The following is a 56,324-nucleotide window of genomic DNA, read 5'->3' as shown; positions in this document are numbered from 1 at the left end:
CTTTTTCACGGTGCGTAAGTAATGCCGACTCCGTGCTGTTATAGCGGTAGTTCCCGGAATGCGTGATCAGGTAGCTGGCAAGCTTTTGCGAAAAGTAGCATTCGCCCCGCAACACACCCTGCAAACCGCTGACTACACGCTGCTCATCTTCAGTTGCGTAAAATACGCCATTGATATGCGGCCAGTTTTCAATATCCCGGTAAGGATAATCATCTGGGGTATTCAACAATAAAGTTTTTATATTGTTGTTTTTTCTGCTCAAATTATCTTGCCAGTAATGGATCAGTTTTTTATCTGCCTCCATCATATCCAGTAAAACAATGCAGCTGGAGGATATATCATCCAGAGAACGTTGAATATTATGTAGTTTTCCGGTTAACGCCAGCGATTGCTTTAAATGCTGTAATAACGCAGTTGCCTGCAGGGATGGTTTAGTGATCAACAATAATGTATGACCATGAATACTATGGACTTCATTAAACATGATGAAACTCCACTTTTTTAGTCGCACACCTGACAGTTGCCTCTACTAAAATAGAGGCACCAGAAGTACTGACAGATGTTGCACTGCTGTGTAGAAATAAAACTTCGACCCAACGGGGTGAAAATATTAAAACAAATGGACTTCAACTGATTTCAATCTAGCTATTACAAATCTTAAAGCAAGTGTTAAACATGTTACATAATGTAAATTTATATATTAAAATGTGATTTTTGCGTTTTTGTGGAGTTTAGATTTGATAGTAAAGTTGTACATTTTAGCGTTATTGCATAGATTTAAAAAATCATACAAATTATAATATCTTATTGAATTTTAAGAAATAAAATTATAATTAGATGGTTTTAGATTTCTAATGAATTTTGATTTTTTTGTCTCACTTTAAGTTGAACAATTTTAGATAGAAAAAAATGACACTTGTCACGACTTGTACCGAGGACAATCCCACTACCGTCTGCAAGGCCCAGAAAACGCGGGAAACGCGTTTTTTTGTTACTGCATAGAAATTCAGTCATTGGGTTACAAAAGAAATAAAATCCAGAGCTATAACGGTGTTAATTGCTGTTAATTAGTACTTTGGGGTGAATCTGGATATAAAAATACAACTGGTGGGTGAGTTATTTAAAATGTTTCAACGGACATACTCTTCATCGTAACGTGGCGTTAACAAATGTAAGTCACGTTAACAATAATTTGAGTGGTAAATAATTTAACCTTATGTACGACCAGGTCCAGGGTGACAACATGAAAAACAAGTTGTTATTTATGATGTTTACAATGCTGGGTGTGCCTGGGATTGCATCCGCTACAAGTTATGATTTAGCTAACTCAGAATATAACTTTGCGGTAAATGAATTAAGTAAGTCTTCATTTAATCAGGCAGCCATTATTGGTCAGGTTGGCACTGCGAACAGTGCAAATACTCGACAGGGGGGCTCGAAGTTATTGTCGGTTATTTCGCAAGAAGGTTCTGGTAACCGAGCGAAAACAGACCAGACGGGGTCATATAACTTTGCATATATTGATCAAACGGGTAGTTCCAATGACGCGAGTATTAAACAAGGTTCATACGGTAATACGGCGGTAATTATCCAGAAAGGTTCTGGTAATAAAGCCAATATTACTCAGTACGGTACACAAAAAACAGCAGTTGTGGTGCAGAGACAGTCGCAAATGGCAATTCGCGTTACTCAACGCTAATCCATTAACGACGATTAAATCAATCCGATGGGGGTTTACCATGAAACTTTTAAAAGTGGCAGCATTCGCAGCAATCGTAGTTTCTGGCAGTGCTCTGGCTGGTGTTGTTCCGCAATGGGGCGGCAATCATCATGGTGGCGGTAGTAATTATGGCCCAGACTCTTCACTGAGTATCTACCAATATGGGTCAAACAACGCTGCGAATGCTCTGCAAAGTGATGCGCGTAAATCAGATGTCACCATCACACAACAGGGGCGTGGTAACGGGGCTGTAGTTGGTCAGGGCGCTGATGACAGTACCATTAGCCTGAAACAGACTGGCTTCCAGAACAATGCCACTATCGATCAGTGGAATGCTAAAAATGCTGATATTAGTGTAACCCAGTTCGGTGGCCGTAACGGTGCGTTGGTTAATCAGACCGCTTCTGACTCCAATGTGCTGATTCAGCAAGTTGGCTTCGGCAACAACGCTACAGCTAACCAACACTAATTCAGTTTTCTGACTGATAATAAACAGGGCGTGAGCCCTGTTTTTTTTCGGGAGAATATGATGCATACGCTATTACTCATTGCCGCGCTGGCAAATCAAATAACATTCAATACAACTCAGCAAGGTGATATGTACACCATTATTCCTCAGGTGACGTTAACCCAACCGTGCGTATGTGAGGTACAAGTCCTTGCCATACGTAAAGGGCAGGGGGGACAAAGCCAGTCGCAGCAGAAAATAAGCCTTTCGGTCCCTGCTAATCGACCGATTGAATTAACCAAACTGAGCTTTAATATTTCATCTGAGGACTCGGTCAAAATTATCGTTACCGTTTCAGATGGGCAGTCTCTGCATCTGTCGCAACAATGGCCTGACTCAAACAGTCACCCATAATTTTTTGCTGTATTTGCATTAAGGGTGTGGCTGGGAATGCGCTGCTGTTCTATGAATATAGAAGCGTGTGAGCGTTTGTATTTGATCGTTAATCGTAGCGGTGAAGGATCATTTCGATCCCTCAAAGATGGCTAATCATTGAGGAACCCTTATGTGTACATTATTAAAGCGTATTTTAAGTACCAGTTTATGTGCTTTTTCTCTTTTAACCCTCCCTGCAATTGCGCAGCAAATCACAACCGGCGGGGTTATTCATTTTCGCGGAGCGATAGTTGAATCACCTTGCGACGTTAACAGACAGCAGCAGCAAATTGAATTGTCATGTATCCGCAACGGCACCAACCAGAATAGTCTTTACAACCCGCAGCAGCTCGCGACAGCCCCTCAGAATGTGCAGGAAATTGCCACAGTCAAAATGCACTACCTCAATGAACAGAAAAACATGGCGATTCTTAATATTGAATATAAATGACTCGCTGTGGCGTAGATATGCACACTTACGGTTAAAAAGAGAGATTTAAGGGAAAACCCTGCTGTACACTTAACGAATGGTGTTTTGTCAGGGGGAACTTATGCAATCACGTGTTCATGTGTTACATGGCGATATTACGACTGTCGCTGTTGATGTGATTGTCAATGCGGCGAATTCATCGCTACTGGGAGGCGGTGGCGTCGATGGCGCAATCCATCGCGCTGCCGGACCAGCATTGCTGGAGGCCTGCAAACAGGTTATCCAGCAACAAGGAGAATGCCCGACAGGGCATGCGGTGATCACTCTGGCGGGGGCGCTTGCGGCAAAAGCGGTCATTCATACCGTAGGACCCGTCTGGCAAGGGGGAGGTCATCATGAGGCCGAACGCCTCGAAGAAGCTTACTTAAACACCCTGCAACTGGCCCTGGTCAATGGTTATCACTCCATTGCTTTTCCGGCGATTAGCACCGGGGCTTATGGCTATCCACGCGCCGCAGCGGCAGAAATAGCGGTGAAAACGGTGCTGAAATTTATTACCCGCCGCGCACTTCCTGATCAGATATACTTCGTGTGCTTTGATGACGAAAACGCTCAACTTTATAAGAGATTGCTAACACAACAAGGCGATGATCACACGGACTGATATGACGCGACTTGAGCGTGCCATCACGCCCCTTTGCGAAGACCACCCGGGAGAATGCGGCATTCTTGCGTTGGATGACAGCCTGGATGCGTTTGCTGCTCGCTATCGGTTAACGGAAATGGCGGAACGTACCCTGGATGTGCAGTATTACATCTGGGAAAACGACATGTCCGGGTTATTGCTATTTTCCGTACTGCTGGCCGCAGCGAAGCGAGGCGTACGGGTGCGTTTGCTGCTGGATGATAACAACACGCCGGGTTTGGACGACACGCTGCGTCTGCTGGATAAGCACCCCAATATAGAAGTTCGCCTCTTCAATCCGTTTTCCTTTCGCATCCTGCGCGCGCTGGGCTATTTAACCGATTTTGCCCGGCTTAATCGGCGCATGCACAATAAAAGTTATACCGCTGACGGCGTGGTGACTCTCGTTGGTGGGCGTAATATTGGCGATGCCTATTTTGGCGCGGGTGAGCAACCGCTATTTTCCGACCTGGACGTCATGGCTATCGGGCCGGTTGTCAAAGATGTGGCGGATGATTTTGAGCGTTACTGGCACTGCCGCTCGGTTTCAACGTTACAAAATGTGCTTGAGATGTCCGAGCCAGATTCTGTACAGCGTATTGAGCTACCCGAATCCTGGTATAACGATGATATTACCCGCCGCTATCTGCATAAGCTGGAAACCAGCCAGTTTATGTCCAGTCTCGATCAAAGATCGCTGCCGCTGATTTGGGCCAAAACGCGTTTGCTGAGCGATGATCCTGCAAAAGGAGAAGGGAAAGCGCCGCGCCACTCGCTATTACCGCAGCGTTTGTTTGACGTAATGGGCTCGCCGACTGAACGTATTGATATTATTTCTGCCTACTTTGTGCCGACGCGTGCCGGTGTGGCGCAGCTCCTGAGACTGGTAAGAAAAGGCGTCAAGATTGCCATTTTAACCAATTCACTGGCGGCGAATGATGTGGCGATCGTCCATGCGGGCTATGCGCGCTGGCGAAAAAAACTGCTGCGCTACGGTGTAGAATTATACGAACTTAAACCGACCCGCGATCGCGTCTCGGTCGTTCACGATCGTGGATTAACCGGGAATTCAGGGTCCAGCCTGCATGCGAAAACGTTCAGTATTGATGATCGCAAAGTGTTTATCGGCTCGCTTAATTTTGATCCTCGTTCGACGCTGCTCAATACGGAAATGGGATTTGTGATTGAGAGTGAAGTGCTGGCCGAATTGATTCATAAACGGTTTATGCAAAGCCAGCGTGATATGGCCTGGCAGCTACGCCTTGACCGTTGGGGGAGAATTAATTGGGTCGACCGACTGTCTGGCAGTGAACAGGTCCTGAAAAAAGAACCCGCCACAGGATTCTGGAAGCGGGTTCTGGTAAAGCTGGTGTCCGTGTTACCCATTGAATGGCTGCTTTGAACCACACAATGATTGAGGGAAAAACTAGCCGGCTACGGCCTTGTTTTTATCCTGCTTAACGGGCGGTTTACCCGAAAAGAGAAACTTCAGCACCGGTATGCGTAAATGGATTTCGTACAGTATTACCGCAATCCCAACCACAAACAGCAGACCGCAGAGAAAACCCAGCAGATTCGACGTGATATGCGGTGTGATGTAAGCGCCAAAAAACAGCGTTAACGGGTGGTGCACCAGATAGATAAACAGCGACGCGTTGACAAAATAGGTCACGCGGGCAGACTGGAAATTAAGCAAACGGTGACCCAACGAAAAGACGACGTTCACCATCCACAGTCCCATGACCATGGTAATGACATATTCGGTTTCATACATCCAGGCATCGCCGTTGCCGTAACGCTGATTGAGCAGGTATGCCACAAATGCGAATGCAGCACCGAGCGTGCAACCGCGTGACGGTGTGGTAAACAGCGCTTTCAGATTCGGGTTGATAAACGCCAGTGCGCCGAAGATAAAGAACGGCGCATAGAACAGCGTTTGCATAACGATAAAATTGAACATGCCATCGCTGAGAATCGAAGGGTAGAGGATGAAAATTGTCCTTCTGACGGCAGCGTAACCGACACCTAACAAGATGAAGATCAGCGATAATTTAGTCATCGACACCGCCGGGGCGCTGGCGGCGTCGCTACGCGTCAGTCTGTTTTTCATCTGGGTGAACACCCACATGCTCACGGTCGTTAATACGACCAGAACCAGTAAAAACCACAGATGGGAAATCAGCTCCCAGGCCAGCGCATTGTATTTATCGTAGCCGCTGAGAGTATGCCAACTGTCAGCTTTTCCCTTTACGTATTGCAGCATGATAAATTGCGGCAGCGTAAGTAATGGAATCGCGGTCAGCATCGGGATCCCCACGCGTTCTACACGCACCTTCCACCAGCGTTTTAGCGGATAGCGCAAAAATAGCATGTAGGAAAAATAACCCGAAATGACAAAGAAGACTTGCATGCGAAAAGCATGGATAAAGTCGTTAAACAGGGTCAACCACCACGACGGTTCCGCGCTGTTCACGTGCCAGGTGTGGGTCGAGTAAATCAATGAAATATGGAATGGGATTCCTAACAACATTAGCCAGGCACGGATGGAGTCAAGAAAATATTCGCGTGGTGGTGATACAGAGCTCATAGACAGTTATGTATTCTCAGACTTTTCGTCTTATCCCTAAGACGAATAATGGTTACATTCGAGGGCAACCCTACACGAAGTCCAACAACCTGTCTCCAGGATAAGCACGCAAAGTGAAAACAGGTAGTTGAACCTGATTAAACCATGAGCCAGCGCGCGAACAATACAGGGATTCAGTTGTCGGAATACCCGATTATCCATTAAAATGGATCGGATCAATATAAGCACACAAAGGGGGAAGTGCTTACTAATTATGAAACATAAACTACAAATGATGAAAATGCGTTGGTTGGGTGCAGCAGTTATGTTAACGCTGTACACATCATCGAGCTGGGCGTTCAGCATCGATGATGTTGCAAAACAAGCTCAATCCTTAGCCGGTAAAGGCTATGAGGCGCCAAAAAGTAACTTGCCCTCCGTTTTCCGCGACATGAAATATGCGGATTATCAGCAGATCCAGTTTAACCGCGATAAAGCCTACTGGAGTAATCTCAAGACCCCATTTAAGCTCGAGTTCTACCACCAGGGGATGTACTTCGACACGCCGGTCAAAATCAACGAAGTTACCGCTACAGCGGTGAAAAGAATCAAATACAGCCCGGATTATTTTAATTTTGGCGATGTTCAGCATGATAAAGACACGGTAAAAGATCTCGGTTTCGCCGGGTTCAAAGTGCTGTATCCGATCAACAGCAAAGATAAAAACGACGAAATCGTCAGCATGCTCGGTGCCAGCTATTTCCGTGTTCTGGGGGCAGGGCAGGTCTACGGTCTGTCTGCGCGCGGTCTCGCGATTGATACCGCTCTGCCTTCTGGCGAAGAATTTCCCCGCTTCCGTGAGTTTTGGATCGAGCGTCCGAAACCGACTGACAAACGTTTGACCATTTATGCCTTGCTGGATTCTCCGCGCGCAACCGGAGCGTATCGCTTTGTCATCATTCCGGGTCGTGACACGGTAGTCGATGTTCAGTCCAAAGTTTATCTGCGCGACAAAGTGGGCAAGCTGGGCGTGGCACCGTTAACCAGTATGTTCCTGTACGGACCAAACCAGCCTTCTCCGGCGACCAACTATCGTCCGGAACTGCATGACTCTAACGGTTTGTCGATCCACGCTGGCAACGGCGAGTGGATTTGGCGTCCGCTGAATAACCCGAAACATCTGGCGGTGAGCAGCTTTGCGATGGAAAATCCGCAAGGTTTCGGCCTGCTGCAGCGTGGCCGTCAGTTCTCGCGTTTTGAAGATATCGACGATCGTTACGATCTGCGCCCAAGCGCCTGGATCACGCCAAAAGGTGATTGGGGTAAAGGTAAGATTGAGTTAGTTGAAATCCCAACTAACGATGAAACGAACGATAACATCGTTGCGTACTGGACGCCGGATCAACTGCCTGAAGCTGGTAAAGAGATGAACTTCAAGTACACCCTGACGTTCACGCGTGACGAAGACAAGCTTCATGCCCCTGATAGCGCCTGGGTCCAGCAGACTCGTCGTTCAACCGGTGATGTAAAACAGTCTAACCTCATTCGTCAGCCTGATGGCACCATCGCGTTTGTGGTGGACTTTACCGGCACGGATATGAAAAAGCTGCCGCAGGATACCCCGGTTACCGCACAAACCAGTATTGGCGACAACGGCGAGATCGTTGAAAGTACTGTGCGCTACAACCCGGTCTCTAAAGGTTGGCGTTTGGTATTGCGCGTGAAAGTGAAAGATGTGAAGAAAACCACTGAAATGCGTGCTGCCTTGGTCAATGCCGATCAGACGCTGAGTGAAACCTGGAGCTACCAGTTACCTGCCAATGAATAAGACAACTGAGTATATTGACGCAATGCCGCTTTCGGATATCGAAAAAGCGGCACTGCCGAAAACTGACATCCGCGCCGTTCATCAGGCGCTGGATGCCGAGCATCGTACGTACTCGCGCGAAGATGATTCACCGCAGGGTTCGGTGAAAGCTCGCCTGGAGCAGGCGTGGCCTGATTCTCTGGCCAAAGAGCAGTTGGTTAAGGACGATGAGGGGCGCGATCAGCTGCAGGCGATGCCAAAAGCAACGCGTACCTCTATGTTCCCCGATCCCTGGCGTACCAACCCGGTTGGCCGCTTTTGGGATCGCCTGCGCGGGCGCGATGTGACTCCGCGTTATCTTTCGCGTTTGACGAAAGAAGAACAGGAGAGCGAGCAAAAATGGCGTACGGTTGGCACCATCCGCCGCTATACGTTGTTGATCTTAACGCTGGCGCAAACGGTCGTCGCAACCTGGTATATGAAGACGATCCTTCCGTATCAGGGTTGGGCATTCATTAATCCTGTTGACATGATGGGGCAGGATTTATGGGTCTCCTTTATGCAACTGCTGCCCTACATGCTCCAGACCGGCATTCTCATTTTGTTTGCCGTGCTTTTCTGTTGGGTTTCAGCAGGATTCTGGACCGCGCTGATGGGCTTCCTGCAACTGTTGATTGGGCGAGATAAGTACAGTATCTCCGCCTCAACGGTTGGGGACGAACCGTTAAATCCCGAGCACCGGACCGCGTTGATTATGCCGATCTGTAACGAGGACGTTGACCGCGTATTCGCGGGACTTCGCGCCACGTGGGAGTCGGTCAAAGCGACGGGCAACGCCGAGCATTTTGATGTTTACATCCTGAGCGACAGCTACAACCCCGATATCTGCGTAGCAGAACAAAAAGCGTGGATGGAGCTGATTGCCGAAGTGCAAGGCGAAGGGCAGATTTTCTACCGTCGTCGTCGTCGTCGCGTGAAGCGTAAAAGCGGCAATATTGATGACTTCTGCCGTCGCTGGGGAAATCAGTACAGCTACATGGTGGTGCTGGACGCTGACTCCGTGATGAGCGGTGACTGTCTGAGCGGGCTGGTGCGCCTGATGGAAGCGAATCCAAATGCCGGGATTATCCAGTCTTCACCGAAGGCTTCCGGTATGGATACGCTGTATGCACGCTGTCAGCAGTTTGCGACCCGTGTTTATGGTCCGTTGTTTACCGCTGGACTTCACTTCTGGCAATTGGGGGAATCGCACTACTGGGGGCATAACGCGATTATTCGCGTGAAGCCGTTTATCGAACACTGTGCGCTTGCGCCGTTACCGGGCGAAGGCTCGTTTGCGGGTTCGATTCTCTCCCATGACTTCGTCGAAGCGGCGTTGATGCGTCGTGCCGGCTGGGGCGTGTGGATTGCTTACGATCTGCCGGGCTCTTATGAAGAGCTACCGCCGAACCTGCTGGATGAACTCAAGCGTGACCGTCGCTGGTGTCATGGCAACCTGATGAACTTCCGTCTGTTCCTGGTGAAGGGGATGCACCCGGTTCACCGTGCGGTGTTCCTGACCGGCGTTATGTCCTATCTTTCCGCGCCGCTGTGGTTTATGTTCCTCGCGTTATCGACCGCATTGCAGGTGGTGCATGCGTTGACGGAACCACAGTACTTCCTGCAACCGCGCCAGCTGTTTCCGGTATGGCCGCAGTGGCGTCCTGAACTGGCGATCGCGCTGTTTGCTTCTACGATGGTGCTGCTGTTCCTGCCGAAGCTGCTGAGTATTTTGCTCATCTGGTGTAAAGGGACGAAAGAGTACGGCGGGTTTATCCGCGTCACGCTGTCGCTGCTGCTGGAGGTTCTGTTCTCCGTGCTGCTGGCGCCGGTACGTATGCTGTTCCATACCGTCTTCGTCGTGAGCGCCTTCCTCGGTTGGGAAGTGGTGTGGAATTCACCGCAGCGTGATGACGATTCCACCCCGTGGGGTGAAGCATTTATGCGTCACGGTTCTCAGTTACTGCTGGGGCTGGTGTGGGCGGTAGGTATGGCCTGGCTGGATCTGCGTTTCCTGTTCTGGCTGGCGCCGATTGTCTTCTCGCTGATCCTGTCGCCGTTTGTTTCCGTGATTTCCAGCCGCTCCACGGTTGGGTTACGTACCAAGCGCTGGAAGCTGTTCCTGATCCCGGAAGAGTATTCTCCGCCGCAGGTGCTGGTTGATACGGATACCTATCTGGTGATGAACCGCAATCGTACGCTGGACGACGGCTTTATGCATGCGGTGTTTAACCCGTCATTTAACGCACTGGCAACGGCAATGGCGACTGCACGCCACCGCGCGAGTAACGTGCTTGAGATTGCCCGTGACCGCCATGTGGAGCAGGCGCTGAACGAAACGCCGGAGAAACTAAACCGTGACCGCCGTCTGGTGCTGTTGAGCGATCCGGTGACGATGGCGCGTTTGCACTATCGCGTCTGGAATTCACCTGATAAGTATTCTTCGTGGGTGAATTACTACCAGGGACTGACCCTGAATCCGCTGGCGCTCAGGAAAAAGTAAGCGTTAAGTAACGTGAAAATACCGGCCTGGTGCCGGTATTTTTTTATACTAAATAAAAGAGCCGTGAGGTATCAGGTGCGAATATTGGCAGTAGCAATCATGGTGTGCTTGCTGAGCGGATGCGGCAGTATTATTAGCCGAACTATCCCAGGGCAAGGGCACGGAAACCAATACTATCCTGGCGTGCAATGGGATGTCCGGGACTCCGCGTGGCGCTACGTCACCATCCTCGACCTGCCATTTTCGCTGGTGTTTGATACCTTGCTGCTCCCGCTCGACATTCACCACGGACCTTACGAGTAGCTATCGCTCATCCCATTCATCGGCCGCGGTCTGACCCTCTTCAGTATCCAGGGGAGGTTCCAGCTGGAATTCACCTTCATCCCATTCGTGAAGCGTGTTTTCTTCCTGCCACTCCTGACGGATTTCAATTTCATCATAGTCGCCATCAAAAACGCTTTGGGCCGCTTCACCACTCAGCATTGGCAGGCATTCACCCTCGCCCTCATCCTCATCAGCAAAGAATTCCGCCTGCCACATAATGTCACCATCCTGTAGCACGTATTTTTGTACGCTTAGCTGTTGAACGCTGGCTTCGTCGGGCTCAAGGTCAGGGTTATCAGCCAGAAATTCTTCACGAGCGGCATCAATGGCTTCTTCCAGCGTGGCATACATGGTCATCAGAGTCTCCCTTTGATTTAATGAAGTATTCAGGGAAATAATAGTTGATTCTCCGATATTGCAAGTATGAATGCACAAAAATCATCCCGTAGCCTCAGTGCTCCGGCGACGGCGCAGACTATTCCACGAGTAGAAAGCGTTAAACAGTACGACGCCCGCGGTCACGCAGAAGACGGCGCGAAAACCGTAGTTGGCGGAAATTGCCGCCCCCATTAACGGTCCCGTTACGTTACCGATATCGCGAAATGACTGGTTATAACTGAAAATACGCCCGGCGATCTGATTGGTTGAGTTATAGACCAGCAGCGTTTGTACTGCCGGGAGCAGAGCGCCGTCAGCGGCCCCCAATAAAAAGCGCAGAACGGCAAGTTGCCAGGGCGATTGTACAAACGACATTGGAATAAGCAGCAGCACGGAGATGACCAGAGCAACAATCAGGATCTTCTCCGGGCCAATTCGATCACCTAATTTGCCAAGTCGCGGGGCGCTGATTAACGCAGCCACGCCCGGTACGGAAGCAATCATCCCGCTGATAAAGGCGATGTTACTGACGTTGCCAGCCAGCTCTCGAACGTACAGCGTCAGAATTGGCGCGATGGACCCGGTTGCCACCTGGATTATCAGCGTTGTGACAAACAGGCTCAGCACCAGTTTGGGATTTTTTAACGAGGCCACGACTTCGCGAATGTGCAGCATCTCTTTCTTGCTCACCGGTTGGAAACGTTCGCGAATAAAAAATAGCGTCAGGATAAAACAGAGCAGCAGTACGCTGGCGGTGATGAAAAATACCGGGCGTAGTCCGTACTGATCCGCGAGCAGCCCGCCTGCCAACGGTCCGAGCAGTGCGCCGCTGACGCCGCCGGTGGAAAGCGTTCCCAGCGCCCAGCCGCTTTTATTGCGCGGAACCTGGGTGGCGATCAGCGCATTGGCGTTGGGAATGAAACCGCCGAGCAGACCCAACAGGGCGCGCAGGACCAGGAACTGCCAGATATTTTGCGCCAGCCCCATCAGCAGCATCACAATCGCCATACCCAATGCGGAACGCAGCAGCATGATTTTTCGCCCTTTGCGATCGGCAAGGCCACCCCAGAAAGGAGAGGCGATGGCGGAAAAGAGAAAAGTGATGCTGAAGACCAGACCTGACCACATATTCAGGGCGCTATGACCCGTGACGCCGAGGCTCTCGACATAGAGGGGCAAAAAGGGCATAACCAGGCTAAATGCTGCACCGGTTAAAAAACAACCCAACCAGGCAACGGTGAGGTTACGTTTCCAGTTTATGGGAGCATCTGAGGGTGACATAGCGTTCCGCAGTGTGGCGCGCTGTTTGCGCTATCGATTGAATATAAGCAAGCAGGCTAATTATGCGCCTGGTAGATAGTTGCTGCAATGCGGATAGCAGTTAAACCTAAAGCGGGCAGGGAAGGTGTTGCAGTCCACAGGACTGCAACCGTGCTTTAGTACAGGGAAGGTGAACCTTCAGGACGCGTCTTGAAACGACGGTGTAGCCACATATACTGCTCTGGGGCCATCATGATGCATTGCTCAACAATCTTATTCATCCACGCTGCCGTAGTCTCCGCGTTGTCTAACGGCGGTGAACACTCCGGAGGCAGCATAATCAATTGATAACCTTTACCGTCAGGTTTGCGGCGGGGAACAAACGGTACCAGGCAGGCATTCGACATGCGTGAAAGCATCCAGGTCCCGGAGGTTGTTGCGGCCTGTTCAACAGCAAAAAGCGGGACAAATACGCTGGCGCGGGGACCGTAGTCATGATCCGGTGCATACCAGACCACTTCGCCTTTTTTCAACGCTTTAATCATTCCTTTCAGGTCTTTACGATCGAGCATGGATTTATTAGAGCGCATACGGCCCCAGGTTTGTAGCCAGTCGAGCAGTGGGTTGTCGTTAGGGCGATATACGCCTATCCCCGGCTCCTGCAAACCAAACTGACGCGCACCCAGTTCAAGGGTCAGAAAGTGCAGACCCACTAACAAAATTCCCCGCTTTTGCGCCTGAACGTCGCGGATATGTTCCATCCCGATAACTTCCGTCCAGCGTGAAATGCGCTTGTCAGACCAAAACCAGGCCATTCCGGTTTCCATCACGCCCATGCCCACGGACTCGAAGTTCTTGATGATCATCTGCTGGCGTTCCTGCTCGCTCATTTGCGGGAAGCACAGTTCCAGATTACGGGAAACAATTTTTGCCCGACGTTTCATCAAACGTAATGCCAGACGACCTAATGCGCAGCCCAACTTGTAAAGAACCGGGTAGGGTAACTGCACGATTAACCAAAGGATGCCAATGCCCAGCCAGGTTAACCAATAACGTGGATGCAGTAACGCAGCCGAAAACTTGGGTAAATTCGTCATGTCTATCCTGTCTTCAAACGACCAATTGCCTGTATTGTCGCATTTTTTCGCGCATATCAAAAATTTGTGACGGGAGAACGGTGATTAAACCAGCAATTGTTGTTGCACTTTTATATTGGAGTAAGAAATGTAGCGTAAAATGTGTGGATGTAAATTGGCGGTGTTTGCTTTATTATGCCGCCGATTTTCATTTTCTCCCTATTTGCAGGATACGTACACCATGCCAGTGTTACACAACCGCATTTCGAACGATGCGCTCAAAGCCAAAATGTTGGCTGAGACCGAGCCGCGCACGACGATCTCATTCTATAAATATTTCACCATCGCCAATCCTCAGCACACGCGTGATGCGCTGTACCAGATGTTCACTGCATTGAACGTCTTCGGGCGCGTTTATCTTGCCCATGAAGGAATCAATGCGCAAATCAGCGTACCGCAAAGCAACGTCGAGGCATTCCGCCAGCAGCTTTATGCGTTTGATCCCGCATTCGCCGGGTTACGTCTGAATATCGCGCTGGATGATGATGGTAAATCGTTCTGGGTGCTGCGCATGAAAGTGCGTGAACGCATCGTGGCGGATGGTATTGACGATCCGCAATTTGACGCCAGCAACGTAGGTGATTACCTGAAGGCGGCGGAAGTAAACGTCATGCTGGACGATCCTGACGCGGTATTCATTGATATGCGCAACCACTATGAATATGAAGTGGGCCATTTCGAGAATGCGCTAGAAATCCCGGCAGACACGTTCCGCGACCAGTTACCGAAAGTCGTTGAAATGATGCAGGCGCATAAAGATAAAAAAATCGTTATGTATTGCACGGGCGGGATCCGTTGTGAGAAAGCCAGCGCCTGGATGAAACACAACGGATTTAGCAAAGTCTGGCACATAGAGGGTGGTATTATTGAATATGCCCGCAAGGCACGTGAACAGGGGCTTCCTGTGCGTTTTGTCGGTAAAAACTTCGTTTTTGATGAGCGTATGGGCGAAAGGATTTCTGAAGATGTTATTGCACATTGCCATCAGTGCGGAACGGCGTGCGACAGCCATACTAATTGCAAAAATGATGGCTGCCATCTGTTGTTTATCCAGTGTCCGGCCTGCGCGCAGAAGTATAACGGCTGCTGTAGCGAGTTGTGTAGCGAAGAGAGTAAGTTGCCGGAAGAAGAGCAACGTCGTCTTCGCGCCGGACGTGAAAATGGCAACAAAATCTTTAATAAGTCACGCGGTCGCCTGAATACCAAACTGGGTATTCCGGATCCTGCGCAATAGTCATCATGCCGGATGGCGGCTTTAGCCCCATCCGGCAACTCATACGTTACTTCTGTTGGACGCCTTCCACTGAGATGATCAGATCGACTTCCTGAGACGCCGGGCCGAGATCGGTGGTGATGTTGAAGTCCTTCAGCTTAATTTTACCTTGTGCTTCAAAACCTGCACGCGTGCCACCCCACGGATCGCCGCCCTGACCAATCAGCTTCGCATCCAGCGTAACCGGTTTAGTGACGCCGTTCAGGGTGAGATTACCGGTGATATCCAGGTCGTTCCCCTCTTTCTTCACGCTGGTAGAGCTAAAGGTCGCCTGCGGGAATTTGGCCACGTTAAGGAAATCTGCACTGCGCAGGTGCTTGTCGCGTTCGGCGTGATTGGTGTCAACGCTGTTGGTGTTGATGGTGACGTTAACCTTATCGGCTGCGGGATTTTTCTCATCAAAGGTAAAAGTCCCGTCGAAATCTTTAAATGTGCCGTACAGCCAACTGTAACCCAGGTGCTGAATACGGAAATTAACAAAGGCATGCTGTCCTTCTTTGTCAATTTTGTAATCTGCCGCCACGGCTGACCCGGTGGTGAATAACAGAGAGGCGAGTGTAAGTCCCAGCAGGTTTTTTTTCATTTTAAGCTCCATAGTCAGATGACGATTTTCCCAACATGCGATTCAGGGTATCGTCGTTATCGATAAAGTGATGTTTCAGGGCCATCAGTCCGTGCAGAAGCGATAAAACCACCATGGTCCACGCAAGCCACAGGTGCAGACTACCAGCGAGGTCGGCCTGAGCGCCCGCATTGGCAAGGGTGGCAGGAATGTCGAACCAACCAAATACGCTTATCGCTTTGCCATCAGCGGTGGAAATCAAATACCCGCTGATGACAATTGAAAAGAGCAATGTGTATAGCGCGAGGTGACCCAGTGCCGCCGCGATGCGGGTGAAACGGGAATAACTTGCCAGCGCAGGAGGAGGAGGGGAGATCAACCGCCAGACGACGCGGATAACCAGCCCCATCATGAGCACAACGCCGATGCTTTTATGCAGTTCAGGGGCCTGGTGATACCAGCCGTCGTAATAGCTGAGCGTGACCATCCACAATCCCAGCGCAAACATGCCATATACAGCAATCGCAATCAGCCAGTGCAAAGCGGCAGACACCACGCCATAGCGTTGTGGAGTATTATTTAATTGCATAAGTGCACCGTTAGATATTTCACAAGTGAATGAAAATGGCGCGTAAAAGACATTAATGCAACTAATAAATAACAATAATGGTGATATTTGTTTCTGATTCAATAAAATTGTTTGAATTATGAAGTAATCATCAAGGAATTAGTGGGGGGATGATGTGAAGCCTTGGTTTGTGGGTGTTTAAGGTGTTTTTCTTGTTCAGTTAATTGCAATGAAAATTAAGTTAATATCAGTTTATGTCAATTAGTGTCAGTGTTGCGGATTCAGAAAAACATAATATATATCACATCCATAATTGCCAGCAGCGACCATAAAATAATGTAGAGCATAAGATGCTCGCGAATATTATTAACCAGATAGTGAAAGATGCGGCGCATCAACGTTATTCCTGTCATTAAAAATGGCCTCACCAACGAGGCCATTCATTTATTATCGCTTAAAACGACTTAGCCTGAAGGGCGTCAGGTCAAAGTCAGACGATTTGTCCTGGGCGAAGTCTGCCGCAATCTCTCCGAGGACGGAGGCAAACTTAAAGCCATGTCCGCTCAGCCCGGTGATGATCAGCGTGTTGTCATGCTCCGGTAGAGTATCAATAATAAAGTCTTCATCTGGTGAGTTATCATAGGTGCAGGACGCACCGTGCAGACAGCAGCCTACGCCTGGCAGAATTGTGCGCAGGAATGGGAAGGCTTCAGAACCATCGCTGGCTACAGCGGCAAACGGCTTGCGCTCTTCTGCCGAATGAATTACCTGTCCGCCATTGTGCTTACCAATTTTTAGCTCGTCGTTTTCTGCCGGGAAACCGTAGAATTGATCGCCATTTGGTAGCTCCCCGGTGAAGGCAGGGAAGTTATTCTTAACGCTGAAACGCCCATCGGCTTGATACCAGGCGAACACTTTGCGTACCGGTTGTATCGGTAGTTCAGGGACTAATGCCTGTACCCAGGTTCCGGCGCTGATCACCGCTTTTTGCGCGTGATAGTCACCATCGGCGGTTTCTACCGTGACGCCATCATCACTATGACGAATTGCGCTGACCGGGCATTTAAATAGCTGCGCACAGCCTGCTTCTTCCGCCAGACGGATCCAGGTTTTAATCGCTAACTCACTACGTAAAAAACCAGACTCCGCTTCAAACAGACCGATATAGTTTTCAGGTACGCGAATCTCTGGCCAGCGCGCCATAATGGCTGCTGCATCCAGTTGTTCAACATTGAGTTGCCACTGTTTTGCGCTTTGCGCCGCGGTCGCTAAGAAGGTTGAATCTGCCGGACCAAGGTTGATGACACCAGAGCGCACAAAAATCGGTTCTTCATTTTGGGTGGATAATTCATCCCATAATGTTTGCGCACGCAGCACCAGCGGAACATATTTTTCACCTTCGCCATAGGCATGACGAATTAATCGAGTGTCGCCGTGGTGGCTGCCCTGCTGATGCGGTGGCATATGCGCATCGATCATCAGAACCTTCAGACCGGCGCGAGTGGCATAGTATCCGGCTGCGGCGCCCACGGAACCGCTGCCAATTATGATTAAGTCGTATTTCATCCGCTTCTCTCTGCAATCGCGATAGTAGCAGGGTAAATAAGTGACCCGGAATATTCAACCTGGAAATAAGAAAGGCACCGGAAAGGTGCCTTTTGATGGTTGGATGTATCAGATTTAATGTCGCTGATACTCATTTACCTGGTAATCGCCGGATTCAATTTTAGCGATTCCTGCTTCTAATATCGAAATAAATTGCCTGGCAACATCAGTGGTTAACCAGAGCGTTTGACCAACTTCAGTCCCATCCGGGTCAGGACGATTCGGGGTCTGGTAGTGCAAACGCAGCATCAGCGCATCGTAGCTATCAACAGTGCTGATGTCCCATCCTACTAACGGATGAGTCTGAATGACTTCATTATTCTTTTCCATCATGCCCCCTAATTCGTGTTACTAGACAACGGTTTTCGAGGTTCAATGCGTTTTTTCTGAAGCAACTTCAGTATATCAATAAATAAGGGTATTCATTGAAAATTTAAAGAGGTAAGCACATAAAATTTTCGTTTTCAGCGTTATCTGACTAACAAACCGACATGTTATTCATTTTTTTTAAGCATGTTGCACAATTATTTTGGTGTTGTGGTTAAAAGATAGACAGGAATTTATTATTAAAATATCAGTTTGCCAGAAGGAATGAACTATTGATTAAAAGATGGTGTGTATAAAAAAGCCGGGGCGACCCGGCAAACAAACATCACTGCATATCATTATTTATTCATTGATGAACCAGTCATCCGCGCTTTCCCAGGTCTCCTGGAGGATCTCGCTGATGCGTTCTTTATCCTCTTTGGTGGCACCAATAACCGACAGATTGTTTGCGCTGGCATAACGGACGGTAACGTTACCTTCGTTATCCGGAAAATGGTGCTGAATACGGCGGGAGAGTTCACCTGCCAGCGCGTCAATTGCACCAGCAGGTAAAGGTGAAGTTTTGGCAATAGTGACTTCAATACGCATAGTAGCCCCCTGTAGAATATACTGTTTATTTATACAGTTATTCTCACCAGTTGGCTACACTTTTTTTAGCTTTTCACGGACCAGTGTACCGTTTCGCCACCCAGGAAAGGCACCAGCGTATCATCTTGCAGCGCAATGCTCTCCGGGACCTGGTGCTCCACGCGTTCCAGCTCAATAAAGGTTTCATTCACCGGCAAACCGTAGAACTGTGGGCCATTGAGTGAGCAGAAGGCTTCAAAATGGTCCAGTGCATTCATCTCTTCAAATACGGTGGCATAACTGCCCAGTGCGGTCGGCGCATTAAAGCAGCCCGCACAGCCACAGCTTGACTCTTTGCGATGACGCGCATGCGGCGCTGAGTCGGTACCGAGGAAGGCGCGGTTAAACCCGCTGGCGACCAGCTCACGCAGCGCCTGTTGATGGACGTTACGTTTGAGTATCGGCAGGCAGTACAGATGTGGGCGAATCCCGCCGACCAGCATGTGGTTGCGGTTAAACATCAGGTGCTGTGGCGTAATGGTCGCCGCCAGAAGGTCGTTGCCGTCGCGCACGTATTCGGCAGCATCTTTAGTCGTGATATGTTCGAACACCACTTTCAGCGCAGTTAAACGCTGACGCAGTGGTTCCATTACCGTTTCAATAAAGCGCGCCTCGCGATCGAAAATATCGATATCCGCATGCGTCACTTCGCCGTGCACCAGCAGAGGCATACCCAATTTTTCCATCCGTTCCAGCACTGGCATGATGGCATCAATAGAGGTTACGCCATGCGTCGAGTTGGTGGTGGCATTGGCCGGATAGAGTTTTGCAGCGGTAAACACGCCTTCATTGAATCCACGTTCCAGTTCATTGGGATCCAACGTATCCGTTAAGTAGCAGGTCATTAATGGCGTGAAGTCGTGTCCGGCAGGAACCGCGTCAAGAATTCGCTGGCGGTAAGCGGTAGCCGCGTCCACCGTGGTGACGGGCGGAGCCAGGTTCGGCATGACAATGGCGCGGCCATAAACTTCGCTGGTATAGGGCACGACAGTTTTTAACATGTCGCCATCGCGAAAGTGAAGATGCCAGTCGTCTGGGCGGCGGATCTTTAAAACCTGGGATGGTGCAGTCATCAATATGCTCCGGCTGAGGATAGTCTTTTTTGCCGGAAACAAAGGATAAGCGGAAACGTTTTCGTTTGCACGAAAAAAAAGGGCGCATCGGCGCCCTCTGTCATATTAGTCGGTGAACGGGATAATGATTTCTCCCGGTTTCACCTCAATGCCTTTCGCCAGTTTTTTCGCCAGCGCTTCCCCCTGGCTGCTGTCATCCCGTAGAATGTATGCCGGCTGCTGGTTGAAATAGTTGCGCAGCGACTGATTTAAATAAGGCATCAGCGTTTGCAGTACCGACTGCATTTTTTCCGGCGTGACGGTAGCGTCCACGACTTCCATTTCTTGCAGATAAATCGCGCCTTTTTCTTTATTGAAAACCGGTAAGGCTTTTAGCTTCAGCTTCATGGTCGCTTTCTGACTGCCAAACAGGGAGTTCATGTCCAGGTTGGCGTCTCCGGTCAGCGTCACTTTATTGGGTTCTTCACGGCCTATCTGGCTGGCGAGATTGTTCAGTACGATATGTGCTTCAGCGACGCCAGGCAAACCGATATCTTTTGAAAAGTTATTATTCTTCGCCAGGGCCTGATTAATCTCTTGCTCGCTAACCGTGTATTGCGTGAGTTGATTACAACCAACCAACAGGCCGCTGACAATTAGTGCAGCGGCAAAAAAAAACTTTTTCATGGGGTTCCTCAACATGATGCTTGTGGTGTAATCGTGACACAAAGCATCATCGAGCACCAGCGCTGCGGGTAACAGCAGAAAAAACTGAAAAAAGCACGTACGCCAGATTGGCTATCAGGCGTCAGGCTCCAGCATACCACGCGTTGGGCGTTTGAGACTGAATTGCCAGCCCAGCGCCAGGAAAGTGATGAAGCCGATAATACCGAGCATCATCCAGGGCAGCTCAGGTTGTGCCAGGGTTTTACCCATGTCAAACAGCCAGCCGCCGCCGATATAACCAATGGCGCCGCCGATGGCGAGTCCCAGTCGACTGAAACCCATATAGCTTCCCCGGGCACGTGCATTTGCCAGCGAGGCGCTCAGGGTTTCACGCGCCGGTTCTGCGATGATTGAGCCAATATAGAACGTGCAAATCAGGGTGAACAACTGCTGCAAATTCCCGACCAGGCCGATGGGCATCATGCTTAAAGACATCACCAGCAGACCGGCCATCAGGCGATGCTCAAGGCGAAAGCGTTTTTCACTCCAGCGGGCAATCGGGTAGAGCAACGTTAAAGAGAGGCACGCCTCGATGGCATACATCCATTTCACAGCGGCCGGTGAGCCAGCGATGTCGTTTACCATTATTGGCAGCATCAGCATCACTTGTACCGCCAGCATGTAATAGCCCGCCAGCGTCAGCACATAAGTGACAAAGCGCTTGTCATGCATCACGTGGCTCATTCCTTCGCGCACCGGAATTTTCACCGTTGACAGCTTCCATGCCGGAAGTAGCCAGGCGTTAAACGCCGCGCACAGAACGAACAAAATTGCGCCGGTGGCACACACCAGACGGAAATCGTATTGCAATAACCAACTGCCGAGCAACGCGCCAACCACGGCCCCGGCGCTATCCTGCATCATCAGAATAGAGAAAAAACGCCCGCGCTTTTCCGGACGGATCAGTTTGACCACCAGCGCCGAGCGGGGAGGGTCGAACAACGTGCCGCCCAGCCCGGAAAGAAAGCAGGAAAACCATAGCAGCCACGGTTCATGGGCAATGCCCATGGTGGCGAATCCGGCAGCGCGCATCAGCATGCCGGTGACGATCATCGGTTTTGCCCCGAAACGGTCAGCAATAGCACCGCCGAAGATACCTAAACCTTGCTGGATAAATTGACGTAATCCAAGCGCGATACCGACCATCACGGCGGCCCAGCCCATTTGATCGACGAAACGAATTGAGATCAGCGGGAACACGACGAAGAAACCCAGCACGACCAGCATGTTATCGATAAGAAGGAAGTATTTACCCAGGTTCCTTGCCTGCGAGACTTGCGATATTTCCCCTCCAGGGAAAAACTCGTCACTCTGGATAGAGTTTAAAAGATAAGCACCTCCTATTCTGCGGTGTCGTCATCGCTTTTCCCACCCTTCGTGGGACAATATTTTTTTATCAAAAGTCCGTCTTGATAGAGAGTTTTCATCAAAATGTGTGAATAATTCAAAAAATGGCATTTTGCTCTTTTCACAGGGCGTATTTGCGCAGGTATAGTAATGCGAATAGCGTATTGAAGACGTTACGGGAAGGAGTAGGTATAGAATGTTTGGCTATCGCAGTAACGTGCCAAAAGTGCGCTTAACCACGGACCGCCTGGTCGTGCGTTTAGTGCATGAGCGTGATGCCTGGCGTCTGGCAGATTATTACGCAGAAAATCGTCATTTCTTAAAACCCTGGGAGCCTATTCGCGATGAAAGCCACTGTTATCCGTCAGGCTGGCAGGCGCGTCTGAGCATGATCTCTGAGTTTCATAAACAGGGCACCGCTTATTACTTTGCGCTGCTCGATCCGGAAGAAAAAGAGATTATTGGCGTCGCGAACTTCTCGAACGTCGTGCGGGGATCTTTCCACGCCTGTTATCTCGGTTACTCCATTGCGCAGAAGTGGCAGGGGCAGGGGCTGATGTATGAAGCCTTAACCTCGGCCATCCGCTATATGCAGCGCACGCAGCATATTCACCGCATTATGGCTAACTACATGCCACATAATAAACGCAGCGGTGACCTGCTGGCGCGACTGGGTTTTGAAAAAGAAGGGTATGCCAAAGACTACCTGCTGATTGACGGGCAGTGGCGCGATCACGTGCTGACGGCGTTGACCACATCAGAATGGACCCCCGGCCGCTAAGTTTCAGATGCAGCCATGATTAATGGAGAAGACGATGAAATACGAATTAACCGCCACCGAAGCACGGGTGATTGGCTGTTTATTAGAAAAACAAGTGACTACGCCTGAACAGTATCCGCTCTCCGTAAACGGAGTCGTAACCGCCTGCAATCAAAAAACGAATCGTGAACCCGTGATGAACCTGTCGGAATCCGACGTGCAGGATCAGCTTGATAACCTGGTGAAACGGCATTTCCTGCGTACGGTGAGTGGCTTTGGTAATCGCGTCACGAAATATGAGCAGCGTTTCTGCAACTCTGAGTTTGGCAATCTTAAGCTCAGCGCGGGGGAAGTCGCGCTCATTACCACGCTGTTGCTGCGCGGTGCTCAAACACCTGGTGAACTGCGTAGCCGCGCCTCCCGGATGTACGAATTCAGCGACATGGCCGAAGTAGAGTCGACACTGGAGAAACTGGCAACCCGGGAAGATGGTCCTTATGTCGTTCGCCTGGCGCGTGAGCCGGGCAAACGTGAAAGCCGTTATATGCACCTGTTTTGCGGTGACGTTGATGAAGCGATGGCCACCACAGATGAACTTCCGGCAGCTTCGGGCGATCTACAGGCGCGCGTTGACGCGCTGGAAACAGACGTCGCGGAGCTTAAGCAGCGGCTTGATTCCTTGCTGGCGCACTTGGGAGACTGATGTGAATAAATTACGTATCGGCGTTGTCGGGCTCGGCGGGATTGCGCAAAAGGCCTGGCTGCCCGTGCTGGGCGCTAGTGCAGACTGGACGCTGAAAGGGGCATTTTCACCTTCGCGGGAAAAAGCGCAGCGTATCTGTGATACCTGGCGGATACCTTACGTTGATTCACTGGTTAATCTGGCGCAAACCTGCGATGCGGTTTTCGTCCATTCCAGTACCGCAACGCACTATGCGGTGGTCAGCGAACTGCTGAATGCCGGGGTTCACGTGTGCGTGGATAAACCGCTGGCGGAAAACCTGCGCGAGGCTGAACAATTGGTGGAGCTGGCCGAGAGGAAAAAGCTGACGCTGATGGTGGGGTTTAACCGTCGATTTGCGCCGCTGTATCAGGATCTCAAATCCCAGTTGGGCAATGCGGCGTCCGTACGCATGGATAAGCACCGGACGGACAGCGTCGGGCCGCACGATCTGCGCTTCACTCTGCTGGACGACTATCTGCACGTTGTCGATACCGCATTGTGGCTGGCGGGAGAGAAAGCGCAGTTAAATAACGGTACGCTGTTAACCAATGACTCCGGCGCGATGCTCTATGCGGAGCACCATTTTTCTGCCGGGCAAATGCAGGTAACGACCAGTATGCATCGCCGCGCCGGTAGCCAGCGCGAGAGCGTGCAGGCGGTGACGGATGGTGGCCTGATTGACGTCACGGATATGCGGGAATGGCGGGAAGAGCGCGGGCAAGGAGTGGTGCACAAGCCGGTAGCAGGCTGGCAAACTACCCTGGAACAGCGTGGTTTTGCCGGATGCGCACGTCATTTCATTGAGTGCGTGCAAAATCAGACGGTTCCCCAGACGGCAGGTGAGCAGGCGCTCCTGGCCCAGCGCGTTGTCGAAAAGCTGTGGCGGGAGGCAATGGCTGAATAACCCCCTGTAACATCTGGCGGTAGTAATTCATTGTAATCCAGGTACTATATGCCAACTCAAAAATAACACCTCTTTTCAACCATAGGCTGGTTTGTCGGCCTGATAAGACGCTACGGCGTCGCCATCAGGCACAGCAAAAGTGCCGGATGGCGGCGATCATGCCTTATCCGACCTACGGGCAGGTTTGTCGGGGTTTTGCCTCAGAGTCTGGAATACAACATAGATGAATTTATTAAAGTCGCTGGCAGCCGTCAGCTCGATGACGATGTTTTCACGTGTGCTGGGTTTTGCGCGTGATGCGATTGTCGCCAGAATCTTTGGCGCAGGGATGGCGACTGATGCCTTTTTTGTGGCGTTCAAACTTCCTAACCTGCTGCGCCGAATCTTTGCTGAGGGCGCTTTTTCGCAGGCGTTTGTGCCTATTCTTGCCGAATATAAAAGTAAGCAGGGTGAGGATGCGACCCGCGTCTTTGTCTCTTACGTTTCCGGGCTGTTGACTCTGGCGCTGGCCGTGGTGACGGTCGCCGGAATGTTGGCTGCCCCGTGGGTGATTTTAGTCACCGCACCTGGGTTTGCCGACACAGCGGACAAATTTGCGCTGACCACTCAACTGCTACGGATCACCTTTCCGTATATTCTGCTGATCTCGCTGGCTTCGCTGGTGGGTGCGATCCTGAATACCTGGAATCGCTTTTCCATTCCGGCGTTTGCGCCGACCTTTCTGAATATCAGCATGATCGGTTTCGCGCTGTTTGCTGCGCCTTATTTTCACCCTCCGGTGCTGGCGCTGGCGTGGGCCGTTACCGTTGGCGGCGTGCTACAGCTGATTTATCAGCTTCCGCACCTGAAGAAAATTGGCATGCTGGTGCTGCCGCGCGTGAACTTCCGTGATGCGGGGGCGATGCGCGTCGTCAAGCAAATGGGCCCGGCGATCCTTGGGGTATCTGTCAGCCAGATTTCACTGATCATCAATACGATTTTCGCTTCGTTTCTGGCCTCTGGCTCAGTGTCATGGATGTATTATGCTGACCGTCTGATGGAGTTTCCGTCTGGCGTACTTGGCGTCGCGTTGGGGACTATCCTGCTGCCCTCGCTATCCAAAAGTTTTTCCAGCGGTAATCATGATGAGTATTGCCGTCTGATGGACTGGGGCCTGCGTTTGTGTTTTCTGCTGGCATTACCGAGCGCCGTGGCGTTGGGGATTCTGGCCAAACCGCTGACGGTTTCTCTGTTCCAGTACGGTAAATTTACCGCCTTTGACGCCGCGATGACGCAGCGCGCGCTGGTGGCATACTCGGTAGGTTTGATTGGCTTGATCGTGGTGAAAGTGTTGGCCCCTGGTTTTTATTCGCGCCAGGATATTAAAACGCCAGTCAAGATTGCCATTGTCACGCTGATTATGACCCAGGTAATGAACCTGGCATTTATTGGGCCGCTGAAACATGCCGGGCTGTCGCTGTCGATTGGTCTGGCGGCGTGTCTGAACGCTTCACTGCTGTACTGGCAACTGCGTAAACAGAAAATTTTTACCCCACAACCGGGTTGGGCCTGGTTCCTGGCGCGACTGGTGATTTCTGTGCTGGTGATGTCGGCGGCGCTGGTTGGGATGCTCTACATCATGCCGGACTGGTCGCAGGGAACGATGTTATGGCGTCTGCTGCGTCTGATGGCCGTTGTGGTGGCAGGTATTGCTGCTTACTTCGCTGCGCTCGCGGTGCTGGGCTTTAAAGTGAAAGAGTTTGTGCGCCGGACGGCGTAACCGATTAATGCCGGATGGCGGCATGACGCCGTATCCGGCCTACAAAACGCGTAGGCCTGATAAGCAAAACGTTATCAGGCTAGCATCAGATAGAGAATTTTTTCCCGCCGCGGTGCGCAGCAGAGGTTTGACCGTTTGCGCCATACAGCGCCGGTTCCTGGTGCGGTTTCAGCACTTGAATCGCTTGTTGATTGCGCTCGATCTGCCCTTCCAGCAGCCAACCGTTGTGCTGGTTGAGTTCGCGTAGGTCCTGTGTTTTCCGGGTAATGGTCTGCCAACGCTCGGCAATTTCATCATTGGCGCTGCGCGTGGCGTCATGCTCCAGACGGCGCTGCTGCTCCAGATAATCAAGGGTTGCCAGCAAAGAGCTTTTTTCTTCTGTAATACGCTGTAGCTGGCTGCCGTTAATATATCCTGCGGAAAGCTGCTGCTGTTCAGCATCCATTACCGTTTTCAGGTCATTGAGGACGGTCGTCATCTGGTCAAGTATTTCTGACAAACGAGTCATACTTTATTTACTCTGTAAGTAGCTCTGCGCCTCGCGGATCAGCGAGTCGGCAATTTTTCCGGTGTCCATTTTCAGCTCGCCATTACGGATTGCGGTTTTGAGTGCTTCCACGCGTTCCATATTGATGTCATTGGTGCCGGGCTGCATCAGTTTGGCCTGGGCGTCGCTCAGCATGACGCTGGTGCTGGTGGTGGCGGTGGTTTTTTCCTTCCGCGTTTTTTGTACCGGCGCATCGCTGGTTTCACGTGGCTGAACGGTACTTACTGGCTTCAATGGTGAGGTACGATCAATGCTCATTTTGTTTATCCTCATCGAGGGGTTACGCTATAGCGGCCCGCTGTAATCATTGGTTGTTTATCTATCGGCACACGCTAAAAAATCTTTAACCTATTATAGGTTAATAAGAATATTCCCATCAGAATCGACGACACCGCTCACCACCTGGCCTGAAATCATCCGTACTCGGGCATTCTGGGCGACGGCGGCATTGTTCAGCGCTTTACCTTCGGCATTCACCCGAAAGCCATCTCCGTTGGCGATAACCAGGACGCGCTGACCAGCCTTGATTCGCCATGCCTGGCGCAACATGGAAAGCTGTATCGGCTGACCAGGCACCAGATCGCGCAGGCTTACGGCATCCTGCACCTGATTCATATCCAGCACGGCGCGCGGAGGGAGTTGGTCCAGTCGACCTCGTTTCAGCGTTACGCTGGCCGAAGTCAGGGCGCTACCCCGAGCGACGGGCGCGGCGGCAACAACGTAGTTTCCCGTGGCCTGCACGTTCACCTGCAGATAACGTTTCTCGTTGGCGCAGCGCGCCAGCACGTTCACATTACCCCACAATTTTGCACTCCCGGACACGCTTAATGCTGGTTGTTCGCAGCTCGGCAATAAGTTTGGCGACGTTCGGATAGTAACGACGACCTCATCGCTAAATCCGGCCAGTCGCTGGGAAAACCATGCCGTCAGCTGTGAATTCAGGTCTTGCGCCAGCGTCATAGGACTGAACAGCAGTGCTGCCACGACGACTCCACGTTTAAACGTTTGCATCAAAACCTCGCGCTTTTTCAGGTAGTGACAGGATTCTACCTGTGTGACGCAGTCATCAACGCAACAAATAGCGACGCATTTTGCGTTTATTCCGGCGATAACGCGCGCGTAATGGGATTTAAGCTGTCGGTTGAATTTTGTCATTTGCGGAGGAGATATGCTCGATAAGCTCGACGCCGCCTTACGTTTTCAACAGGAAGCGCTGAATTTGCGCGCCCAACGCCAGGAAGTATTGGCGGCCAACATAGCCAATGCCGACACGCCGGGGTATCAGGCGCGCGACCTGGATTTCGCCAGTGAATTAAAAAAAGTCATGGTGCGGGGACGGGAAGAAACCGGCGGTGTCTCGTTGACGCTGACCTCTGCACAACACATTCCGGCCCAGACCGTTTCCGCTCCTTCTACGGAACTGCTCTACCGCATTCCTGATCAGCCGTCTCTCGATGGCAACACGGTAGATATGGACCGGGAGCGTACGCAATTTGCAGACAACAGCCTCAAGTATCAAATGGGGCTGACCGCGTTGGGTGGACAAATCAAAGGCATGATGAACGTGCTGCAAGGAGGGAACTAATTCGTGGCGCTGTTAAATATTTTTGATATCGCAGGCTCTGCGCTGACGGCTCAGTCTAAGCGCCTGAACGTGGCGGCCAGCAACATGGCGAATGCGGATAGCGTCACCGGACCTGACGGTCAGCCGTATCGCGCGAAGCAGGTTGTGTTTCAGGTTGATGCCGCGCCAGGTGCGGCAACCGGTGGCGTAAAAGTCGCTGACGTCATTGAAAGCCAGGCGCCGGATAAGCTGGTTTATGAACCCGGTAATCCGCTGGCCGATGCGAACGGTTACGTAAAAATGCCGAATGTGGACGTCGTCGGCGAAATGGTCAACACCATGTCAGCCTCGCGTAGCTACCAGGCAAACGTCGAAGTGCTCAATACGGTGAAAAGCTTGATGCTCAAAACGCTGACGCTAGGCCAGTAAAAGGAGGCGCACATGTCTATTGCTGTAAAAATGAATGACCCGAGCACGACGGGTGTGAATGACGCAACGGGGAAGAGTTCACTGACGGGCAGCAACGCCGCGGACCTGCAAAGCAGCTTCCTTACGCTGCTGGTTGCACAGCTGAAAAACCAGGATCCAACCAACCCGCTGCAAAACAACGAACTGACCACCCAGTTGGCGCAAATCAGTACCGTGAGCGGAATTGAGAAACTGAACACCACGCTGGGATCGATCTCCGGGCAGATCGACAACAGTCAGTCGCTGCAGGCCAGTACGCTGATTGGCCACGGTGTCATGATCCCAGGCACCACCATCCTGACCGGTAAAGGTACGGAAGAGGGCGCAAAAACCACCACTACGCCGTTTGGCGTTGAACTGCAGCAACCGGCAGATAAGGTTACCGCAACCATTACCGATAAAGACGGCAAGGTGGTACGCACCATTGATATTGGTGGGTTGAAAGCGGGCGTTCATACCTTTACCTGGGACGGCACCATGACCGATGGCACGGATGCGCCAAGCGGTTCTTACAACGTGTCAATTGCTGCCAGTAATGGCGGAACACAACTGGTGGCTCAGCCGCTTCAGTTTGCGCTGGTGCAGGGCGTTATTCGCAGTAACGGCGGTAATACGCTGGATCTGGGCACCTATGGAACCACCACCCTCGACGAAGTACGGCAGATCATTTAAGCCTTCACACTTATCAGGAGTAAGTCATGGCCTTTTCACAAGCGGTCAGCGGTCTGAACGCTGCAGCGACCAACCTCGATGTCATTGGTAACAACATCGCCAACTCCGCCACCTACGGTTTTAAATCCGGTACGGCCTCTTTTGCCGATATGTTCGCCGGTTCTAAAGTGGGTCTGGGCGTTAAAGTTGCGGGTATTACCCAGGACTTTACCGACGGTACCACGACCAACACTGGTCGCGGGCTGGATGTCGCTATCAGCCAGAACGGTTTTTTCCGCATGGTAGACAGCAACGGTTCCGTTTTCTACAGCCGTAACGGTCAGTTCAAGCTCGATGAAAACCGCAATATCGTCAACATGCAGGGGCTACAACTGACGGGCTATCCGGCTACCGGTACACCGCCAACGATACAGCAAGGTGCTAACCCGGCGCCGATCACTATCCCGAATACGCTGATGGCGGCTAAAACCACCACAACTGCGTCAATGCAGATCAACCTGAACTCCACTGACAAGGTGCCAACGAAGACCCCGTTTAATCCAAGCGATGCGGATTCCTACAACAAAAAAGGCACCGTTACCGTTTTCGATAGCCAGGGTAACGCCCATGACATGAATATTTTTTATGTCAAAAATGCGCAGAGCAACACTTGGGAAGTTCATACACAGGATGCTTCAACCGGAGACGCTGCAAAATCAGCAGGGTTTATGCGCTTTAATGAAAATGGTGTGTTCTTAGGGATTAGCGCCACAGCCGCCGAGGCGGTACCGACGCCTCCTACCGTCTGGCCAAAGGAAATCAACATCACAACCGGGCAGATTAACGGTGCTGATGCGGCAAATTTCTCTCTGAGCTTCCTGAACTCCATGCAACAGAACACTGGCGCCAACAACATCGTTGCCACGAATCAGAATGGCTATAAGCCGGGCGACCTGGTGAGCTACCAGATTAACAATGACGGTACTGTGGTCGGTAACTACTCCAACGAACAGCAACAGGTTCTGGGGCAGATCGTGCTGGCAAACTTTGCCAACAACGAAGGTCTGGCTTCTCAGGGTGACAACGTCTGGGCAGCCACGCAGTCTTCCGGCGTGGCGCTGCTGGGTACTGCAGGCGAGGGTAACTTCGGCAAGCTGACCAACGGCGCGCTGGAAGCATCAAACGTGGATTTGAGTAAAGAACTGGTGAATATGATCGTCGCCCAGCGTAACTATCAGTCGAACGCGCAGACCATCAAAACCCAGGACCAGATCCTCAACACGCTGGTCAACCTGCGCTAAGCGCCTGACGGGATGGCTTAATGGATCACGCAATTTATACCGCCATGGGCGCGGCCAGTCAGACGCTGAATCAACAAGCGGTGACGGCCAGCAACCTGGCAAACGCCTCAACGCCGGGTTTTCGTGCGCAACTCAATGCGCTGCGCGCGGTTCCCGTTGAAGGATTGTCTTTACCGACGCGTACGCTGGTGGTGGCCTCCACGCCGGGGGCCGATATGACGCCGGGTCAGATGGACTATACCTCACGTCCGCTGGACGTGGCGCTGCAACAAGATGGCTGGTTGGCTGTGCAGACCGCGGACGGTAGCGAAGGATATACCCGAAATGGCGCCATTCAGGTAAGCCCTACGGGGGAACTGACCATTCAGGGACACCCGGTGATTGGCGAGGCCGGACCAATAGCCGTACCGGAAGGTTCAGAAGTCACCATTGCGGCAGACGGCACGATCTCGGCGCTCAACCCTGGCGATCCGGCTAACACCGTTGCGCCAGTTGGGCGACTGAAACTGGTGAAGGCCACGGGGAGTGAAGTGCAACGTGGCGATGACGGTATGTTCCGTCTGACTCAGGCCGCGCAGGCTACCCGTGGCGCTACGTTACAGGCCGACCCCAGCATTCGCGTTATGTCGGGTGTGCTGGAAGGCAGTAACGTTAAGCCGGTAGCCGCGATGAGTGACATGATCGCCAACGCCCGTCGTTTCGAAATGCAAATGAAGATTATCAGTAGCGTGGATGATAACGCGGGTCGCGCCAACCAACTGCTGTCGATGAGTTAATACAGGACATTTTATGATCAGTTCATTGTGGATCGCCAAAACCGGCCTGGATGCGCAGCAAACCAACATGGATGTGATTGCCAACAACCTGGCAAACGTCAGCACCAACGGATTTAAGCGTCAACGTGCCGTGTTTGAAGATCTGTTGTACCAGACGATTCGCCAGCCTGGCGCACAGTCTTCTGAACAAACCACACTGCCGTCTGGTTTGCAGATTGGTACCGGTGTGCGCCCGGTCGCGACCGAGCGTTTACACAGCCAGGGGAACCTGTCGCAGACCAACAACAGTAAAGATGTGGCGATTAAAGGGCAGGGCTTTTTCCAGGTCATGCTGCCTGATGGCACATCCGCCTACACCCGTGACGGTTCTTTCCAGGTGGATCAGAACGGCCAACTGGTGACTGCGGGTGGTTTTCAGGTTCAGCCGGCTATCACCATCCCGGCTAACTCGCTCAGTATCACCATTGGACGCGACGGTATCGTCAGCGTAACCCAGCAGGGCCAGGCAGCACCGGTTCAGGTTGGGCAGCTTAACCTGACTACTTTTATGAACGATACCGGTCTGGAAAGCATTGGTGAGAATCTGTACACCGAAACGCAGTCATCCGGTGCGCCGAATGAGAGCACTCCGGGGCTGAACGGCGCGGGTCTGCTGTACCAGGGTTATGTTGAAACCTCTAACGTCAACGTGGCGGAAGAGCTGGTAAACATGATCCAGGTTCAGCGCGCTTACGAAATCAACAGTAAAGCGGTATCGACCACCGATCAGATGCTGCAAAAACTGACGCAACTCTAAAGTGTGGCCCGGTGGGGTGAAAGCCTCACCGGCACACTGATTTTGAAGATGACCGCAATGCGAAAATACGCGCTTCACCCATACCCAATTTTAGCCCTGTTGGTGGTTTCACTGACAGGATGCGCCTGGATCCCGGCCACGCCCCTCGTGCAGGGCGCAACGTCTGCCCAGCCTGTTCCTGGCCCGACGCCGGTGGCGAATGGATCAATCTTCCAGTCGGCCCAACCGATTAACTACGGTTATCAGCCACTATTCGAAGACCGCCGTCCGCGCAATATTGGCGATACGTTGACCATCGTATTGCAGGAAAACGTCAGCGCGAGCAAAAGTTCTTCGGCTAATGCCAGCCGCGACGGCAAGACAAACTTTGGCTTTGATACCGTACCGCGTTATTTGCAAGGACTGTTTGGCAACGAGCGTGCTGACGTAGAAGCTTCAGGCGGTAACACCTTTAACGGTAAAGGCGGCGCGAACGCCAGCAATACCTTCAGCGGTACCCTGACCGTAACGGTCGATCAGGTACTGGTGAATGGCAACTTACATGTTGTGGGTGAAAAACAGATCGCCATTAATCAGGGCACTGAATTCATTCGCTTCTCCGGGGTCGTTAACCCGCGCACCATCAGTGGCAGCAACTCCGTACCGTCAACTCAGGTTGCGGACGCACGTATTGAGTATGTCGGCAACGGCTACATCAATGAAGCGCAGAATATGGGCTGGTTGCAGCGTTTCTTCCTTAACTTGTCGCCGATGTAAGCGAGGTAGCCAGTGTTTAAATCTTTAGTTGGAATGGTACTGGTGCTGATAACCACCTTTGCGCATGCCGACCGTATTCGTGACCTGACCAGCGTTCAGGGCGTGCGGGAAAACTCGTTGATCGGTTATGGGCTGGTGGTCGGTTTGGATGGCACGGGTGACCAGACCACCCAGACGCCGTTTACTACGCAAACGCTCAACAACATGCTTTCGCAGTTGGGAATTACCGTGCCAACCGGCACCAATATGCAGCTGAAAAACGTGGCGGCGGTGATGGTGACCGCGCAATTCCCGGCCTTTGGTCGTCAGGGGCAAACCATTGACGTGGTGGTCTCTTCCATGGGGAACGCCAAAAGCCTGCGCGGCGGAACGTTGCTGATGACCCCGCTGAAAGGGGTCGATAGCCAGGTATATGCGCTGGCGCAGGGGAATATTCTGGTAGGCGGTGCAGGCGCGGCTGCGGGTGGCAGTAGCGTGCAGGTAAACCAGCTCAATGGCGGACGTATTACCAACGGCGCGACCATCGAACGTGAATTACCCAGCCAGTTCGGCGGCGGTAACACCATTAATCTGCAGCTCAATAATGAAGATTTCACTATGGCGCAGCAGATAACCGACACCATTAACCGTTCGCGCGGCTTTGGTAGCGCCACTGCGCTGGACGCCCGGACGATTCAGGTACGCGTGCCAAGCGGCAACAGTTCGCAGGTGCGTTTCCTTGCTGACATCCAGAATATGGAGGTGAACGTCACGCCGCAGGATGCGAAAGTGATTATCAACTCGCGCACCGGATCCGTCGTTATGAACCGTGAAGTCACACTGGATAGCTGTGCCGTCGCGCAAGGCAACTTGTCGATCACGGTAAACCGCCAGGCGAACGTCAGCCAGCCGGATACACCGTTTGGCGGTGGACAGACCGTGGTGACACCTCAAACCCAGATCGATCTGCGCCAGAGTGGCGGTTCGCTGCAAAGCGTGCGTTCCAGCGCCAACCTGAACAATGTTGTGCGTGCGCTTAATGCGCTAGGGGCAACGCCGATGGATCTGATGTCCATTCTGCAATCGATGCAGAGCGCGGGATGCTTACGCGCCAAACTGGAAATCATCTAATGATTGGTGACAGCAAACTGCTGACCAGTGCCGCCTGGGATGCGCAATCACTGAACGAACTGAAAGCGAAAGCGGGTCAGGACCCGGCGGCGAATATCCGCCCGGTTGCCCGTCAGGTTGAAGGGATGTTCGTACAAATGATGCTGAAAAGCATGCGTGAAGCGCTGCCGAAAGATGGCGTTTTTAGCAGTGATTCGACACGTTTGTATACCAGCATGTATGACCAACAAATTGCGCAGCAGATGACCGCAGGTAAAGGTCTGGGACTGGCTGAAATGATGGTTAAGCAGATGACTGAAGGGCAGGCGCAACCCGCAGACGATGCGCCGCAGGTGCCAATGAAGTTCTCCCTGGAAACGGTGACCAGCTATCAAAACCAGGCGCTGACGCAACTGGTCCGTAAAGCCATTCCCCGCGCGACGGAAAGCAATGATGAGCCGCTGTCAGGTGACAGTAAAGACTTCCTCGCCCAGCTATCGCTGCCGGCTAAGCTGGCAAGTCAGCAAAGCGGGGTTCCGCATCATCTGATTCTGGCGCAGGCGGCGCTGGAGTCCGGATGGGGGCAGCGACAAATCCGTCGTGAGAACGGTGAACCGAGCTTTAACATTTTTGGCGTGAAGGCTTCGGGAAGCTGGAAAGGCCCAACCACCGAAATCACCACCACCGAATATGAAAACGGCGAGGCGAAAAAGGTGAAAGCCCGATTCCGCGTCTATAGCTCTTACCTTGAGGCACTGTCGGATTATGTCGGTCTGATATCGCGTAACCCGCGCTATGCGGCGGTAACCGCCGCTGCTACCGCCGAGCAGGGGGCACAGGCTTTGCAGAATGCCGGTTACGCGACTGACCCTAACTATGCGCGTAAATTAACCAGCATGATCCAGCAGTTGAAATCGATGAGCGAAAAAGTGAGCAAAACCTACAGTACGAATATCGATAATCTCTTTTAAATAGCTCAAGTCTACCAACCTGCTGCCGATAATAACGAGTATTGAAGGATTACAAGGAACCTCCATGTCCAGCTTGATTAATAACGCGATGAGTGGACTCGCCGCAGCGCAGGCCGCGTTGAATTCTGCCAGTAATAACATCTCCAGCTATAACGTTGCCGGATACACCCGTCAAACGACAATTATGGCGCAAGCGAACAGCACGCTGGGTGCGGGGGGCTGGGTTGGCAATGGCGTCTATGTTTCTGGCGTACAGCGCGAGTATGACTCCTTTATCACGAATCAGTTACGTGCCGCGCAGAACCAAAGCAGCGGCCTGACAACGCGCTATGAACAAATGTCGAAAATCGACAATCTGCTCTCCAGCAAAACCAGTTCCATTTCGACCTCAATGCAGGACTTTTTTACCAGCCTGCAAACGCTTGTCAGTAACGCGGAAGACCCGGCGGCGCGCCAGGCGCTGATCGGTAAAGCTGATGGTTTAGTCAACCAGTTCAGAACAACTGACCAGTATCTGCGCGATCAAGACAAGCAGGTTAATACTGCGATCAAGGCCAGCGTTGACCAGATCAACAACTATTCAAAACAGATTGCCAGCCTCAACGATCAGATTTCCCGTCTGACCGGCGTCGGCGCGGGCGCATCGCCTAACGATTTACTCGACCAGCGCGACCAACTGGTCAGTGAACTGAACCAGATTGTCGGTGTTGAAGTCAGCGTTCAGGACGGCGGGACTTACAACATAACCATGGCGAACGGCTATTCACTGGTGCAGGGCAGCAATGAACGCCAGCTGGCGGCTGTGCCCTCCAGTGACGATCCCAATCGAACCACAGTGGCCTACGTCGACGGGGTTGCCGGCGAGGTTGAAATTCCCGAAAAACTGTTGAATACCGGTTCATTGGGCGGGCTGTTGACCTTCCGTTCTCAAGAGCTTGACCAGACGCGTAACACGCTGGGCCAACTGGCGTTGGCGTTCGCCGATGCGTTTAACACCCAGCATAAAGAGGGTTTTGACGCGAACGGCGATCAGGGTAAGGATTTCTTTGCTATCGGTAGCCCGGCAGTATTCAACAACGCTAAAAATACAGGAACAGGATCGTTAAGCGCGAAGATTACCGACAGCTCTGCTGTACAGGCGACCGATTATAAAATCGTTTATGACGGGACGGACTGGCAGGTTACTCGCCTGGCGGATAACACCAGCTTCAAAGCTACCGTTACCGGTGGGAAGATGTCCTTTGACGGGATGGAAATCACCGTAAATGCTGGCGCAAAAGCAAATGACAGCTTCACAGTGAAACCTGTCAGTAACGCCGTTGTTGATATGAAAGTCATGGTGACCGATGAGTCGAAAATCGCCATGGCCCAGGTCTCAAAAAATGATCCGGACCCGGATATTGATAAGGGAAAAAGCGATAACCGTAACGGTCAGAAACTGCTGGATCTGCAGACCAAAGCTACCGTGGGTAATAAGACCTTCAACGATGCCTATGCCACGCTGGTAAGCGATGTCGGGAACAAAACCGCGACGCTGAAAACCAGCGCCATTACCCAGAACAACGTGGTAACGCAGCTTTATAAGCAGCAGCAGTCTATTTCCGGCGTCAACCTCGACGAAGAATACGGTAACTTACAGCGCTACCAACAGTATTACCTGGCTAACGCGCAAGTGCTGCAAACTGCAAATGCGCTGTTTGATGCACTGATTAATATTCACTAAGGGAGAGGGACACAATGCGTATCAGCACCCAGATGATGTACCAGCAGAATATGCGTGGCATCACTAACTCTCAGGCTGAATGGATGAAGTTCGGCGAGCAGATGTCAACGGGCAAACGTGTGATCAACCCATCTGACGATCCGATCGCCGCCTCGCAGGCCGTGGTGCTTTCTCAAGCACAGGCGCAGAACAGCCAATATACGCTGGCGCGTTCATTTGCGACGCAAAAAGTATCGCTGGAAGAAAACGTACTGAGTCAGGTAACGACGGCAATTCAGACCGCGCAGGAAAAAATTGTCTATGCTGCGAATGGCACGTTAAGCGATGACGACCGTGCATCGCTGGCCACCGACCTGCAGGGGATCCGCGATCAACTGATGAACCTGGCGAACAGCACCGACGGTAATGGACGCTATATTTTTGGCGGATATAAAACAGAATCTGCACCGTTTGCTCAGGCAGATGGCGCTTACAGTGGCGGTACAACAAATGTGACCCAGCAGGTCGATGCCTCCCGTACCATGGTGATTGGTCATACTGGCGATAAAGTATTTGTTAATCTGACCAGCAATGCCGTACCGGAACCTGGCGGCGGTACTCAGGAAAAGAACCTGTTCAAAATGCTGGATACCGCTATTGATGCGCTCAAAACCCCGATTGAGGGCAATGACGCGGCAAAAGCTACCGCCTCTGCAGCCATTGATAAAACCAGTCGTGGCCTGAAAAATTCACTGAATAACGTGCTTTCTGTTCGTGCAGAATTAGGGACTCAGCTCAGCGAGTTAAGTTCACTGGACTCACTGGGCGCCGATCGCGCATTGGGCCAGACTCAGCAGATGAGCAATCTGGTGGATGTTGACTGGAACGCAGCGATTTCGTCCTACGTGATGCAGCAGGCCGCACTGCAGGCATCGTATAAAACGTTTACCGATATGCAGGGAATGTCGCTATTTCAGCTGAACCGGTAACACCTTTTTGAACATATCATGAAACTGGATATGTTTGTCTGCCCGCTCCTTTAACACCCCGGAGCGGGCATTTTTTTAGGCCACTGTTATTTTCTCAGCGACAGATTACCCGTTAATCTTATTACCCGCGCAATCGCACCGCTAAAGATTGCCAGCGTAACCACGCCTTCTCAGTTTGCCAGTGCGTAGAGCAGAGATAAATAAATATCCTCCGGCATAGCCGGAGGTTTTTCGGATGCGCCTATAAGGCTCTGTTACCAGCCGCGCCCTAACAGGCGCATACGATCTGACATTTGCATCAGACTTCGTTACTTACGGCCCGTAAACGGGCTACCCGGATAAGCGATCGATAACTGCTCACCCATTTTATCTTCTGCAAGCTGGTGCTTTATGTATTCCTGTATCTTCACCGTGTTCTTACCCACCGTATCTACGTAGTATCCCCGGCACCAGAACTCTCTATTCCTGTACTTGAATTTCATATCCCCAAACTGTTCATACAGCATCAGACTGCTTTTCCCTTTCAGATACCCCATAAAGCCGGATACGCTCATTTTGGGTGGGATTTCCACAAGCATATGGATATGATCCGCACAGCATTCCGCTTCCAGGATCCGCACGTTTTTCCACTCACACAGCTTTCTTAAGATGCTGCCTATCGCCCTGCGTTTCTCCCCGTAGAATGCTTGTCTCCGGTATTTGGGCGCAAAAACTATGTGATATTTACAGTTCCATCGGGTGTGCGCTAAGCTCTTTTCGTCCCCCATTGGGACCCCCTTTTGATTTCTTGTTAAACATTTGCAGTTGCCAGACCGCAATGTGTTTTAACAAATCAAAAGGGGTTTTAATAACTGGCCCAAAGCTGAAAGCTTTCCGGAACCCCCAGCCTAGCTGGGGGTTTTCTGTGCACAAAAAAAAGCCGACCCGAAGGTCGGCTTTGATGTTGATTATGACTTACTCAACGGGCTGCGGGCGCGTTGCTGGCGCAGTCGCCTGGTGCGTGGCGCTGTGTCCACCTGCGGCACCTTTACCTTCAAAGGTGAATTCCGGGCGTTGCCAGTCACTATGACGCGGCGCTTCAGGCACATACTCTGGTGCCGGAGCACGGGTCATCGGGGCGGCCGCGTGGCTGTGAAGATGTTCTGCGTCAACGCGGGTTGCGACAACTTCAGCCTTAGCGACTGCGTCTTCGACGACAGGTGCTGCAACAACCTCTTGCGGCGCGGCAACTTCTTCAACCACTGGCGCTGTTTCCACAACCTCGGCAATCTCTTCAGCCACTTCAGGCTGAGAAATAACAACCTCCGCAGATTCTTCGACAACCGGCGCAGCCACGATTTCAGCGACAGGTTCGGCTTTCGCCGCGGTATCCTCAGCAACAGGCGCGTCAGATTCAGCGATAATTTGCGGTTGTTCCTCGACCGGAGTAGCGATGACTTCCGGATGGGTGGTTTCAACGACGGTAGCCTGAGGTTCAGCAATGACCACCTCTGGCTGTACGGTTTCAACCGACGCAGGGGCGTTCACAATATGCTCAACGGCAGCTGCAGCAACCTGAGGCTCTACGGCGACAGGTGCAGTTTGCCCCTGAACCGTTTCCTGCTCGCGCTGCTCTGCAACCTGCTGATCCTGAGGACGAGCAACAGGGTAGCGGATCCAGACTTTACCGGACGCTAATTCTGGAGATGCGCAGGCAACCGTTAACGGCATCGGCGACTGAACCGGGTAACGCTCGTCACGATAGCGACGACGGCGTTGTCCACTGACGCGCAGATGGCGAGGTGAGCGACGGGAACGGCGCGGCATACCATTAGAGTCACGCGCTTCGCTGTTGTCTTCCTGCTCAGTCGCAACGACGGCAGGGAGATCAACTTTCGCCAGTTCAGTACGCTGTGCCGGTACGGGCTGTTCAGTTGGCTGAGCGACAGCCGTTTCAGTGACCACCTCGGCAGTCGCGACTTCGGCTTCAACAGCCGGGCTGTCTGTGTAACGAACTTTCTGAGTCAGCTGACGCTGTTTACGGCGAGTCTGAGGCTGACGAACGCGCTCTTCCTGCTCGGTATCCTGCGCAGGTTGTTCTGCCAGGTTCAGCTCTTTAACTTCCTGCTGCGCCTGACGCTTATCATCGTTGCGACGGCGGTTGCGCTCGCGACGCGGAGCCTGCTGGTCATCACCGGATTTCGCTTTGTCGGCGACCTCAGTAGACTGCTGGCGGTTATCGCGTGCTTCCGCATTTTGCTGCTGCGACTGACGGCGGTTACGGCGGTTATCTTCACGGTTTTCACCGCTTTCTGAACGCTCGTTACGGTTATCACGCTCGCCACGGTTGTCGCGATTATCACGACGATCGTTACGGTCGCGACGATTGTTCTGACGCGGTTTACGACGATCCTGCTGGCGATCGGTTTTCTCTTCAGCTTTCGGCGCAGGTTGTTCAACCGGTTTCACTTCTTCGCTACCGCTGAAGATGGACTTCAGTGCGCTGAAGAAACGGCTAATCAAACCTGGCTGTGCGGCGACGGTCGCGGTCGCTGATGCGGCTTTAGGCGCGGCGGCCTTCGCAGTAGGTTCCTGCAAAGCAGGGGCTGGCGGCACCTCTGGCATAGCAAAGGTGGCCAATGCCGGCTGCTCTGGCTGTTTACGCTCGACGAACTCTTCTTCCGTCGGCAATGCCATCGCTTCTTCATGCAGTTTCGGCAGCAGGTAGCTCAGGGTTGGTGTTTCTTCCCCTTTGCGTACGCGCAGCACGGAGTAATGCGGGGTTTCCATCTGATCGTTTGGCACAATCACACAGCGCACGCCATTCTGACGCGTCTCGATGGCATTTACCGCGGTACGTTTTTCGTTGAGCAGGTAGGATGCGATCGGCACAGGAACAATAGCGTGAACTTCCTGCGTATTTTCTTTCAGCGCTTCTTCTTCGATCAGACGCAGAATAGACAGCGACAGTGATTCGTTATCACGTACGGTACCCGTGCCGGAGCAGCGTGGGCATACGTGATGGCTGGATTCACCCAGCGACGGGCTCAGACGCTGGCGGGACATCTCCAGCAGGCCGAAGCGAGAAATATGGCTGATCTGAATACGCGCTCTGTCCTGGCGCACGGCTTCACGCAGACGGTTTTCAACCGCACGCTGGTGACGAACCGGCGTCATATCAATGAAGTCGATTACAATCAGGCCGCCGAGGTCGCGCAGACGCAGCTGACGAGCAATTTCATCGGCTGCTTCAAGGTTGGTGTTGAACGCAGTTTCTTCAATGTCGCCGCCGCGGGTCGCGCGTGCGGAGTTGATATCGATAGCGGTCAGCGCTTCTGTGCTGTCGATAACGATTGAGCCGCCGGACGGCAGACGCACTTCGCGCTGGAACGCGGACTCAATTTGAGATTCGATTTGATAGTGGCTGAACAGCGGGATTTCACCGGTGTACAGTTTGATTTTGCTGCTGAAATCCGGACGACCCAGCGCGGCGATGTGCTGACGCGCCATCTCCATAACTTTCGGGTTGTCGATGAGGATTTCGCCGATGTCCTGACGTAAGTAGTCACGGAATGCGCGAACGATAACGTTGCTTTCCTGATGGATCAGGAACGGAGCAGGGCGGCTGTCAGCGGCTTTTTGAATCGCTTCCCAGTGCTTCAGGCGGAAACTCAGGTCCCACTGCAGCGCTTCGGCAGATTTGCCGACACCTGCGGTACGCACGATAAGCCCCATGCCGTCAGGCAGTTCCAGGCTTGCCAGCGCTTCTTTTAATTCGGTACGGTCGTCGCCTTCAATGCGACGGGAGATGCCGCCCGCGCGCGGGTTGTTCGGCATCAGAACCAGATAACTACCTGCCAGGCTGATAAAGGTGGTCAGCGCAGCGCCTTTATTGCCGCGTTCTTCTTTATCGATCTGAACAATGACTTCCTGACCTTCGCGCAACACGTCTTTAATGTTGGGACGACCATGGGAGTTGTAGCTAGCGGGGAAGTATTCGCGGGCAATTTCTTTTAACGGGAGGAAACCGTGACGTTCAGCGCCGTAATCAACAAAAGCAGCTTCCAGACTCGGTTCAATACGGGTAATTTTGCCTTTATAGATGTTGGCTTTTTTCTGTTCGTGTCCAGGACTTTCGATATCCAGATCGTACAGACGCTGCCCATCTACAAGGGCGACACGCAACTCTTCCTGCTGAGTCGCGTTAATTAACATTCTTTTCATCGTAACTTACTCATTATTCTTACATTGACGACTAAGCTGCGGGCAGAGTAATGCCTTTCCGGGTGTGAACCGATGGCCTCGTGTCTATTCGCGTCGCCAACCTCACGGTTATCGTCAGCTCAAAGAGGCGCAGAGTGTCGGTTGCCTGTATTTCATACGGAAACACAGCGCAATTATCAGGGGAACAGTCTGGGTGTTACTCTCCAGAGAAGCTTCCATTGTGCTTATCGTCTTTCACGCTGTGGGTGCGTTGGCTTCATCTTCTTACCCCAACCACTTACAGGAGTAAGCACCTGGGGTTCCCAGACTTGCCGCCTTCCTACAACGCGAAATCTATAGAGCACTTACCGGTAAGGACTGCAACCCGCAGCCCGCTAACTGCCTGAAAGATCAATACGTCTTACGCCATTGCTGCGTTGATGATCGGTCGGGCAAAATTGGGTCATTCCGGAAAAGGTCTTGTTTTAACAAGATTCAACACGGAAACAACCTCATTATTCCACTGCTAACCTTGTTATAGCAAGATGACTTTTGCCATTTATCACCCGGTTACTCACAGTTTTTTCACTTCCGCGTAGTGATTGCTTTAATAACCACCAAATCGGCGATGTCAAACTTAAGTAATAAGGTATAGCAGTTAATATAAGCATAGAAAAATGTGTGGCGCGAATCTTGATGGCTATTTAAAATCGGCCCCCATGAAAACAGAGACTCCAGCCGTAAAAACAGTTGCCATTACTGCCGACGAAGCAGGGCAACGCATCGACAACTTTTTGCGCACCCAACTCAAGGGCGTGCCGAAAAGTATGATTTATCGCATTTTGCGTAAAGGCGAAGTGCGGGTGAACAAAAAACGCATTAAACCCGAGTACAAACTCGAAGACGGGGACATTGTGCGTATTCCACCTGTACGTGTCGCTGAACGTGAAGAAGAGGCCATTTCACCGAATTTGCAGAAGGTCGCGGCGCTGACCGATGTCATTTTATATGAAGATGACCACATTCTGGTGCTTAACAAGCCTTCAGGTACGGCCGTGCATGGTGGAAGCGGGTTAAGCTTTGGCGTCATTGAAGGCTTACGTGCGTTGCGCCCCGAAGCGCGTTTCCTTGAGCTGGTGCATCGCCTCGACCGGGATACCTCCGGCGTGCTGCTGGTGGCCAAAAAACGATCTGCCTTGCGTTCGTTGCATGAACAACTGCGTGAAAAAGGTATGCAGAAAGATTACCTCGCGTTGGTACGCGGCCAGTGGCAGTCGCATGTCAAAACCGTGCAGGCCCCGCTGTTAAAGAACATTCTGCAAAGCGGCGAGCGTATCGTGCGGGTGAATCAGGAAGGCAAACCATCGGAAACACGCTTTAAAGTGGAAGAGCGTTATGCGTTTGCTACGCTTGTGCGCTGCAGTCCCGTGACCGGACGCACGCACCAGATTCGCGTGCATACGCAATATGCCGGACATCCGATTGCCTTTGACGACCGCTATGGCGATCGTGAGTTCGATAAGCAACTGGCGGATACCGGACTGAGCAGGCTCTTTTTGCACGCCGCAGCGTTGAAATTTACTCATCCGGGGACGGGTGAAGTAATGCGTATTGAAGCGCCAATGGATAAGCAGTTGAAGCGCTGCCTCGAGGTGTTACGCAGTAAAGGCTGATGCGCATTGATATTATCGCGCATTACCTGTAGGCCTGATGGCGCTGCGCCTATCAGGCCTACAGGATTGGCCTGTACAGCCGTCAACCCGTCAGGCTTTTAACGGGTTCATATCTTCTCGTCGCAGCATTTGACACAGTGCGATTAGCGGCAAACCGATTAAGGTATTTGGGTCGCGACCTTCCAGGCGCTCAAAAAGTGCAATGCCCAATCCTTCGCTTTTAAAACTACCGGCACAATGCAGCGGGCGCTCTTTGCGCACGTAATCTTCAATTTCCGTTTCGCTTAAGTGACGAAAATGGACGTCGAACTGTTCAACTTCAGTTTGTAAATGTCCGGTCGCAGAATTATACAGCGCCAGTCCGGTATAAAACGTCACAATATTGCCACGGGCTTTGAGTAACTGCTGGCGTGCATTTTCTTCTGTTAACGGTTTGCCGGTTATTTCACCATCGAGAACACAAATTTGATCGGAACCAATAATAAGATGCGATGGATAACGGTGGGCGAGAGATTGCGCTTTTTTCTGCGCCAGTCGCAAGACTAAGTGCCGGGGGGCTTCGCCCGGTAACGGCGTTTCATCAACCTCTGGTGCTGCGCATTCGAACGGGATTGCCAGTTTTTCTAGTAAAGCGCGACGCCAGGGAGAGGTAGAAGCAAGAATAAGTTGAGGCATATTTTTTCCCTCGCATATAGCGTATTGATGAGAGCCATTTTAAACTATGGACTTCGTCCTACAAGCTGGCTGTAATGGCTTGTGTTGAGCGATTTTAAGTCGATGACCCGCAATGTGTGCGAATTATTGGCAAAAGGCAACCACAGGCTGCCTTTTTCTTTGACTATATGACGTTACAAAGTTAATATGCGCGCCCTATGCAAAAGGTAAAATTACCCCTGACTCTTGATCCGGTTCGTACGGCTCAGAAACGCCTCGATTATGAAGGTATCTATACTTCTGATCTGGTTGAGCGTGTCGCCGATTCTGTAGTCAGTGTGGACAGTGATGTGGAATGCTCCATGTCGTTCGCTATCGATAACCAGCGCCTTGCCGTTATAACCGGTGATGCAAAGGTGTCGGTTACGCTCGAATGTCAGCGTTGCGGGAAACCGTTCCCACTTCATGTTCACACAACATATTGTTTTAGTCCTGTCCGTTCTGACGAGCAGGCTGAAGCACTCCCGGAAGCGTATGAGCCGATTGAGGTTAACGAATTCGGTGAAATCGATCTGCTTGCAATGGTTGAAGATGAGATTATCCTCTCCTTGCCGGTAGTTCCGGTGCATGATTCTGAACACTGTGAAGTGTCCGAGGCGGACATGGTCTTTGGCGAATTGCCTGATGAAGCGCAAAAACCAAACCCATTTGCCGTATTAGCCAGCTTAAAGCGTAAGTAATTGAGGAGTAAGGTCCATGGCCGTACAACAGAATAAACCAACCCGTTCCAAACGTGGCATGCGTCGTTCTCATGACGCTCTGACCGCAGTCACCAGCCTGTCTGTAGACAAAACTTCTGGTGAACAACACCTGCGTCACCACATCACTGCCGACGGTTTTTACCGTGGCCGTAAGGTAATCGCTAAGTAATCACGCATGACTCAATGACTTTCCTGCTACGGTGAGAAAGACAAAGAGTACACGCGTGATGAAGCTTAGTGAGGCTTTCCCCGGGTAACTGGGGAAACACCTAACCGGGCAGCGACGATACCTTGACACGTCTAACCCTGGCGTTAGATGTCATGGGGGGAGATTTTGGCCCTACCGTGACAGTGCCTGCAGCATTGCAGGCACTGAATTCTAATTCGCAACTCACACTTCTTTTAGTCGGGGATCCCGATACAATCACGCCATTACTTGCCAAAGCTGACTTCGAACAACGTTCACGTCTGCAGATTATCCCTGCTCAGTCAGTTATTGCCAGTGATGCCCGGCCCTCGCAAGCTATTCGCGCCAGTCGTGGAAGCTCAATGCGCGTTGCCCTGGAGCTCGTGAAAGAAGGTCGAGCGGAAGCCTGTGTGAGCGCCGGTAATACAGGTGCGCTAATGGGTCTTGCGAAGTTATTGCTCAAACCCCTTGAGGGGATTGAGCGTCCTGCGCTGGTGACGGTTTTACCCCATCAGCAAAAGGGCAAAACGGTGGTGCTGGATTTGGGCGCCAACGTGGATTGTGATAGCACGATGTTGGTGCAATTTGCCGTCATGGGTTCCGTGCTGGCAGAAGAGGTGGTTGGAATTGCCAATCCCCGTGTTGCGTTGCTCAATATCGGTGAAGAAGAAACCAAGGGTCTCGACAGTATTCGGGATGCTTCTGCAGTGCTAAAAACAATCCCTTCTATCAATTATATCGGCTATCTTGAAGCCAATGAGTTACTGACTGGCAAAACTGATGTGTTGGTCTGTGACGGCTTTACAGGTAATGTCACATTAAAGACGATGGAAGGTGTTGTCAGAATGTTCCTTTCACTGCTGAAGTCTCAGGGTGAGGGCAAAAAACGGTCGTGGTGGCTGCTGTTATTAAAACGTTGGTTACAAAAAAGCCTGACAAGGCGATTTAGTCACCTCAACCCCGACCAGTATAATGGTGCCTGTCTGTTAGGATTGCGCGGCACGGTGATTAAGAGTCATGGTGCGGCCAATCAGCGAGCATTTGAAGTCGCGATTGAACAGGCAGTGCAGGCGGTGCAGCGACAAGTTCCTCAGCGAATTGCCGCTCGCCTGGAATCTGTATACCCAGCTGGATTCGAACTGCTGGACGGTGGCGAAAACGCAAACTCGCGAGCACACAGATAACCGTGCGTTTGTGAATGCTGCCAACGTATCAGCGATTTGCTCGTGGCGGTATATAACCAAAAAGTGACTGAGCGTACATGTATACGAAGATTATTGGTACTGGCAGCTATCTGCCTGAACAAGTGCGTACTAACGCCGATTTGGAAAAAATGGTTGAGACATCTGATGAGTGGATCGTCACTCGAACAGGTATCCGTGAACGCCATATTGCAGCGCCAAATGAAACAGTTGCGACGATGGGCTTTGCCGCCGCAAACCGTGCAATTGAAATGGCGGGCATCGACAAAGAACAAATTGGTCTGATTGTGGTTGCCACCACATCATCCACACACGCATTTCCAAGTGCGGCATGCCAGATCCAAAGTATGCTGGGGATCAAAGGCTGTCCGGCGTTTGACGTTGCAGCCGCTTGTGCCGGTTTCACCTACGCCCTGAGCGTTGCCGACCAGTACGTTAAGTCTGGCGCAGTGAAGCATGCTCTGGTGGTTGGCTCAGATGTCCTCGCTCGTACCTGTGATCCAACCGATCGCGGGACGATCATTATTTTCGGTGATGGCGCAGGTGCCGTTGTACTGAGCGCATCAGAAGAGCCCGGCATTCTTTCTACGCATCTGCACGCTGATGGTCGCTATGGCGAACTGTTGACGCTGCCTAATGCCGATCGCGTGAACCCGGAAAACCCGATCCACCTGACGATGGCGGGTAACGAAGTATTTAAAGTCGCGGTGACCGAGCTTGCACACATCGTTGATGAAACGCTGGAAGCAAATAATCTCGATCGTTCTGCACTGGACTGGCTGGTGCCGCATCAGGCAAACCTCCGCATTATTAGCGCAACCGCGAAAAAGCTGGGTATGTCGATGGATAATGTTGTCGTGACGCTCGACAGACATGGCAATACCTCCGCGGCCTCCGTACCGTGCGCGCTGGACGAAGCCGTCCGCGACGGGCGTATTAAAGCTGGGCAGTTGATATTGCTTGAAGCCTTTGGGGGGGGATTCACCTGGGGCTCTGCGCTGATTCGTTTCTAGTATAAGGATTTAAACATGACGCAATTTGCATTTGTGTTCCCGGGGCAGGGTTCCCAGACCGTTGGGATGTTGTCTGAAATGGCAGCAAACTACCCAATTGTTGAAGAAACTTTTGCTGAAGCATCAGCTGCGCTGGGCTATGATCTGTGGGCGTTGACTCAGCAGGGGCCGGCCGAAGAGCTGAATAAAACCTGGCAGACGCAGCCAGCACTGTTGACTGCCTCTGTTGCGCTTTATCGCGTATGGCAGCAGCAGGGTGGTAAAACACCTGCGCTGATGGCAGGTCACAGCCTGGGCGAATACTCTGCGCTGGTGTGTGCGGGTGTTATCGGTTTTGCCGATGCCGTACGTCTGGTTGAACTGCGTGGCAAATTCATGCAGGAAGCGGTACCGGAAGGCACTGGCGGCATGTCTGCTATTATCGGTCTGGACGACGCTGCTATTGCTAAAGCGTGTGAAGAGTCTGCCGAAGGCCAGGTGGTTTCACCGGTAAACTTTAACTCACCGGGTCAGGTGGTTATTGCCGGGCATAAAGAAGCCGTAGAACGTGCCGGCGCAGCCTGTAAAGCTGCTGGCGCTAAGCGTGCTCTGCCACTGCCGGTCAGCGTTCCTTCTCACTGCGCGCTGATGAAGCCTGCTGCTGAGAAACTGGCTGTTGAACTGCAAAAAATCACTTTTAACGCGCCGACTGTTCCGGTTGTGAACAACGTCGACGTGAAGTGCGAAACAGATGCAGACGCTATTCGCGATGCGCTGGTTCGCCAGCTGTACAGCCCGGTTCAATGGACTAAAACCGTTGAATTCATGGCGTCCCAGGGCGTAGAGCACCTGTATGAAGTTGGTCCGGGCAAAGTTCTGACCGGTTTGACGAAACGTATTGTTGACACCCTGACTGCTTCGGCACTGAATGAGCCGGCGGCATTATCTGCGGCGCTAGAGCAATAAAAGAGGAAGACCATGAGTTTTGAAGGAAAAGTCGCGCTGGTTACCGGTGCAAGCCGTGGCATTGGCCGCGCAATTGCTGAAACACTCGTTGCCCGTGGCGCGAAAGTTATCGGTACTGCAACCAGCGAAAGCGGTGCGCAGGCCATTAGCGATTACTTAGGTGCAAATGGTAAAGGTCTGATGTTGAATGTGACCGATCCGGCATCTATCGAATCTGTTCTGGGAAATATTCGCGCAGAATTTGGTGAAGTCGATATCCTGGTCAATAATGCCGGGATTACTCGTGATAACCTGTTAATGCGCATGAAAGATGACGAGTGGAACGATATCATCGAAACCAACCTGTCATCTGTTTTCCGTCTGTCAAAAGCGGTAATGCGAGCTATGATGAAAAAGCGTCATGGGCGTATTATCACTATCGGTTCTGTGGTTGGTACCATGGGAAATGCGGGTCAGGCTAACTACGCTGCGGCGAAAGCGGGTCTGATCGGCTTCAGTAAATCACTGGCGCGCGAAGTTGCGTCTCGTGGCATTACTGTAAACGTTGTTGCTCCGGGCTTTATTGAAACGGACATGACGCGTGCGCTGTCTGATGATCAGCGTGCGGGTATTCTGGCGCAGGTTCCTGCGGGTCGCCTTGGCGGCGCTCAGGAAATCGCCAGTGCGGTTGCATTTTTAGCTTCTGACGAAGCAAGTTACATCACAGGTGAGACTTTGCACGTCAACGGCGGGATGTACATGGTTTAACCACGAGATAAAAAAATTTGCGTTATTAGGGTGAATGCCCTCAAAATAACGTAAAATCGTGGTAAGACCTGCCGGGATTTAGTTGCAAATTTTTCAACATTTTATACACTACGAAAACCATCGCGAAAGCGAGTTTTGATAGGAAATTTAAGAGTATGAGCACTATCGAAGAACGCGTTAAGAAAATTATCGGCGAACAGCTGGGCGTTAAGCAGGAAGAAGTAACCAACAATGCTTCCTTCGTTGAAGACCTGGGCGCAGATTCTCTTGACACCGTTGAGCTGGTAATGGCTCTGGAAGAAGAGTTTGATACTGAGATTCCGGACGAAGAAGCTGAGAAAATCACTACCGTTCAGGCTGCCATTGATTACATCAACGGCCACCAGGCGTAAGTGAACATCTCCAGGCGGTCATTCGACCGCCTGAGTTTTATCTTTTTATCCCACTTGAATTATTTTCCCTCCCTGGAGGACAACCGTGTCTAAGCGTCGTGTAGTTGTGACCGGACTGGGCATGTTGTCTCCTGTCGGCAATACCGTAGAGTCTACCTGGAAAGCTCTCCTTGCCGGTCAGAGTGGCATCAGCCTGATCGACCATTTCGATACTAGCGCCTATGCAACGAAATTTGCTGGCTTAGTAAAGGATTTTAACTGTGAAGACATTATCTCGCGCAAAGAACAGCGCAAGATGGATGCTTTCATTCAATATGGAATTGTCGCTGGCGTTCAGGCCATGCAGGATTCTGGTCTCGAAATTACGGAAGAGAACGCTCACCGTATTGGCGCCGCTATCGGCTCTGGTATTGGCGGTCTCGGATTGATCGAAGAAAACCACACCTCTTTGGTGAATGGCGGTCCACGTAAGATCAGCCCGTTCTTCGTTCCGTCAACGATTGTTAACATGGTGGCAGGTCACCTGACCATCATGTACGGCCTGCAAGGGCCAAGCATCTCCATTGCGACCGCCTGTACTTCAGGTGTGCATAACATTGGTCATGCAGCACGTATCATTGCATACGGCGATGCAGACGCGATGGTTGCGGGTGGTGCAGAAAAAGCCAGTACCCCGCTGGGTGTGGGTGGTTTTGGCGCGGCACGTGCGCTGTCTACACGTAATGATAACCCGCAAGCGGCAAGCCGTCCGTGGGATAAAGAGCGTGATGGCTTTGTGCTGGGCGACGGCGCAGGCATGGTGGTACTGGAAGAGTACGAGCATGCGAAAGCGCGTGGTGCAAAAATCTATGCTGAAGTCGTTGGTTTTGGCATGAGCAGCGATGCTTACCACATGACGTCACCACCGGAAAACGGTGCGGGCGCTGCGCTGGCAATGGTCAACGCACTACGCGATGCGGCTATCGAAGCGGGTCAGATCGGCTATGTCAACGCGCATGGCACGTCTACTCCTGCTGGCGATAAAGCCGAAACCCAGGCAGTGAAATCTGTCTTTGGCGATGCGGCAAGCCGTGTGATGGTAAGCTCCACTAAATCCATGACCGGACACCTGTTGGGTGCGGCGGGCGCGGTAGAGTCTATTTTCTCTATCCTGGCGCTGCGCGATCAGGCTATTCCGCCAACCATCAACCTGGATAACCCGGATGAAGGTTGTGACCTGGACTTCGTACCTCACGAAGCGCGTCAGGTTAGTGGTCTGGAGTACGCACTGTGTAACTCCTTCGGCTTTGGCGGGACTAACGGTTCGTTGATCTTTAAACGCGTTTAGTTATAAACGATGATGCTGGACATTTTATGTCCGGCATCAGATTAAAGCGACATGTTCATCCTTTGTATTACTTCTCCTCTGTCCCCCAGCTTTTGCCAGGAAATTTCACACTTCCCTTTTTCAGGACACCAGTCATTGGCTCGCTGACTAAACGGCGGCACCATTCCCCCCTGATACATTTTACCATTGATCTGTAATGCCGATAGCGTCACGTACCAGGGGGAATCGTTGCTGACGGTCACACGTTTGTTATGGCGTTGCCACGTTAACGGTTTACGCTTCGACACCGGTGTCGTCGGCATCCCCGTCGGTCGCCAGAGTATTTTTATCTGCTGACTTACGGCGATTTTTACCGGAGACACCAACCCTTCGCTGCTGTCTGTCGGTGGAATAGCTGCCACAGAGAGCCAGAATAAACTTTCCCGATCGCCTGGCAGCGAATCATCCACATAAATGATTTTAATCTGCTGCTCGTCTCCACCATTAACTACTACTAGCGGTGGTGTAGCAATAAACGGTGATTTTTGCGGCTCGGTGGTAGGGCTCAGCTGCCCGGAAGTGCTGAATCCGTTATCACTGACAATTTTGCTTTGTACCAGAAAAGGTTCTTTTTCAGTATTTCGCAGCGCGACGACCAGCGTGTTATCCTCCTGCGGGAAGATAAAACGTGTGCCTCCAACCACCAGGCCGCAGTTCGCGTGATAGGGGAACAGTAGCAGAGTCGTTAGTACCCAGAGCAACTTCTTCATGATTATGGCCATGTCAGTGAAAGCTTAGCGCTGGCGTTCGCTTCACCAGGCTCTAACGGGACGCTAAGTGCGACGTACTGTGCATAAAACTGGAGTGTTTGGGTGTCGGCGTCCGGTATCAGAGAGTAAAGCTGGCCGCCATTTGTGTTGTCATTTAAGTTGATAGGTGTCTTGCTCTTATCCAGAATGCGGATTGCCAGCTGGCTGATAGAGAAGTCGTCCAGCGCCAACAGAGCGCTATCCCTGGATGCCCCGGTGCCGGTAAACGCTATCTGGACTTCTCTCATATCTGGGCCACAGTTTTCAAGCTGGACGGTAAATTCTACGGGGGGGCTAACATCGTTGACGTGATCAAAATTTAGCACCAGATGCGTCCCCATCGGGACGTCTTTGGTTTTGTCTGCCAGTGCGACCTCACAGGTGCTGTCAGTGATCCTGCCGATGAGCTGTAACTGAAATGAGTCCGTTTCAACAGCATAAGAACTGAAAGAGAGGCTTAGCCAAAACAGGCAAAGTGCGTACTTCATTTTTTACTCCTCATAACGCAAAGTCACCCACAAGATAGCGTTCGCCTCTCCAGGCGTAACCTGGTCCTGGGTCGCACGATAGCGAAGTTTCAGGGTAGGCAGCGGTGTATCACCCTTCTGCATAGGGACTTTAACCACATCACTGTTCAGTGCGATGCGCTGATCGCTGTTATCGAGAATTTCAATGGCAACACCGCTGGCGGTTCTGCTGCCATCTTTGGTCGTTATCTGCAATAGCTCCGTATCTGCCGAGTCCCCGGTTCCTCCGAGGATCATGCTGATGGCGTTAGTCGAGTTTGGGTTAAGCTGGCAGTTCTCAAGCGTGATATTCAGGGGGACGGAGGGTGAAACATCTCCGGTATGAGTGAATAATTTTCTTTCATGCTCGCCCAGATTAATCACTCTGTTGTAGTCGCTTGTTTTGACATCGCAGGAGCGCGCCAGAATGTTTCCTGTGAAATAGAGGGCACTACTGCCAGCTTGAGTGTCAGCCTGACAGCATGAGGTAAAGGTCAGCGCAATCAGTAAGTTATAAATAGGTATTCGCATTTAAATATCCCTCCTTATGGCACATACACATCCAGTAACGCTGTGGCTGAATAGCTGCCAGGGGCGGGATCCTCCGACGATACTTTTACTGGCCATGATTTCAGCGTGATTGTTGCTTCGCCGTTGTGCGTATCTAACAGGAAAGGCACGCGTATCGAGGGGTCGCTTGTCAGGAGCTGCGTTTCCGGGCTCTGGGCTGATTGCGCCGAGAGCATGATGCCGATATTGTCGTTAGTGGTTTTAATCGCGCCATAGCCACCTGCGGCGGCAGTGGCTTCCATCCCGAGACTGAGCTGCTCTGTTGCGTGAACATTGTCACAGTGGGCTTTCACGGTGATCACTTTGGGTTCATAGGTGTCGGGTTTTGCCCCCGGTACTTTAAAGTCTCCCGCCCATGCATTACCCAGATCTATCGACAGCGTTGATCCGGCGTTGATAGTACAAGACTGCGGCACGATGATTGAACCCGAGACAATAACTTGTACCATAGGAGAGGGGCCGTAAGAGCCTTTGGTATGTGAACCCCACAGCTCAGCGACAACTGTTGGTGGGATGACGATACGAGACGAGGCGAGTTCTTTTTCTATCCGCACTATAATATATCCCTCACCCCCGCTGCTCCAGTGGGAACCGGGTTTGGAATGATCGTCAGGCGCCAAATTGCTGGCATCATTCAGCGGCACGCGCAGCTCACCATGGCCAACAATATATATGTGTGTTTGGACAGAAAGCGTGTTATCGGTACCTGGGATGTAATAGAAACGGGCATTGCCAGGAGCTTCACTTGTAAGCTGTGGGCCTGGGTTGGCTTTAAACCAGGTTTCGGTTTTTACGCCAGGTTCGTTGTCGCACCAGCCGACGTATGTCCCTCCCTCATCCCAGTCCTTGCGGATTGTTTGTCCAGGGGTGATCTTCGTGACATCGCTGACCGTTGTATTGAGTGAGAAAATATACTGGTGAGCGGTTCCTATTCCCGGTGTTCTGGTATCAGAACCCGCAGCACACCAGCCGGTGTAGGCGAGTACGCTGTGGGAAAAGCCAACGCTCATGATAAGCGCCAGGCAGGGAAGGGTGGCTTTTAAGATTCTCTTCATTACTGACACTCCACCTGTAGTTGTAACAACGGCGTATCGTTGGCTGATAGCTGATAATTTGCCTGGCAGCGCTGGTTGGTGTTTTTACCCCAGCTTGCTTTCAGTATTCCCTGCGCGGCAAGGCCGCTCATAAAGACTTGCCCGTCATCGCCAACAATACTGGTGTTGTCGTTTTCTTCGCCGGTTACCGTTGCACCGAAGGGAATCGGTTTGCCGTTGTGAGTTAGGGTGATCAGCGCGCGCGCGCCCACTTTGGCGTTGAATTCGGCGCGCACGATGGCTCCTTTGGTGGGAACGACATACTGGACGTTGTGGGTGATCTCTACGTCATCGTTGATATCCGAAGCGCGCAGGGCGATACGGTTCTGTCGCCAGGCGGTCGCCCAGGGGATCACCGTATAACCGCGGGAGTCAGTTTTAATTCCCGTGGCATTTTCCAGTGCCACACCCTCCGCCCCTGGCGCTTTGATAAGCACGTTGGTATCGCCGAGTTCCTGGCTTAAGGTGATGCCGTTAGCGTGTACCAGGGCACTGCCCTGAATTCCATAGCTGAGCTGATTGCCGTGAGTGTCGTAGCTATACGCAAGGTTGGTTTGTGCTCTGGCACCCCGGTAGCCCAGACTGGCATTACCACCGTAGCTGGTGTTCTGGTTGCTGACGTTCTGTCTGATGTTGTAGTTCAGGTTACTGTCTTTGAGCAGCGTGCCGGAGAGCCCCAGGCTGTTGCTACTGTTACCATTACTGTCCGTATTGTTGCTATAGCTAACCCAGGCGAGGTTGCGGGCACTGCTGTAATCATCCGAAGCGGGTAAAAATGCACTCAATGGGACAGAGAGGTTAATGAACAGGATACGGTCGTTGCTGCTGCCGCTTATCTTGTTATAGCTGTAGGTTACGCTGTAGGTCAGCTTGTCGAGCGTACCGTTGTAACCGGTCTGGATATTGCGGGTTGACGCACTGGAGTTCCAGTAATCCTGATTATCCGCACTCACGAACACGGATCCCCATTCGGCCAGTGATTGGGAAAGTGTGAACTGAAACTGCGAGCGTTTATTCTGGCCCAGGTTCCAGGTGTTGAGTACGGTGCGGTCGTCGTCTTCATTCCATGATGCTTTATCCCCCGACATTCTGTTCCATGTCGTGTCCTGTAGGGTATAGAAGCCGCGTGTGGAATATCGGTATCCCGCCAACTGAATGTGGGTATTGGTCTGCTCTAGCGTTTTGGAGTAAAGGAAACGATACGATTCACCACTGTGTCTGGAGTCATCGATCAGGGTGCTGTCGGCGTGAGTCACGTCCACAGAGATAGCGCCTAAACTTCCCATATTCATACCCAGACCGAGCGCCTGTGAACGATATTTGTCTGACCACTGCATGCCGCCATACAGCGTGGTGTTATAGGGAAGCCCCCAGAATAACTGGGCCCACCTCCGGATTATCCTGATGGTTGTCGTTCGACTGGTACTGACCGACCGCAATGTTGTAGTTGACTCTCCCTTCGCGCTGCAGCATTGGAACGGCGGCGTAAGGGACGATAAAGCTGCTTTGGCTGTTATCCGACTCTTTGATAGTTACTTCCAGATCGCCGCTAGATGCCGCCGGATAGAGATCGTTAATCACAAAAGCACCCGGTGGAACATAAGTTTGGTAAATCACATAACCGTTTTGTTTTACGCTGACCTGGGCATTACTTCTGGCCGTACCATGAATGGTCGGTGCAAAGCCCTGCAAGCTGTCTGGATACATGCCATTTTCAGATTCCAGTTGTGCACCGCGTAAGTTAATGCTGTCAAAAAGCTCGCCAGAGGTCCAGGTGTCGCCCAGCATCAGTGTGCTGCGTAGCGCGTTAATACTGCGTGTTAACGTGGTGCTGATATGCTGAAAATTACCGCCAGAGGAGTTGCTGCTGCTGTTTTGGTTGTTCCAGGTGGAGTAGTCGCGCAGGCGCCAGGGGCCTAAATTGAGGCCACTTTGCAGATTGAGGAAGTTATCGTCACCGGACATCCCGCCGCTACCGGTGCTGCCGCTATACTGGTAGTTAAACCGAAGCGCGGTGATACCGTCATCCCACTCCGCAGGGTCAATATAACCACGGGCGTTTTGCTGTATCAAAATCTGTGGCACGGTGATTTTGAGCACCTGGCGTCGAGTGTCGTAATTCACCGTCGTACCATCGATTTGATGAGTGATAACCTGGCATGAGCCCTCTGCGACCGGTTTTTTCCCGGGGGGAGGTTTGATACCTAACATTTTAAATTCAGCGTCGCTAAAGCAGGGCTCTAACGTGCCGTTGTTAAGCTCAAACGCGATATCCTGGGTGCCGGTATGCTCATTATTAAGCCACAGCTCAACGTGGTATTTTCCAGGCGGTTGCGTTGCGCCTTGTTCAAAAAGGTCGAGCGCCGCGACGGCAGAGGGGTCGTTAGATAAAAATGCCGGATCAAAATGGAGTTTATCCGCCCCTGCGCTATCGCTTGCGCAGAGCAAAGCGATAGCAGAGAGATGGCAACCGCATAAAAAGGCGGCATTACGATGAATTTTCATTTCATCGCCCTTGTGATAACAGGCGTATAGGAACCGTAATCATTCACAGTCTGGAAAGAAACTGCCCCTTTTGCCCCGACGGGGAGTGGCAGATAGGTCTCTTTAAACGGTTCAATGGTATTACTGGGCAGTTTTGCGGCGCCGACCTGAACATTGACCAGGCTAAGGTAATACGGTGTCGGATTATTGATGATTAGGTCAGC

The 56,324-nt window shown here is 51.8% G+C and carries 61 protein-coding genes (2 of these 61 running past the window's edge); 34 read left to right on the top strand and 27 right to left on the bottom strand.

Features of this window, described 5'->3' with window-relative positions:
* Window positions 1–484, bottom strand: partial view of a biofilm master transcriptional regulator CsgD gene (gene csgD / locus HV302_RS15540; RefSeq protein ID WP_003036091.1) — the 5' portion only. It extends 167 nt beyond the left edge of the window; only the first 484 of its 651 coding nucleotides appear in the window; it begins with the start codon at window positions 482–484; the stop codon falls past the left edge of the window.
* Window positions 485–1,243: 759 nt separating this feature from the next.
* Here csgD and csgB point away from each other — a divergent pair.
* The 6 genes from csgB (at window position 1,244) to HV302_RS15510 (ending at window position 5,120) form a co-directional block, all read left to right on the top strand.
* A complete protein-coding gene (csgB, locus tag HV302_RS15535; protein ID WP_019076446.1) occupies window positions 1,244–1,699 on the top strand; it encodes a curli minor subunit CsgB in 456 nt (151 codons plus the stop codon).
* A 40-nt stretch (window positions 1,700–1,739) separates the two neighbouring features.
* Window positions 1,740–2,189 (top strand): curli major subunit CsgA, encoded by a 450-nt coding sequence (csgA, locus tag HV302_RS15530; protein WP_016156176.1) that lies wholly within the window; start codon window positions 1,740–1,742, stop codon window positions 2,187–2,189.
* Between the two features lie 60 nt (window positions 2,190–2,249).
* Complete coding sequence (csgC, locus tag HV302_RS15525) at window positions 2,250–2,582, top strand: curli assembly chaperone CsgC (RefSeq protein WP_016152602.1); 333 nt, start codon at window positions 2,250–2,252, stop codon at window positions 2,580–2,582.
* A 151-nt stretch (window positions 2,583–2,733) separates the two neighbouring features.
* Window positions 2,734–3,054, top strand: coding sequence for a type 1 fimbrial protein (locus HV302_RS15520; protein WP_016152603.1), 321 nt, complete (start codon window positions 2,734–2,736; stop codon window positions 3,052–3,054).
* Window positions 3,055–3,154: 100 nt separating this feature from the next.
* Window positions 3,155–3,697 (top strand): O-acetyl-ADP-ribose deacetylase, encoded by a 543-nt coding sequence (ymdB, locus tag HV302_RS15515; protein ID WP_181626247.1) that lies wholly within the window; start codon window positions 3,155–3,157, stop codon window positions 3,695–3,697.
* Window positions 3,681–5,120, top strand: coding sequence for a phospholipase D family protein (locus tag HV302_RS15510; RefSeq protein WP_326928809.1), 1,440 nt, complete (start codon window positions 3,681–3,683; stop codon window positions 5,118–5,120). The genes ymdB and HV302_RS15510 overlap by 17 nt, the downstream gene beginning before the upstream one ends.
* Before the next feature lie 24 nt (window positions 5,121–5,144).
* Here the strand turns inward: HV302_RS15510 and mdoC are convergent, their stop codons facing one another.
* On the bottom strand, window positions 5,145–6,305 hold the full coding sequence (mdoC, locus tag HV302_RS15505; RefSeq protein WP_181626246.1) for a glucans biosynthesis protein MdoC: 1,161 nt from the start codon (window positions 6,303–6,305) through the stop codon (window positions 5,145–5,147).
* 271 nt (window positions 6,306–6,576) lie between these two features.
* Here mdoC and mdoG point away from each other — a divergent pair, with 271 nt between their 5' ends.
* The 3 genes from mdoG (at window position 6,577) to HV302_RS15490 (ending at window position 10,936) form a co-directional block, all read left to right on the top strand.
* Window positions 6,577–8,112 (top strand): glucans biosynthesis protein MdoG, encoded by a 1,536-nt coding sequence (gene mdoG, locus HV302_RS15500; protein WP_087121841.1) that lies wholly within the window; start codon window positions 6,577–6,579, stop codon window positions 8,110–8,112.
* Complete coding sequence (gene mdoH, locus HV302_RS15495; RefSeq protein WP_019076449.1) at window positions 8,105–10,633, top strand: glucans biosynthesis glucosyltransferase MdoH; 2,529 nt, start codon at window positions 8,105–8,107, stop codon at window positions 10,631–10,633. The genes mdoG and mdoH overlap by 8 nt, the downstream gene beginning before the upstream one ends.
* 99 nt (window positions 10,634–10,732) lie before the next feature.
* Window positions 10,733–10,936 carry a YceK/YidQ family lipoprotein gene (locus HV302_RS15490; protein ID WP_153647167.1) on the top strand — a complete coding sequence of 68 codons (204 nt, stop codon included), beginning with the start codon at window positions 10,733–10,735 and terminating at the stop codon, window positions 10,934–10,936.
* Here the strand turns inward: HV302_RS15490 and HV302_RS15485 are convergent, their stop codons facing one another.
* The 3 genes from HV302_RS15485 to HV302_RS15475 form a co-directional block, all read right to left on the bottom strand.
* A complete protein-coding gene (locus HV302_RS15485; RefSeq protein ID WP_016152610.1) occupies window positions 10,937–11,314 on the bottom strand; it encodes a MysB family protein in 378 nt (125 codons plus the stop codon).
* Window positions 11,315–11,395: 81 nt separating this feature from the next.
* Window positions 11,396–12,616, bottom strand: a complete 1,221-nt coding sequence (gene mdtG / locus HV302_RS15480) for a multidrug efflux MFS transporter MdtG (protein WP_019076457.1) — start codon at window positions 12,614–12,616, stop codon at window positions 11,396–11,398.
* 155 nt (window positions 12,617–12,771) lie between these two features.
* Window positions 12,772–13,692, bottom strand: coding sequence for a Kdo(2)-lipid IV(A) acyltransferase (locus HV302_RS15475; protein ID WP_016152612.1), 921 nt, complete (start codon window positions 13,690–13,692; stop codon window positions 12,772–12,774).
* Between the two features lie 220 nt (window positions 13,693–13,912).
* On the opposite strand from HV302_RS15475, the gene trhO reads away from it, so the two are divergent.
* Window positions 13,913–14,965 carry an oxygen-dependent tRNA uridine(34) hydroxylase TrhO gene (gene trhO, locus HV302_RS15470; RefSeq protein WP_181626245.1) on the top strand — a complete coding sequence of 351 codons (1,053 nt, stop codon included), beginning with the start codon at window positions 13,913–13,915 and terminating at the stop codon, window positions 14,963–14,965.
* Window positions 14,966–15,011: 46 nt separating this feature from the next.
* On the opposite strand, the gene HV302_RS15465 is transcribed toward trhO, so the two are convergent.
* The 9 genes from HV302_RS15465 to mdtH form a co-directional block, all read right to left on the bottom strand.
* On the bottom strand, window positions 15,012–15,587 hold the full coding sequence (locus tag HV302_RS15465; RefSeq protein WP_003832130.1) for a YceI family protein: 576 nt from the start codon (window positions 15,585–15,587) through the stop codon (window positions 15,012–15,014).
* 1 nt (window position 15,588) lies between these two features.
* On the bottom strand, window positions 15,589–16,155 hold the full coding sequence (locus HV302_RS15460) for a cytochrome b (protein WP_191212327.1): 567 nt from the start codon (window positions 16,153–16,155) through the stop codon (window positions 15,589–15,591).
* 260 nt (window positions 16,156–16,415) lie between these two features.
* The gene (locus HV302_RS15455; protein WP_003036148.1) at window positions 16,416–16,529 is read right to left on the bottom strand and encodes a YceO family protein; all 114 of its coding nucleotides are present in this window, start codon (window positions 16,527–16,529) and stop codon (window positions 16,416–16,418) included.
* A gap of 52 nt (window positions 16,530–16,581) precedes the next feature.
* Window positions 16,582–17,700 (bottom strand): N-methyl-L-tryptophan oxidase, encoded by a 1,119-nt coding sequence (solA, locus tag HV302_RS15450; protein WP_181626243.1) that lies wholly within the window; start codon window positions 17,698–17,700, stop codon window positions 16,582–16,584.
* A gap of 114 nt (window positions 17,701–17,814) precedes the next feature.
* Window positions 17,815–18,069 carry a biofilm formation regulator BssS gene (gene bssS, locus HV302_RS15445; protein WP_003036154.1) on the bottom strand — a complete coding sequence of 85 codons (255 nt, stop codon included), beginning with the start codon at window positions 18,067–18,069 and terminating at the stop codon, window positions 17,815–17,817.
* Window positions 18,070–18,408: 339 nt separating this feature from the next.
* On the bottom strand, window positions 18,409–18,654 hold the full coding sequence (gene dinI / locus HV302_RS15440; RefSeq protein ID WP_115190707.1) for a DNA damage-inducible protein I: 246 nt from the start codon (window positions 18,652–18,654) through the stop codon (window positions 18,409–18,411).
* Between the two features lie 65 nt (window positions 18,655–18,719).
* Window positions 18,720–19,766, bottom strand: a complete 1,047-nt coding sequence (pyrC, locus tag HV302_RS15435) for a dihydroorotase (RefSeq protein ID WP_181626242.1) — start codon at window positions 19,764–19,766, stop codon at window positions 18,720–18,722.
* 105 nt (window positions 19,767–19,871) lie between these two features.
* Window positions 19,872–20,432, bottom strand: a complete 561-nt coding sequence (locus tag HV302_RS15430) for a lipoprotein (protein ID WP_016152618.1) — start codon at window positions 20,430–20,432, stop codon at window positions 19,872–19,874.
* Between the two features lie 114 nt (window positions 20,433–20,546).
* Entirely contained in the window at window positions 20,547–21,755 is a 1,209-nt protein-coding gene (mdtH, locus tag HV302_RS15425; RefSeq protein ID WP_181627472.1) for a multidrug efflux MFS transporter MdtH, read from the bottom strand.
* Window positions 21,756–22,014: 259 nt separating this feature from the next.
* Between mdtH and rimJ the strand changes: the two genes are divergently transcribed.
* The 4 genes from rimJ (at window position 22,015) to murJ (ending at window position 25,965) form a co-directional block, all read left to right on the top strand.
* Entirely contained in the window at window positions 22,015–22,599 is a 585-nt protein-coding gene (gene rimJ, locus HV302_RS15420; protein WP_006685101.1) for a ribosomal protein S5-alanine N-acetyltransferase, read from the top strand.
* Window positions 22,600–22,633: 34 nt separating this feature from the next.
* Entirely contained in the window at window positions 22,634–23,281 is a 648-nt protein-coding gene (locus tag HV302_RS15415) for a YceH family protein (RefSeq protein ID WP_047359336.1), read from the top strand.
* 1 nt (window position 23,282) lies between these two features.
* The gene (locus tag HV302_RS15410) at window positions 23,283–24,206 is read left to right on the top strand and encodes a Gfo/Idh/MocA family protein (RefSeq protein WP_181626241.1); all 924 of its coding nucleotides are present in this window, start codon (window positions 23,283–23,285) and stop codon (window positions 24,204–24,206) included.
* A gap of 223 nt (window positions 24,207–24,429) precedes the next feature.
* On the top strand, window positions 24,430–25,965 hold the full coding sequence (gene murJ, locus HV302_RS15405) for a murein biosynthesis integral membrane protein MurJ (RefSeq protein ID WP_016152622.1): 1,536 nt from the start codon (window positions 24,430–24,432) through the stop codon (window positions 25,963–25,965).
* 85 nt (window positions 25,966–26,050) lie between these two features.
* On the opposite strand, the gene flgN is transcribed toward murJ, so the two are convergent.
* The 3 genes from flgN to flgA form a co-directional block, all read right to left on the bottom strand.
* The gene (gene flgN, locus HV302_RS15400) at window positions 26,051–26,473 is read right to left on the bottom strand and encodes a flagella biosynthesis chaperone FlgN (RefSeq protein ID WP_016152623.1); all 423 of its coding nucleotides are present in this window, start codon (window positions 26,471–26,473) and stop codon (window positions 26,051–26,053) included.
* 3 nt (window positions 26,474–26,476) lie between these two features.
* Window positions 26,477–26,770, bottom strand: coding sequence for a flagellar biosynthesis anti-sigma factor FlgM (gene flgM, locus HV302_RS15395; protein ID WP_016152624.1), 294 nt, complete (start codon window positions 26,768–26,770; stop codon window positions 26,477–26,479).
* Between the two features lie 93 nt (window positions 26,771–26,863).
* The gene (gene flgA, locus HV302_RS15390; RefSeq protein WP_016156187.1) at window positions 26,864–27,523 is read right to left on the bottom strand and encodes a flagellar basal body P-ring formation chaperone FlgA; all 660 of its coding nucleotides are present in this window, start codon (window positions 27,521–27,523) and stop codon (window positions 26,864–26,866) included.
* A gap of 157 nt (window positions 27,524–27,680) precedes the next feature.
* On the opposite strand from flgA, the gene flgB reads away from it, so the two are divergent.
* From flgB to flgL, 11 genes are all read left to right on the top strand, one after another.
* The gene (gene flgB, locus HV302_RS15385; protein ID WP_016152626.1) at window positions 27,681–28,097 is read left to right on the top strand and encodes a flagellar basal body rod protein FlgB; all 417 of its coding nucleotides are present in this window, start codon (window positions 27,681–27,683) and stop codon (window positions 28,095–28,097) included.
* Between the two features lie 3 nt (window positions 28,098–28,100).
* Window positions 28,101–28,505 (top strand): flagellar basal body rod protein FlgC, encoded by a 405-nt coding sequence (gene flgC / locus HV302_RS15380; protein ID WP_006685091.1) that lies wholly within the window; start codon window positions 28,101–28,103, stop codon window positions 28,503–28,505.
* A gap of 12 nt (window positions 28,506–28,517) precedes the next feature.
* Entirely contained in the window at window positions 28,518–29,216 is a 699-nt protein-coding gene (gene flgD, locus HV302_RS15375; RefSeq protein WP_016152627.1) for a flagellar hook assembly protein FlgD, read from the top strand.
* Between the two features lie 26 nt (window positions 29,217–29,242).
* The gene (gene flgE / locus HV302_RS15370) at window positions 29,243–30,496 is read left to right on the top strand and encodes a flagellar hook protein FlgE (protein WP_049269901.1); all 1,254 of its coding nucleotides are present in this window, start codon (window positions 29,243–29,245) and stop codon (window positions 30,494–30,496) included.
* Window positions 30,497–30,516: 20 nt separating this feature from the next.
* Window positions 30,517–31,272 (top strand): flagellar basal body rod protein FlgF, encoded by a 756-nt coding sequence (locus HV302_RS15365; RefSeq protein ID WP_016156188.1) that lies wholly within the window; start codon window positions 30,517–30,519, stop codon window positions 31,270–31,272.
* Window positions 31,273–31,285: 13 nt separating this feature from the next.
* Entirely contained in the window at window positions 31,286–32,068 is a 783-nt protein-coding gene (gene flgG / locus HV302_RS15360) for a flagellar basal-body rod protein FlgG (RefSeq protein WP_003036202.1), read from the top strand.
* A 57-nt stretch (window positions 32,069–32,125) separates the two neighbouring features.
* Window positions 32,126–32,824, top strand: coding sequence for a flagellar basal body L-ring protein FlgH (gene flgH / locus HV302_RS15355; RefSeq protein ID WP_016152630.1), 699 nt, complete (start codon window positions 32,126–32,128; stop codon window positions 32,822–32,824).
* Window positions 32,825–32,857: 33 nt separating this feature from the next.
* On the top strand, window positions 32,858–33,934 hold the full coding sequence (locus HV302_RS15350) for a flagellar basal body P-ring protein FlgI (RefSeq protein ID WP_019076467.1): 1,077 nt from the start codon (window positions 32,858–32,860) through the stop codon (window positions 33,932–33,934).
* Window positions 33,934–34,884, top strand: a complete 951-nt coding sequence (flgJ, locus tag HV302_RS15345) for a flagellar assembly peptidoglycan hydrolase FlgJ (protein WP_016152632.1) — start codon at window positions 33,934–33,936, stop codon at window positions 34,882–34,884. The genes HV302_RS15350 and flgJ overlap by 1 nt, the downstream gene beginning before the upstream one ends.
* Window positions 34,885–34,948: 64 nt before the next feature.
* Window positions 34,949–36,607, top strand: a complete 1,659-nt coding sequence (gene flgK / locus HV302_RS15340) for a flagellar hook-associated protein FlgK (RefSeq protein WP_181626240.1) — start codon at window positions 34,949–34,951, stop codon at window positions 36,605–36,607.
* A 14-nt stretch (window positions 36,608–36,621) separates the two neighbouring features.
* A complete protein-coding gene (gene flgL, locus HV302_RS15335; protein WP_016152634.1) occupies window positions 36,622–37,575 on the top strand; it encodes a flagellar hook-associated protein FlgL in 954 nt (317 codons plus the stop codon).
* A 308-nt stretch (window positions 37,576–37,883) separates the two neighbouring features.
* Here flgL and tnpA read toward each other — a convergent pair whose 3' ends face one another.
* Both tnpA and rne read right to left on the bottom strand, forming a co-directional pair.
* Window positions 37,884–38,342, bottom strand: coding sequence for an IS200/IS605 family transposase (gene tnpA / locus HV302_RS15330; RefSeq protein ID WP_131381019.1), 459 nt, complete (start codon window positions 38,340–38,342; stop codon window positions 37,884–37,886).
* A gap of 187 nt (window positions 38,343–38,529) precedes the next feature.
* Window positions 38,530–41,778, bottom strand: a complete 3,249-nt coding sequence (gene rne, locus HV302_RS15325; RefSeq protein WP_181626239.1) for a ribonuclease E — start codon at window positions 41,776–41,778, stop codon at window positions 38,530–38,532.
* Between the two features lie 698 nt (window positions 41,779–42,476).
* On the opposite strand from rne, the gene rluC reads away from it, so the two are divergent.
* Entirely contained in the window at window positions 42,477–43,430 is a 954-nt protein-coding gene (rluC, locus tag HV302_RS15320) for a 23S rRNA pseudouridine(955/2504/2580) synthase RluC (RefSeq protein WP_049259723.1), read from the top strand.
* A gap of 90 nt (window positions 43,431–43,520) precedes the next feature.
* On the opposite strand, the gene HV302_RS15315 is transcribed toward rluC, so the two are convergent.
* Window positions 43,521–44,105 (bottom strand): Maf family protein, encoded by a 585-nt coding sequence (locus HV302_RS15315; RefSeq protein WP_181626238.1) that lies wholly within the window; start codon window positions 44,103–44,105, stop codon window positions 43,521–43,523.
* Window positions 44,106–44,302: 197 nt separating this feature from the next.
* Between HV302_RS15315 and yceD the strand changes: the two genes are divergently transcribed.
* The 8 genes from yceD to fabF all read left to right on the top strand — a co-directional run bounded on the left by yceD (window position 44,303) and on the right by fabF (window position 50,658).
* On the top strand, window positions 44,303–44,824 hold the full coding sequence (yceD, locus tag HV302_RS15310; RefSeq protein ID WP_003036239.1) for a 23S rRNA accumulation protein YceD: 522 nt from the start codon (window positions 44,303–44,305) through the stop codon (window positions 44,822–44,824).
* 16 nt (window positions 44,825–44,840) lie between these two features.
* On the top strand, window positions 44,841–45,014 hold the full coding sequence (gene rpmF, locus HV302_RS15305; RefSeq protein ID WP_003036242.1) for a 50S ribosomal protein L32: 174 nt from the start codon (window positions 44,841–44,843) through the stop codon (window positions 45,012–45,014).
* Window positions 45,015–45,136: 122 nt separating this feature from the next.
* The gene (gene plsX, locus HV302_RS15300) at window positions 45,137–46,216 is read left to right on the top strand and encodes a phosphate acyltransferase PlsX (RefSeq protein WP_071601761.1); all 1,080 of its coding nucleotides are present in this window, start codon (window positions 45,137–45,139) and stop codon (window positions 46,214–46,216) included.
* A 77-nt stretch (window positions 46,217–46,293) separates the two neighbouring features.
* Complete coding sequence (gene fabH / locus HV302_RS15295) at window positions 46,294–47,247, top strand: beta-ketoacyl-ACP synthase III (RefSeq protein ID WP_016152639.1); 954 nt, start codon at window positions 46,294–46,296, stop codon at window positions 47,245–47,247.
* Window positions 47,248–47,262: 15 nt separating this feature from the next.
* Window positions 47,263–48,192 (top strand): ACP S-malonyltransferase, encoded by a 930-nt coding sequence (gene fabD / locus HV302_RS15290; protein WP_016152640.1) that lies wholly within the window; start codon window positions 47,263–47,265, stop codon window positions 48,190–48,192.
* A 12-nt stretch (window positions 48,193–48,204) separates the two neighbouring features.
* On the top strand, window positions 48,205–48,939 hold the full coding sequence (gene fabG, locus HV302_RS15285; RefSeq protein WP_016152641.1) for a 3-oxoacyl-ACP reductase FabG: 735 nt from the start codon (window positions 48,205–48,207) through the stop codon (window positions 48,937–48,939).
* A gap of 155 nt (window positions 48,940–49,094) precedes the next feature.
* Window positions 49,095–49,331 carry an acyl carrier protein gene (gene acpP / locus HV302_RS15280; RefSeq protein WP_000103754.1) on the top strand — a complete coding sequence of 79 codons (237 nt, stop codon included), beginning with the start codon at window positions 49,095–49,097 and terminating at the stop codon, window positions 49,329–49,331.
* An 85-nt stretch (window positions 49,332–49,416) separates the two neighbouring features.
* Window positions 49,417–50,658, top strand: coding sequence for a beta-ketoacyl-ACP synthase II (gene fabF, locus HV302_RS15275; RefSeq protein WP_016152642.1), 1,242 nt, complete (start codon window positions 49,417–49,419; stop codon window positions 50,656–50,658).
* A gap of 41 nt (window positions 50,659–50,699) precedes the next feature.
* Here fabF and HV302_RS15270 read toward each other — a convergent pair whose 3' ends face one another.
* The 7 genes in view from HV302_RS15270 to HV302_RS15245 are tightly spaced (at most 19 nt apart) and all read right to left on the bottom strand, a layout consistent with a single transcriptional unit that may run on beyond the window.
* A complete protein-coding gene (locus HV302_RS15270) occupies window positions 50,700–51,407 on the bottom strand; it encodes a fimbrial biogenesis chaperone (RefSeq protein WP_181626236.1) in 708 nt (235 codons plus the stop codon).
* Window positions 51,408–51,409: 2 nt separating this feature from the next.
* Window positions 51,410–51,934 carry a fimbrial protein gene (locus HV302_RS15265; RefSeq protein WP_181598350.1) on the bottom strand — a complete coding sequence of 175 codons (525 nt, stop codon included), beginning with the start codon at window positions 51,932–51,934 and terminating at the stop codon, window positions 51,410–51,412.
* Window positions 51,935–51,937: 3 nt separating this feature from the next.
* Window positions 51,938–52,483: a fimbrial protein gene (locus tag HV302_RS15260; protein ID WP_181626235.1), complete on the bottom strand. Its 546-nt coding sequence runs from the start codon at window positions 52,481–52,483 to the stop codon at window positions 51,938–51,940.
* Window positions 52,484–52,497: 14 nt separating this feature from the next.
* Entirely contained in the window at window positions 52,498–53,577 is a 1,080-nt protein-coding gene (locus tag HV302_RS15255) for a fimbrial protein (protein WP_181626232.1), read from the bottom strand.
* Window positions 53,577–54,953 carry a fimbria/pilus outer membrane usher protein gene (locus HV302_RS28335; RefSeq protein ID WP_326928716.1) on the bottom strand — a complete coding sequence of 459 codons (1,377 nt, stop codon included), beginning with the start codon at window positions 54,951–54,953 and terminating at the stop codon, window positions 53,577–53,579. The genes HV302_RS15255 and HV302_RS28335 overlap by 1 nt, the downstream gene beginning before the upstream one ends.
* A 19-nt stretch (window positions 54,954–54,972) precedes the next feature.
* Complete coding sequence (locus tag HV302_RS28330; protein ID WP_326928715.1) at window positions 54,973–56,121, bottom strand: fimbria/pilus outer membrane usher protein; 1,149 nt, start codon at window positions 56,119–56,121, stop codon at window positions 54,973–54,975.
* On the bottom strand, window positions 56,118–56,324 hold the final stretch of the coding sequence (locus HV302_RS15245) for a fimbria/pilus periplasmic chaperone (protein ID WP_181598346.1). It continues 492 nt past the right edge of the window; only the last 207 of its 699 coding nucleotides appear in the window; its start codon lies off the right edge, out of view; the stop codon is at window positions 56,118–56,120. Before HV302_RS15245 ends, HV302_RS28330 begins: the two co-directional genes overlap by 4 nt.

This window comes from Citrobacter sp. RHBSTW-00859 (assembly GCF_013729795.1).
Taxonomy (GTDB): domain Bacteria; phylum Pseudomonadota; class Gammaproteobacteria; order Enterobacterales; family Enterobacteriaceae; genus Citrobacter; species Citrobacter braakii.
The sequence above is the reverse complement of the archived record's forward strand: the minus strand, read 5'-3'. Positions and strand labels throughout refer to the sequence as shown.

Bases quoted from the DNA above. Each gene is read 5' to 3' on its own strand.
- csgB (WP_019076446.1), top strand. From the start codon at position 1,244: ATGAAAAACAAGTTGTTATTTATGATGTTTACAATGCTGGGTGTGCCT.
- csgA (WP_016156176.1), top strand. From the start codon at position 1,740: ATGAAACTTTTAAAAGTGGCAGCATTCGCAGCAATCGTAGTTTCTGGC.
- csgC (WP_016152602.1), top strand. From the start codon at position 2,250: ATGCATACGCTATTACTCATTGCCGCGCTGGCAAATCAAATAACATTC.
- HV302_RS15520 (WP_016152603.1), top strand. From the start codon at position 2,734: ATGTGTACATTATTAAAGCGTATTTTAAGTACCAGTTTATGTGCTTTT.
- ymdB (WP_181626247.1), top strand. From the start codon at position 3,155: ATGCAATCACGTGTTCATGTGTTACATGGCGATATTACGACTGTCGCT.
- HV302_RS15510 (WP_326928809.1), top strand. From the start codon at position 3,681: ATGATCACACGGACTGATATGACGCGACTTGAGCGTGCCATCACGCCC.
- mdoC (WP_181626246.1), bottom strand. From the start codon at position 6,305: ATGAGCTCTGTATCACCACCACGCGAATATTTTCTTGACTCCATCCGT.
- mdoG (WP_087121841.1), top strand. From the start codon at position 6,577: ATGATGAAAATGCGTTGGTTGGGTGCAGCAGTTATGTTAACGCTGTAC.
- mdoH (WP_019076449.1), top strand. From the start codon at position 8,105: ATGAATAAGACAACTGAGTATATTGACGCAATGCCGCTTTCGGATATC.
- HV302_RS15490 (WP_153647167.1), top strand. From the start codon at position 10,733: ATGGTGTGCTTGCTGAGCGGATGCGGCAGTATTATTAGCCGAACTATC.
- HV302_RS15485 (WP_016152610.1), bottom strand. From the start codon at position 11,314: ATGACCATGTATGCCACGCTGGAAGAAGCCATTGATGCCGCTCGTGAA.
- mdtG (WP_019076457.1), bottom strand. From the start codon at position 12,616: ATGTCACCCTCAGATGCTCCCATAAACTGGAAACGTAACCTCACCGTT.
- HV302_RS15475 (WP_016152612.1), bottom strand. From the start codon at position 13,692: ATGACGAATTTACCCAAGTTTTCGGCTGCGTTACTGCATCCACGTTAT.
- trhO (WP_181626245.1), top strand. From the start codon at position 13,913: ATGCCAGTGTTACACAACCGCATTTCGAACGATGCGCTCAAAGCCAAA.
- HV302_RS15465 (WP_003832130.1), bottom strand. From the start codon at position 15,587: ATGAAAAAAAACCTGCTGGGACTTACACTCGCCTCTCTGTTATTCACC.
- HV302_RS15460 (WP_191212327.1), bottom strand. From the start codon at position 16,155: ATGCAATTAAATAATACTCCACAACGCTATGGCGTGGTGTCTGCCGCT.
- HV302_RS15455 (WP_003036148.1), bottom strand. From the start codon at position 16,529: ATGCGCCGCATCTTTCACTATCTGGTTAATAATATTCGCGAGCATCTT.
- solA (WP_181626243.1), bottom strand. From the start codon at position 17,700: ATGAAATACGACTTAATCATAATTGGCAGCGGTTCCGTGGGCGCCGCA.
- bssS (WP_003036154.1), bottom strand. From the start codon at position 18,069: ATGGAAAAGAATAATGAAGTCATTCAGACTCATCCGTTAGTAGGATGG.
- dinI (WP_115190707.1), bottom strand. From the start codon at position 18,654: ATGCGTATTGAAGTCACTATTGCCAAAACTTCACCTTTACCTGCTGGT.
- pyrC (WP_181626242.1), bottom strand. From the start codon at position 19,766: ATGACTGCACCATCCCAGGTTTTAAAGATCCGCCGCCCAGACGACTGG.
- HV302_RS15430 (WP_016152618.1), bottom strand. From the start codon at position 20,432: ATGAAAAAGTTTTTTTTTGCCGCTGCACTAATTGTCAGCGGCCTGTTG.
- rimJ (WP_006685101.1), top strand. From the start codon at position 22,015: ATGTTTGGCTATCGCAGTAACGTGCCAAAAGTGCGCTTAACCACGGAC.
- HV302_RS15415 (WP_047359336.1), top strand. From the start codon at position 22,634: ATGAAATACGAATTAACCGCCACCGAAGCACGGGTGATTGGCTGTTTA.
- murJ (WP_016152622.1), top strand. From the start codon at position 24,430: ATGAATTTATTAAAGTCGCTGGCAGCCGTCAGCTCGATGACGATGTTT.
- flgN (WP_016152623.1), bottom strand. From the start codon at position 26,473: ATGACTCGTTTGTCAGAAATACTTGACCAGATGACGACCGTCCTCAAT.
- flgM (WP_016152624.1), bottom strand. From the start codon at position 26,770: ATGAGCATTGATCGTACCTCACCATTGAAGCCAGTAAGTACCGTTCAG.
- flgA (WP_016156187.1), bottom strand. From the start codon at position 27,523: ATGCAAACGTTTAAACGTGGAGTCGTCGTGGCAGCACTGCTGTTCAGT.
- flgB (WP_016152626.1), top strand. From the start codon at position 27,681: ATGCTCGATAAGCTCGACGCCGCCTTACGTTTTCAACAGGAAGCGCTG.
- flgD (WP_016152627.1), top strand. From the start codon at position 28,518: ATGTCTATTGCTGTAAAAATGAATGACCCGAGCACGACGGGTGTGAAT.
- flgE (WP_049269901.1), top strand. From the start codon at position 29,243: ATGGCCTTTTCACAAGCGGTCAGCGGTCTGAACGCTGCAGCGACCAAC.
- HV302_RS15365 (WP_016156188.1), top strand. From the start codon at position 30,517: ATGGATCACGCAATTTATACCGCCATGGGCGCGGCCAGTCAGACGCTG.
- flgG (WP_003036202.1), top strand. From the start codon at position 31,286: ATGATCAGTTCATTGTGGATCGCCAAAACCGGCCTGGATGCGCAGCAA.
- flgH (WP_016152630.1), top strand. From the start codon at position 32,126: ATGCGAAAATACGCGCTTCACCCATACCCAATTTTAGCCCTGTTGGTG.
- HV302_RS15350 (WP_019076467.1), top strand. From the start codon at position 32,858: ATGGTACTGGTGCTGATAACCACCTTTGCGCATGCCGACCGTATTCGT.
- flgJ (WP_016152632.1), top strand. From the start codon at position 33,934: ATGATTGGTGACAGCAAACTGCTGACCAGTGCCGCCTGGGATGCGCAA.
- flgK (WP_181626240.1), top strand. From the start codon at position 34,949: ATGTCCAGCTTGATTAATAACGCGATGAGTGGACTCGCCGCAGCGCAG.
- flgL (WP_016152634.1), top strand. From the start codon at position 36,622: ATGCGTATCAGCACCCAGATGATGTACCAGCAGAATATGCGTGGCATC.
- tnpA (WP_131381019.1), bottom strand. From the start codon at position 38,342: ATGGGGGACGAAAAGAGCTTAGCGCACACCCGATGGAACTGTAAATAT.
- rne (WP_181626239.1), bottom strand. From the start codon at position 41,778: ATGAAAAGAATGTTAATTAACGCGACTCAGCAGGAAGAGTTGCGTGTC.
- rluC (WP_049259723.1), top strand. From the start codon at position 42,477: ATGAAAACAGAGACTCCAGCCGTAAAAACAGTTGCCATTACTGCCGAC.
- HV302_RS15315 (WP_181626238.1), bottom strand. From the start codon at position 44,105: ATGCCTCAACTTATTCTTGCTTCTACCTCTCCCTGGCGTCGCGCTTTA.
- yceD (WP_003036239.1), top strand. From the start codon at position 44,303: ATGCAAAAGGTAAAATTACCCCTGACTCTTGATCCGGTTCGTACGGCT.
- rpmF (WP_003036242.1), top strand. From the start codon at position 44,841: ATGGCCGTACAACAGAATAAACCAACCCGTTCCAAACGTGGCATGCGT.
- fabH (WP_016152639.1), top strand. From the start codon at position 46,294: ATGTATACGAAGATTATTGGTACTGGCAGCTATCTGCCTGAACAAGTG.
- fabD (WP_016152640.1), top strand. From the start codon at position 47,263: ATGACGCAATTTGCATTTGTGTTCCCGGGGCAGGGTTCCCAGACCGTT.
- fabG (WP_016152641.1), top strand. From the start codon at position 48,205: ATGAGTTTTGAAGGAAAAGTCGCGCTGGTTACCGGTGCAAGCCGTGGC.
- acpP (WP_000103754.1), top strand. From the start codon at position 49,095: ATGAGCACTATCGAAGAACGCGTTAAGAAAATTATCGGCGAACAGCTG.
- HV302_RS15270 (WP_181626236.1), bottom strand. From the start codon at position 51,407: ATGAAGAAGTTGCTCTGGGTACTAACGACTCTGCTACTGTTCCCCTAT.
- HV302_RS15265 (WP_181598350.1), bottom strand. From the start codon at position 51,934: ATGAAGTACGCACTTTGCCTGTTTTGGCTAAGCCTCTCTTTCAGTTCT.
- HV302_RS15260 (WP_181626235.1), bottom strand. From the start codon at position 52,483: ATGCGAATACCTATTTATAACTTACTGATTGCGCTGACCTTTACCTCA.
- HV302_RS15255 (WP_181626232.1), bottom strand. From the start codon at position 53,577: ATGAAGAGAATCTTAAAAGCCACCCTTCCCTGCCTGGCGCTTATCATG.
- HV302_RS28335 (WP_326928716.1), bottom strand. From the start codon at position 54,953: ATGCAGTGGTCAGACAAATATCGTTCACAGGCGCTCGGTCTGGGTATG.
- HV302_RS28330 (WP_326928715.1), bottom strand. From the start codon at position 56,121: ATGAAAATTCATCGTAATGCCGCCTTTTTATGCGGTTGCCATCTCTCT.